46 protein-coding genes, 1 tRNA gene and 1 pseudogene (1 of these 48 running past the window's edge) are annotated in these 57,469 nt (G+C 51.2%); 22 read left to right on the forward strand and 26 right to left on the reverse strand.

All coding sequences use genetic code 11. The features are described 5' to 3' along the window. On the forward strand, positions 1-1,478 hold the 3' portion of the coding sequence (locus Q1K76_RS07800) for a T9SS type A sorting domain-containing protein (protein ID WP_300132319.1). It extends 1,471 nt beyond the left edge of the window; 1,478 of the gene's 2,949 nt are visible here — the last part of the coding sequence; its start codon lies beyond the left edge, outside the window; the stop codon is at positions 1,476-1,478. 100 nt (positions 1,479-1,578) lie between these two features. Here the strand turns inward: Q1K76_RS07800 and Q1K76_RS07805 are convergent, their stop codons facing one another. Continuing rightward, positions 1,579-2,358, reverse strand: a complete 780-nt coding sequence (locus tag Q1K76_RS07805) for a radical SAM protein (RefSeq protein ID WP_298662014.1) — start codon at positions 2,356-2,358, stop codon at positions 1,579-1,581. A gap of 437 nt (positions 2,359-2,795) precedes the next feature. Here Q1K76_RS07805 and Q1K76_RS07810 point away from each other — a divergent pair, with 437 nt between their 5' ends. Continuing rightward, positions 2,796-3,398 carry a DUF4294 domain-containing protein gene (locus Q1K76_RS07810; protein WP_087407904.1) on the forward strand — a complete coding sequence of 201 codons (603 nt, stop codon included), beginning with the start codon at positions 2,796-2,798 and terminating at the stop codon, positions 3,396-3,398. Here the strand turns inward: Q1K76_RS07810 and Q1K76_RS07815 are convergent. After that, positions 3,393-3,923, reverse strand: a complete 531-nt coding sequence (locus Q1K76_RS07815) for an RNA methyltransferase (RefSeq protein ID WP_258326898.1) — start codon at positions 3,921-3,923, stop codon at positions 3,393-3,395. The genes Q1K76_RS07810 and Q1K76_RS07815 overlap by 6 nt on opposite strands. A 503-nt stretch (positions 3,924-4,426) precedes the next feature. Here Q1K76_RS07815 and nadA point away from each other — a divergent pair. From nadA to Q1K76_RS07845, 6 genes are all read left to right on the forward strand, one after another. Continuing rightward, complete coding sequence (gene nadA, locus Q1K76_RS07820) at positions 4,427-5,419, forward strand: quinolinate synthase NadA (protein WP_300132323.1); 993 nt, start codon at positions 4,427-4,429, stop codon at positions 5,417-5,419. Positions 5,420-5,464: 45 nt separating this feature from the next. Further along, complete coding sequence (gene leuS, locus Q1K76_RS07825; RefSeq protein ID WP_300132326.1) at positions 5,465-8,236, forward strand: leucine--tRNA ligase; 2,772 nt, start codon at positions 5,465-5,467, stop codon at positions 8,234-8,236. A 104-nt stretch (positions 8,237-8,340) separates the two neighbouring features. Beyond that, positions 8,341-9,210 (forward strand): YitT family protein, encoded by an 870-nt coding sequence (locus Q1K76_RS07830; protein WP_087407901.1) that lies wholly within the window; start codon positions 8,341-8,343, stop codon positions 9,208-9,210. A 174-nt stretch (positions 9,211-9,384) separates the two neighbouring features. Next, positions 9,385-9,960, forward strand: a complete 576-nt coding sequence (locus Q1K76_RS07835; RefSeq protein ID WP_087407900.1) for a non-canonical purine NTP diphosphatase — start codon at positions 9,385-9,387, stop codon at positions 9,958-9,960. Between the two features lie 9 nt (positions 9,961-9,969). Continuing rightward, positions 9,970-12,348, forward strand: a complete 2,379-nt coding sequence (locus tag Q1K76_RS07840) for a two-component regulator propeller domain-containing protein (protein WP_300132330.1) — start codon at positions 9,970-9,972, stop codon at positions 12,346-12,348. 11 nt (positions 12,349-12,359) lie between these two features. Next, positions 12,360-12,899, forward strand: a complete 540-nt coding sequence (locus Q1K76_RS07845) for an NUDIX domain-containing protein (RefSeq protein WP_300132333.1) — start codon at positions 12,360-12,362, stop codon at positions 12,897-12,899. Here Q1K76_RS07845 and Q1K76_RS07850 read toward each other — a convergent pair. From Q1K76_RS07850 to Q1K76_RS07890, 9 genes are all read right to left on the reverse strand, one after another. Then, positions 12,896-13,366, reverse strand: coding sequence for a VTT domain-containing protein (locus Q1K76_RS07850; RefSeq protein ID WP_087407897.1), 471 nt, complete (start codon positions 13,364-13,366; stop codon positions 12,896-12,898). The genes Q1K76_RS07845 and Q1K76_RS07850 overlap by 4 nt on opposite strands. Next, positions 13,345-14,319 (reverse strand): hypothetical protein, encoded by a 975-nt coding sequence (locus Q1K76_RS07855; protein ID WP_258326903.1) that lies wholly within the window; start codon positions 14,317-14,319, stop codon positions 13,345-13,347. Before Q1K76_RS07855 ends, Q1K76_RS07850 begins: the two co-directional genes overlap by 22 nt. A gap of 4 nt (positions 14,320-14,323) precedes the next feature. Then, the gene (purD, locus tag Q1K76_RS07860; protein ID WP_087407895.1) at positions 14,324-15,592 is read right to left on the reverse strand and encodes a phosphoribosylamine--glycine ligase; all 1,269 of its coding nucleotides are present in this window, start codon (positions 15,590-15,592) and stop codon (positions 14,324-14,326) included. Positions 15,593-15,611: 19 nt separating this feature from the next. Continuing rightward, on the reverse strand, positions 15,612-17,123 hold the full coding sequence (locus Q1K76_RS07865; RefSeq protein WP_300132337.1) for a THUMP domain-containing protein: 1,512 nt from the start codon (positions 17,121-17,123) through the stop codon (positions 15,612-15,614). 24 nt (positions 17,124-17,147) lie between these two features. Beyond that, complete coding sequence (gene epsC, locus Q1K76_RS07870; protein WP_087407893.1) at positions 17,148-18,050, reverse strand: serine O-acetyltransferase EpsC; 903 nt, start codon at positions 18,048-18,050, stop codon at positions 17,148-17,150. 149 nt (positions 18,051-18,199) lie between these two features. Continuing rightward, positions 18,200-18,826 carry a WbqC family protein gene (locus Q1K76_RS07875; protein WP_300132340.1) on the reverse strand — a complete coding sequence of 209 codons (627 nt, stop codon included), beginning with the start codon at positions 18,824-18,826 and terminating at the stop codon, positions 18,200-18,202. Then, complete coding sequence (lepB, locus tag Q1K76_RS07880; RefSeq protein WP_300132342.1) at positions 18,823-19,716, reverse strand: signal peptidase I; 894 nt, start codon at positions 19,714-19,716, stop codon at positions 18,823-18,825. The genes Q1K76_RS07875 and lepB (Q1K76_RS07880) overlap by 4 nt, the downstream gene beginning before the upstream one ends. 6 nt (positions 19,717-19,722) lie before the next feature. Beyond that, positions 19,723-21,129, reverse strand: coding sequence for a signal peptidase I (gene lepB / locus Q1K76_RS07885; RefSeq protein ID WP_300132395.1), 1,407 nt, complete (start codon positions 21,127-21,129; stop codon positions 19,723-19,725). A gap of 51 nt (positions 21,130-21,180) precedes the next feature. Next, entirely contained in the window at positions 21,181-21,900 is a 720-nt protein-coding gene (locus tag Q1K76_RS07890) for a dihydrodipicolinate reductase C-terminal domain-containing protein (RefSeq protein WP_087407890.1), read from the reverse strand. A gap of 222 nt (positions 21,901-22,122) precedes the next feature. Between Q1K76_RS07890 and Q1K76_RS07895 the strand changes: the two genes are divergently transcribed. Continuing rightward, the gene (locus Q1K76_RS07895; protein WP_300132345.1) at positions 22,123-23,406 is read left to right on the forward strand and encodes a DUF2851 family protein; all 1,284 of its coding nucleotides are present in this window, start codon (positions 22,123-22,125) and stop codon (positions 23,404-23,406) included. A gap of 110 nt (positions 23,407-23,516) precedes the next feature. On the opposite strand, the gene rbr is transcribed toward Q1K76_RS07895, so the two are convergent. The 3 genes from rbr to nadB form a co-directional block, all read right to left on the reverse strand. Next, positions 23,517-24,095 carry a rubrerythrin gene (gene rbr / locus Q1K76_RS07900; protein ID WP_087407888.1) on the reverse strand — a complete coding sequence of 193 codons (579 nt, stop codon included), beginning with the start codon at positions 24,093-24,095 and terminating at the stop codon, positions 23,517-23,519. A 160-nt stretch (positions 24,096-24,255) separates the two neighbouring features. Further along, a complete protein-coding gene (locus Q1K76_RS07905; RefSeq protein ID WP_300132348.1) occupies positions 24,256-26,394 on the reverse strand; it encodes a prolyl oligopeptidase family serine peptidase in 2,139 nt (712 codons plus the stop codon). A gap of 157 nt (positions 26,395-26,551) precedes the next feature. Beyond that, on the reverse strand, positions 26,552-28,135 hold the full coding sequence (gene nadB / locus Q1K76_RS07910) for an L-aspartate oxidase (protein WP_300132351.1): 1,584 nt from the start codon (positions 28,133-28,135) through the stop codon (positions 26,552-26,554). 321 nt (positions 28,136-28,456) lie between these two features. Between nadB and Q1K76_RS07915 the strand changes: the two genes are divergently transcribed. Next, entirely contained in the window at positions 28,457-29,665 is a 1,209-nt protein-coding gene (locus Q1K76_RS07915) for a glycosyltransferase family 1 protein (protein ID WP_300132353.1), read from the forward strand. Between the two features lie 27 nt (positions 29,666-29,692). Here the strand turns inward: Q1K76_RS07915 and Q1K76_RS07920 are convergent, their stop codons facing one another. Continuing rightward, positions 29,693-30,490: a DUF5672 family protein gene (locus tag Q1K76_RS07920; RefSeq protein WP_300132356.1), complete on the reverse strand. Its 798-nt coding sequence runs from the start codon at positions 30,488-30,490 to the stop codon at positions 29,693-29,695. Further along, a complete protein-coding gene (locus Q1K76_RS07925) occupies positions 30,487-31,623 on the reverse strand; it encodes a glycosyltransferase family 4 protein (protein WP_300132359.1) in 1,137 nt (378 codons plus the stop codon). The genes Q1K76_RS07920 and Q1K76_RS07925 overlap by 4 nt, the downstream gene beginning before the upstream one ends. Positions 31,624-31,956: 333 nt before the next feature. On the opposite strand from Q1K76_RS07925, the gene Q1K76_RS07930 reads away from it, so the two are divergent. Then, positions 31,957-32,841 (forward strand): glycosyltransferase, encoded by an 885-nt coding sequence (locus Q1K76_RS07930; RefSeq protein ID WP_300132362.1) that lies wholly within the window; start codon positions 31,957-31,959, stop codon positions 32,839-32,841. A 9-nt stretch (positions 32,842-32,850) separates the two neighbouring features. Here the strand turns inward: Q1K76_RS07930 and Q1K76_RS07935 are convergent, their stop codons facing one another. Continuing rightward, positions 32,851-33,552, reverse strand: a complete 702-nt coding sequence (locus Q1K76_RS07935; RefSeq protein WP_087407878.1) for a DNA alkylation repair protein — start codon at positions 33,550-33,552, stop codon at positions 32,851-32,853. Between the two features lie 537 nt (positions 33,553-34,089). Between Q1K76_RS07935 and Q1K76_RS07940 the strand changes: the two genes are divergently transcribed. The 8 genes from Q1K76_RS07940 (at position 34,090) to deoC (ending at position 42,210) form a co-directional block, all read left to right on the forward strand. Further along, a complete protein-coding gene (locus tag Q1K76_RS07940; RefSeq protein ID WP_300132365.1) occupies positions 34,090-35,322 on the forward strand; it encodes a nucleoside recognition domain-containing protein in 1,233 nt (410 codons plus the stop codon). A 200-nt stretch (positions 35,323-35,522) separates the two neighbouring features. Then, the gene (gene ybeY, locus Q1K76_RS07945; protein ID WP_087407875.1) at positions 35,523-35,936 is read left to right on the forward strand and encodes an rRNA maturation RNase YbeY; all 414 of its coding nucleotides are present in this window, start codon (positions 35,523-35,525) and stop codon (positions 35,934-35,936) included. 77 nt (positions 35,937-36,013) lie between these two features. After that, entirely contained in the window at positions 36,014-37,888 is a 1,875-nt protein-coding gene (gene mnmG, locus Q1K76_RS07950) for a tRNA uridine-5-carboxymethylaminomethyl(34) synthesis enzyme MnmG (RefSeq protein ID WP_087407874.1), read from the forward strand. A gap of 74 nt (positions 37,889-37,962) precedes the next feature. Beyond that, a complete protein-coding gene (locus tag Q1K76_RS07955; protein ID WP_087407873.1) occupies positions 37,963-38,487 on the forward strand; it encodes an adenine phosphoribosyltransferase in 525 nt (174 codons plus the stop codon). Between the two features lie 6 nt (positions 38,488-38,493). Next, positions 38,494-40,290 (forward strand): excinuclease ABC subunit UvrC, encoded by a 1,797-nt coding sequence (uvrC, locus tag Q1K76_RS07960; RefSeq protein ID WP_300132368.1) that lies wholly within the window; start codon positions 38,494-38,496, stop codon positions 40,288-40,290. Between the two features lie 236 nt (positions 40,291-40,526). Continuing rightward, complete coding sequence (gene dtd / locus Q1K76_RS07965; RefSeq protein WP_087407871.1) at positions 40,527-40,979, forward strand: D-aminoacyl-tRNA deacylase; 453 nt, start codon at positions 40,527-40,529, stop codon at positions 40,977-40,979. A gap of 6 nt (positions 40,980-40,985) precedes the next feature. Next, positions 40,986-41,327, forward strand: coding sequence for a nucleotide pyrophosphohydrolase (locus Q1K76_RS07970; protein WP_087407870.1), 342 nt, complete (start codon positions 40,986-40,988; stop codon positions 41,325-41,327). After that, the gene (deoC, locus tag Q1K76_RS07975) at positions 41,317-42,210 is read left to right on the forward strand and encodes a deoxyribose-phosphate aldolase (protein WP_258326917.1); all 894 of its coding nucleotides are present in this window, start codon (positions 41,317-41,319) and stop codon (positions 42,208-42,210) included. The genes Q1K76_RS07970 and deoC overlap by 11 nt, the downstream gene beginning before the upstream one ends. An 89-nt stretch (positions 42,211-42,299) precedes the next feature. Here the strand turns inward: deoC and Q1K76_RS07980 are convergent, their stop codons facing one another. Beyond that, positions 42,300-43,376 (reverse strand): mannose-1-phosphate guanylyltransferase, encoded by a 1,077-nt coding sequence (locus tag Q1K76_RS07980; RefSeq protein ID WP_300132371.1) that lies wholly within the window; start codon positions 43,374-43,376, stop codon positions 42,300-42,302. Between the two features lie 143 nt (positions 43,377-43,519). Between Q1K76_RS07980 and Q1K76_RS07985 the strand changes: the two genes are divergently transcribed. Further along, positions 43,520-43,603: transfer RNA gene (locus Q1K76_RS07985), tRNA-Leu, on the forward strand. A gap of 112 nt (positions 43,604-43,715) precedes the next feature. On the opposite strand, the gene Q1K76_RS07990 is transcribed toward Q1K76_RS07985, so the two are convergent. After that, the gene (locus tag Q1K76_RS07990) at positions 43,716-44,378 is read right to left on the reverse strand and encodes an Abi family protein (protein WP_117682179.1); all 663 of its coding nucleotides are present in this window, start codon (positions 44,376-44,378) and stop codon (positions 43,716-43,718) included. Between the two features lie 372 nt (positions 44,379-44,750). Continuing rightward, positions 44,751-45,596: a hypothetical protein gene (locus Q1K76_RS07995; RefSeq protein ID WP_300132376.1), complete on the reverse strand. Its 846-nt coding sequence runs from the start codon at positions 45,594-45,596 to the stop codon at positions 44,751-44,753. A 454-nt stretch (positions 45,597-46,050) separates the two neighbouring features. On the opposite strand from Q1K76_RS07995, the gene Q1K76_RS08000 reads away from it, so the two are divergent. Next, complete coding sequence (locus Q1K76_RS08000) at positions 46,051-48,099, forward strand: KUP/HAK/KT family potassium transporter (RefSeq protein WP_300132379.1); 2,049 nt, start codon at positions 46,051-46,053, stop codon at positions 48,097-48,099. A 414-nt stretch (positions 48,100-48,513) separates the two neighbouring features. On the opposite strand, the gene Q1K76_RS08005 is transcribed toward Q1K76_RS08000, so the two are convergent. From Q1K76_RS08005 to Q1K76_RS11890, 4 genes and pseudogenes are all read right to left on the reverse strand, one after another. Further along, a complete protein-coding gene (locus Q1K76_RS08005) occupies positions 48,514-49,392 on the reverse strand; it encodes a fimbrillin family protein (protein ID WP_298662419.1) in 879 nt (292 codons plus the stop codon). Between the two features lie 17 nt (positions 49,393-49,409). Beyond that, positions 49,410-52,820, reverse strand: coding sequence for a leucine-rich repeat protein (locus Q1K76_RS08010; RefSeq protein WP_300132384.1), 3,411 nt, complete (start codon positions 52,818-52,820; stop codon positions 49,410-49,412). Between the two features lie 55 nt (positions 52,821-52,875). Further along, positions 52,876-53,649: a fimbrillin family protein gene (locus Q1K76_RS08015; protein ID WP_300132387.1), complete on the reverse strand. Its 774-nt coding sequence runs from the start codon at positions 53,647-53,649 to the stop codon at positions 52,876-52,878. Positions 53,650-54,027: 378 nt separating this feature from the next. Beyond that, a pseudogene (locus Q1K76_RS11890) lies at positions 54,028-54,126 on the reverse strand (alpha/beta hydrolase); the annotation flags it as partial. Positions 54,127-54,295: 169 nt separating this feature from the next. Between Q1K76_RS11890 and Q1K76_RS08020 the strand changes: the two are divergent. Next, positions 54,296-55,279, forward strand: a complete 984-nt coding sequence (locus Q1K76_RS08020) for a DMT family transporter (protein WP_298662413.1) — start codon at positions 54,296-54,298, stop codon at positions 55,277-55,279. A gap of 101 nt (positions 55,280-55,380) precedes the next feature. On the opposite strand, the gene Q1K76_RS08025 is transcribed toward Q1K76_RS08020, so the two are convergent. Then, a complete protein-coding gene (locus tag Q1K76_RS08025; protein ID WP_300132391.1) occupies positions 55,381-56,214 on the reverse strand; it encodes an HAD family hydrolase in 834 nt (277 codons plus the stop codon). Positions 56,215-56,309: 95 nt separating this feature from the next. Further along, positions 56,310-57,236 (reverse strand): magnesium transporter CorA family protein, encoded by a 927-nt coding sequence (locus Q1K76_RS08030; RefSeq protein ID WP_298662411.1) that lies wholly within the window; start codon positions 57,234-57,236, stop codon positions 56,310-56,312. Positions 57,237-57,469 lie beyond the last annotated feature (233 nt).

Here is a 57,469-nt window from a genome sequence, read left to right on the forward strand (position 1 = left end):
CGGAGAATGTAACCGTATCGGCCGTATTCATCCCCATCGCTGCCAACAACTACATTGCCATGGAGGTAGAGAACAACGTGCCTTTCTCGTTCGGAATAAGCGGAATTGACCCTGAAACCGAAGTTGAAATCGACTGGGGCAACGGCGAAATCGAGACCATGACCATCGACAACGAATCGATTGTGAGACTCGACGGCAACTCCAAGGGTACGACTATCCGTATCAGCGGCTTGATCGACTATTTCGATTGCTCCGAAAACCACCTGATTTCGCTCGACGTAACCCACAACGCTACGCTGGCTACCCTCGACTGCTATTGGACGGGTATTACCTCGCTCGACCTGTCGAAGAACCCCGAATTGGGCAAACTCGACTGCTCTTACAACGAAATAGGTACCCTCAACCTGTCGAAGAATACGAAACTCTTCTCGCTTACCTGCTACGACTGCGAATTGACATCCATCGACTTGTCGAACAATACCGAACTCGAAGAGGCTGTGATACGCAACAACTCGCTCTCGAGCGTGACTCTGGCCAACAACACCAAACTGATGTTGCTTGACGTACAGAACAACTCGCAACTGAGCTCTATCGACGTGAGCATGCTCTCCAACCTGCAGGAACTGCAATGCAGCAACATGGGCCTGACTTCGCTCGACGTAACCCACAACACGCAACTGGTGCGACTCACCTGCTCGAACAACCAGCTTACGACCCTCGACTTGTCGAAAAATACCGAGCTCGAACGCCTCTTCTGCGACGGCAACCAACTCGAACCCATCGACCTGTCGAACAACACGAAACTGAACTACATCGAGTGCTCGGGCAACGGTATGACGGCTTGCGAGCTCAACGACCTCTACTATCACCTGCCCGTCTGCGCTACCACGCCTACAACGGCCAACCTCTTCATTGCCGGTATCAGCAATGAAAACGAAGCCGAAACCAGCGAAACCTCCATCGCTACGAAGAAGGGTTGGAAAGTCTCTATCGATGGCGACGGCAGCGGCTGCAACGAGGCCTACATCACCATCGAACCCTCGGAGAACGGTTCACTGGAACTGCGCAACGAGAATAACGAGGTAGTAAACTCGGGCGACAAGGTGGCCAAGAACAGCACGGTTACCATCACGGCTCTCCCCGACGAAGGTTACTTGCTGAGAAACGTGAAGGTAAACGGCGTGAGCGTAAGCGGTTCGTCGTTTGTCGTGAAGATGGCTTCGGTAGTAACGGCCGAATTTGCCGACGAATCGGCTATCGACGAAACCGAGACTGCAGGGGTTAAAGTATGGAGCCTGCCCGGTATACTCCGAATCGTAGCCGACGATGCCGCCGTACAGGTATATACCACAAGCGGCAGCCTCGTATGGGAAGGCCGGGTAATCAACGAAAGAGACCTAAACCTTAACCAAGGTATCTACATAGTAAAAGTTCATAACACTCTTTCGACACAAAGTAAAAAGGTAATTGTGAAATAACACATCACCCTTTTACCTCACAAGAAAACCCGATGCAGTTTATCTGCATCGGGTTTTCTTGTATTATCGACAGCCTATGTTCATATCATGTGAACAGCCATCAGGCCGATACCGAAACCTCCAGCCCCAGCTCCCTCACCCGGGCGGCTATCTGCTCCAACTCCTCGCGAGAGACCTTTTCGAGCGATTCCTCAGGGGTTTTACGGTCGATGGTATAAATCATCACCGAACGGGGCGAAATGTACTGCAGCGCCTCCAACCACGGCGAGAGCTCCTCTTCTACGGTATTGTCGATGCGCTGTCCATTGTGCCAGCCGCGCAGGAACATGGTCTGCACAATCACATTGCCCGAGAAGCGCTTCAAGTCGCACACCACACGGTTCACATCGAAATGGGGGTCGTTGGGATTGTCGATCAAGGCCACCGTTTCGGGACGGAGCGAGTCGAGTTTGAGTATGTTGTTGTCGACCCGGTTCAGGGCTTTGAATACCGACTCGTCGTGAATGCGGGTCGCATTGGAGAGCACGCTTATCTTGGCTTCGGGGTAGTAGTGGTCGCGTAAATAGAGCGTAGTATCTATAATCTTTTCGAATTGCGGGTGCAACGTAGGCTCACCATTACCGGCAAAGGTAATGACATCGAGTTTTTCGCCCGCCTCGTGCATGGCCTGTAAACGGGTTTTCAACACCTCTTCTACCTGGTCGGCCGAGGGTAACCCGCTCTTGCCCACTCCCTGGGCATTGTAGCCGCACTCACAATAGACACAGTCGAACGAGCACAACTTGCCATCGGTCGGCAACAGATTCACACCCAGCGATATGCCCAGACGACGGCTGTGCACGGGTCCGTAAATGATTTCATGAAATAACACTGTCTGCATAGCAATACTCTTTTTACTTTACAAAGGTAGAATTTATCTACTATCCAACCATAGATTTTTGTAAAATCTATATACTCCTTTTCAAGTTATACACAAGTTGTGAATAAACTATATCTATTTATATGTCAATTATATATAAGAATAATAAACAAGGATGTCAACGATTTATCAACTTATGAAAAAACAATCGGGAGACAAAAGTCTGAAAACAGCCATACCAACAGCTTATCCACGGGTTTTCAACCACCGAAATACAAAAAATACTCACGTTATAAACAATTTGTAAAATTCTATTTATTAAACTATTAACCATAAATAAACAATCATATCCACAAGATATGGACAATCTGTACACATACACTATCAACACCGGTTAATATTATAATTATTGCAAAAAAATAGTCATCGAAAAATCGAAAGATTTACATTTGTACCCGATGAAAAGAGGATGGTCCATATTGTTTCTTTTTCTCTTTCTGATGGTTCCGAGCCTTCAGGCACAGATCTTTCAGGAGGAACATCCGGCTTATAAACATTTTTATCGGGTAGTTATCGACAACGATACGGTAGCGTTGATAGGACTACGCACCTTCTATGTATTTCCCCCCGAAAAATTCAAAAACAAAAAGGAGGAGAAATTTTACTGGAAAACCGTACGCGATGTGAAAAAGACCCTACCCTATGCCAAACTCATCTACAATATCTTCATAGAGACGTATGAATATATGGAGACTCTCCCCGACGACGAGGCTCGCGAGCAGCACATGAAACGTATGGAGAAAGAGGTTTTTCAACAATATAAACCGGTGTTGAAAAAGTTTACCTTGTCGCAAGGCAAGATGCTTATCAAGCTGATAAACAGAGAGTGTAACCAATCGTCCTACGAGTTGATAAAGGCTTTTCTGGGAAGCTTCAGGGCCAACTTCTGGCAATTCTTCGGCAAGATGTTCGGCGCCTCGCTCAAGACCGACTGGCAACCCGAAGGTAAAGACAAGACCATTGAGCGCATCTGCATTCTGGTAGAACAGGGTTCGCTATAACCCCAGTTGTTTGAAAAAATCCCAAATGACCAGACCGGCCGTAACCGAAACGTTCAACGAATGTTTGGTACCGAACTGGGGTATCTCGATGCTGCCCGTACACTTGTCGACAACCGACTGTTGTACCCCCTTTACCTCGTTGCCCAACACCACGGCATATCGCTTGTTCTTGTCCAACTCGATGTCGTTGAGACTGATACTCCCCTCCACCTGTTCGATGGCATAAACCTCGTAACCGGCCGCCAACAACTTATCAACAACCGTATAGGTATCTTGCTCATAAATCCAGTCGACACTATCCTCGGCCCCCAGTGCGGTCTTGTGTATATCGGTGTGCGGCGGTGTGGCGGTGATTCCGCAAAGGTAGATGCAGGCCACCTTGAAGGCATCGGCCGTACGGAATACCGACCCGATGTTGTTGAGGCTGCGCACGTTGTCCAGCACAACTACTAACGGTATCTTTTCGAGATGTTTAAACTCCTCTTGCGAAACCCGGTGCAGGTCGAAAATACTCTTTTTCTTCATAAACGACTCTCTTTACAAGCATCGACAAAGATAATACATACACCCGACAAAGCCAATTTCTTTTACCCGTCTCCTACCCTGTAAACAGCATCGTTAATAACCGTGTGTACAAGTGTGGATAAGCCGTTATAAAATGAGGGCTTAAAAAGCGGTACAAAATTTTGAAATCAGAAAATTACCTCTATACTACCCCTCTCCGTAAAAATGCAAATAATATATGCACCAGTTGTGAGTTGAAATATCCACCTCAAAATATCTATTTATCAATCATACAAATAGAATAAAGTTATTAACTTTGCAGTTTGTAAACAGGGAGTTGATAAGGAATTTAATAGGCTCATTATAACAAGATAATGACGTTGACAAGACGCGGATAACGTAACCCCCGAAGGTTGATAAGATAAAAAGCAACTATTTTAACAAGAAGTTATCCTTACTGTCAACAGCCTATTATCATCAACAATAAGAATTTTAAATTAAAAAATAAAAAAGGAATAATATATATGTTCGATGTAAATATCTCCAAAGGTTATGTGGATATGCCTGTTCCCGAAGGCGTGGATATGGTAGCCGAGATCGAGAAAATGAAGCGTGAGAAGAATGCCGTCGTGCTGGCTCACTACTACCAGTCGGGCGATATACAGGATATTGCCGACTATGTGGGCGACTCGCTGGCGCTGGCCCAATGGGCCGCCAAGACCGATGCGTCGATACTGGTGCTTTGCGGCGTGCACTTCATGGGCGAGACAGCCAAGATACTCTGCCCCGACAAAAAGGTGCTCATCCCCGACCTGAATGCCGGTTGTTCGCTGGCCGACAGTTGCCCGGCCGATGCCTTTGCCGAGTTTGTAAAACAACATCCCGGCTACAAGGTGATTTCGTATGTGAACACCTCGGCCGCCGTAAAGGCACACACCGACGTGGTGGTGACTTCGTCGAACGCCAAACAGATAGTAGAGAGCTTCCCGGCCGACGAGAAGATTATCTTCGGTCCCGACAAAAATCTGGGAAACTATATCAACAGCGTCACGGGTCGGAACATGTTGCTGTGGGACGGTGCCTGCCACGTGCACTCGCAATTCTCGCTCGAGAAAATCGTAGCGTTGAAAAAGGAGTATCCCGATGCCCTGCTGCTGGCCCACCCCGAATGCAAACGCGACATTCTGCTTGTGGCCGACAAGGTGGGTTCGACGGCCGCCTTGTTGCGCTTTGCTACCCAGTCGGACTGCAAACGCTTTATCGTAGCTACCGAGTCGGGTATCCTGCACGAGATGAAGAAGAGCAACCCCGGCAAGGAGTTCATTCCGGCCCCTCCCGACGATGCCAGTACCTGCGGCTGCAGCGAGTGCAACTTCATGCGGTTGAACACGATGAAGAAACTGTACAATACCCTCAAGTACGAGTTGCCCGAAATCACGATCGACGAAGCCATAGCCCGGGAGGCCATCAAACCCATACGCCGTATGCTCGACATATCGGCTTCACTGGGAATTTAAGAGAAGAGTAACTAAAAAAATATCACCTATCACATATTGTTCATCATGGAATACAATTTCAAAGAAATAGAGAAAAAGTGGCAGAAGTACTGGAAAGAGCATCACATCTACCAGGTTACCGAAAACAAGGAGAAACCCAAATACTACGTATTGGACATGTTCCCCTATCCTTCGGGTGCAGGTCTGCACGTAGGTCACCCGCTGGGATATATTGCTTCTGACATCTATTCCCGTTACAAACGGCTGAAAGGTTTCAACGTGCTCCACCCCATGGGTTACGATGCTTATGGACTTCCGGCCGAACAGTATGCGATACAGACCGGACAACATCCGGCCATTACGACCGAGAAGAATATAAATCGCTATCGTGAGCAGTTGGACAAGATTGGTTTCTGCTACGACTGGAGCCGCGAGATTCGCACCTGCGATCCCGAGTATTACAAGTGGACCCAGTGGGCCTTCATACAGATGTTCAACAGCTACTACGACAACGACAGGCAACAGGCCCGTTCGATTGAAGAGCTGGTAAAACATTTCGAGACGAAAGGTACCGAAGGGTTGAATGCGGCCTGCAGCGAAGAGCTTTCGTTCACGGCCGACGAGTGGAAAGCCAAGAGCGAGAAGGAGCAGCAGGAGACGCTGATGAACTACCGCATTGCTTACCTGGGCGACACGATGGTAAACTGGTGTCCGAAACTGGGTACGGTGCTGGCCAACGACGAGGTGAGCGAAGGAGTATCGATACGGGGTGGCTATCCCGTAGAGCAGAAGGTGATGCGCCAATGGTGCCTCCGGGTATCGGCTTATGCCCAACGTCTGCTCGACGGACTCGACAAACTCGACTGGACCGACTCGCTGAAAGAGACGCAGAAGAACTGGATAGGCCGTTCGGAGGGTGCCGAGATGCAGTTCAAGGTAGTAGACTCGGACGTAGAGTTTACCATCTTCACGACGCGTGCCGATACGGTATTCGGGGTTACCTTCATGGTACTGGCTCCCGAAAGCGAGTATGTGCAACAGGTGGTAACTCCCGAGCAGAAAGAGGCTGTCGACAAATACCTCGAGAGCATCAAACACCGCACCGAACGCGAGCGCCTGATGGACCGCAGCGTGACGGGTGTGTTTACGGGTGCCTATGCCATCAACCCGTTGAACAACAAACATATTCCTATCTACGTGAGCGACTATGTATTGGCCGGTTACGGTACGGGTGCCATCATGGCGGTACCGGCTCACGATAGCCGCGACTACGCCTTTGCCAAGCATTTTGACCTGCCTATCATTCCCTTGATCGAGGGGTGCGACGTGTCGGAAGAGAGTTTCGATGCCAAGGAGGGCAAGATGATAAACTCGTGTGGCAACGGTCTCGACCTGAACGGCATGGAGGTAAAGGATGCCATTGCCGCTACCAAGAAATTCATTAAAGAGAAAGGCATAGGCCGTGTAAAGGTGAACTACCGTTTGCGCGATGCCATCTTCAGCCGCCAGCGTTACTGGGGTGAACCCTTCCCGGTATATTACAAGGAGGGCATGCCCTATATGCTCGACGAGAGCAAGCTGCCGTTGAAACTCCCCGAGGTGGATAAGTTCCTGCCTACCGAGACGGGTGAACCCCCGCTGGGTCGAGCCAAGAACTGGGAGACCGAAGACCACTATCCGCTGGAGTTGTGCACGATGCCCGGTTTTGCCGGCTCGTCGGCCTACTATCTGCGCTATATGGACCCCCACAACGACAGGGCGCTGGTATCGAAAGATAATAACGAGTATTGGCGCAATGTCGACCTCTACATAGGTGGTACCGAGCACGCTACGGGTCACCTTATTTACAGCCGTTTCTGGAACAAGTTCCTGTTCGACAAAGGGGTGATTTGCGAGGATGAGCCTTTCAAGAAACTTATCAACCAGGGTATGATACAGGGGCGTTCCAACTTTGTATACCGTATAAAGGACACCAATACGTTCGTTACGCTCAACAAACGCAAGGAGTACGACACGACGCCCATTCACGTCGATGTAAACATCGTGAGCAACGATGTACTCGACATAGAGGCATTCAAGAAATGGCGTCCCGAGTTTGCTACGGCCGAGTTTATCTTGGAAGACGACGGCCGCTACATCTGCGGTTGGGCCGTAGAGAAGATGTCTAAGTCGATGTTCAACGTCGTCAATCCCGACGATATTGTCGAGAAATATGGAGCCGATACGTTGCGTCTGTACGAAATGTTCCTGGGCCCCATCGAGCAGAGCAAGCCGTGGGATACCAACGGCATAGACGGTGTACACCGCTTCTTGAAAAAACTGTGGAACCTTTTCTATCAGGGCGACAAGCTGGCCGTGCAGGATGCCGAGCCTACGAAAGAGGAGTTGAAATCGGTACACAAGCTCATCAAGAAGATTTCGTGGGATGTGGAGAACTTCTCGTACAACACCTCGATCAGTGCCTTTATGATTTGTGTAAACGAACTGACGGCGCTGAAATCGCGCAATAAGCAGATGCTCGAAAAGGTGATTATTCTGTTGGCACCTTTTGCCCCGCACATTAGCGAAGAGTTGTGGCACGAGTTGGGTCACGACCAGACGGTATGCGATGCCGAGTGGCCCGTGTGGAACGAAGAGTATCTGAAGGAAGATGTGGTGACGTATGCCGTCTCGTTCAACGGCAAGGCCCGTTTCAGCCTCGAGATAAAGGCCGGTACACCGCGCGAAGAGATAGAGCAGATTGTTCTCAACCACGAATCGTCGGCCCGATGGCTCGAGGGTAAGACCCCCAAGAAGATTATCGTGGTGCCCAACAAGATTGTCAATATTGTGATATAATGAAATACCTGATCCATGCTTGCCATGAGTGGTGGGCATGGATATTTTTTTGATATACAAGAATATAATAAGAAGGAGTAAACAGTTTAGAAACAAAGAGTAATATGCGATTGCCTTTTAACAGTGTATTGTATGCCGTAAAAGACTATATGGTCATCATATTCGGCTTGTTGCTGTATGCGCTGGGTTGGGTTGGATTTTTGCTGCCCAACGAAATTACTACCGGCGGTGTGACCGGTATTGCAGCCTTAATCTATTATGGAACGAAGATACCGGTATCGGTGTCGTATTTTACCATCAACGTGGTTCTGTTGTTGGCAGCTATCAAGGTATTGGGACTTAAGTTTTTTGTACGCACGATTTTCAGTGTGTTCATGTGTTCGTTCTTTCTGGGAATACTGCCCGAGTTCATACCTCACTCTCTGGTCGAGGAGCAGCCCTTCATGTCGGCCATCATCGGTGGTATTTTGTGCGGTTTGGGAGTAGGTCTGGTATTTGTATCGAACGGCAGTACGGGCGGAACCGATATTATCGCCGCCATCGTCAACAAGTACAAAAACATCTCGTTTGCCAAGATGATGATGTATATCGACTTCCTGATCATTGCCAGCTCGTACGTGCTGTTCCACAGCATAGAGAAGATGATTTTCGGTTATGTGGTGATGGGTGTGATGAGCTACACGATGGATATGGTTATCAACGGCAAGCGCCAGTCGGTACAGATACTGATTTTGTCGGACAAGTACGAAGAGATAGCTACGCATGTCAACCAGGATATACATCGGGGTGTAACCGTGCTTGATGGCATGGGATGGTACTCCAAACAGCCCAAGAAGGTGCTGATGATTCTGGCCAAACGTAACGAGTCGGTGAAGATATTCCGGTTGATCAAGTCGATAGACCCCAAGGCCTTCATCTCGCAATCGAATGTCGTTGGTGTTTACGGCGAGGGATTCGACAAGATAAAGACTTGATTCAGGAAATATACAACATATCGGGAAAACAGGGAGAGACAGATATTCTCCCAACAGATAGGTATCTAAAATAAAAAGAGATATTTATCGTTATACATAAACAGGGGAGGGCAGTTGAATTTTTAGAAACGGAAATTTGACTGCATTCTTATTTTTACAAAAAAGGTTTTGATTATGAAACTGGTTTTTGCCACGAATAATAAACACAAGTTGGAAGAAATCTCGGCTATTGTCGGTGATAAGATAGAGATTCTCAGCTTGAACGACATAGGCTGTCACGACGACATACCCGAAACAGCCGATACGTTTGAAGGAAACGCCTTGCAAAAGGCCCGTTATGTGAAGGAGAAATATGGTTACGACTGCTTTGCCGACGATACCGGTTTGCAGGTGGTAGCACTCAACGGCGAGCCCGGTGTATACTCGGCCCGGTATGCCGGCGAGCCTGCCGACTCGGAGAAAAATATAGACAAACTGCTGGCCAATCTGGAAAACCGGATGGATAGAAGAGCCAGTTTCATTACCTGCATAGCCTTGATTCTGGGGGGTGAGGAACATCTGTTCTATGGCGAGATAGATGGAAGTATCATCGACGAACGCAGGGGTTCGTCGGGGTTTGGATACGATTCGGTATTTGTACCCGAAGGACACGATGAGACTTTTGCCCAGATGGGTGAGGAGCAGAAAAACAAGATCAGCCATCGGGCTCGGGCCGTGAAGAGGTTGTCGGAATTTTTGAATACATTATAATCGTTTGATATGTCAAGGAGAATATCGGCTTTAATAGGTTTCATCGTATTGTCGTTTGCGTTTTTGACGCGGGCGCAGTTGGCTGTGGGTAGCTGGCAGATCTACTCGTCGATGGGCGATCCCGTGAAGGTGATAGATACCGGCGACCGGGTCTATTACGTGTCGGGCATTTCGCTTTTCTGCTTCGACAAGGAGACCGAGGAGATAGAGTCCTACAACAAGAACAACCTGTTGAACGATATAGATGTGGCAAATATCTATTACAACTACGATAAGAACTATCTGGTGGTGGTATATGCCAACTCGAATATCGATATTCTCTACGACAACGGCAAGGTGTACAATATCCCCGATATAAAGAATGCCATTATGACCTCGTCGAAGAGTGTCAACGACGTGAAATTTTACGGCAACCGCATCTACTTGGCTACCGACTTCGGTATTGTTGTACTCAACGACGAGAAGTATGAGGTGAGCGAGTCGTACAACTACGGGGAGAAGATAAATCTGATAGAAGTATGTGACAAATACTGGTTTATCGCTTATGACGCCGGCATCTTTTACCTGAATAAGGATAGTGTGCTTAAGTACAATTTGACTCAATGGAACACTCTTTATGCGTCAACAGTAGAGACATCGGCCATGATGCAGATGAATGATGAGTATTTGCTTTTCATTCAAAATGGAACAATTTATACCTACAAAATATCAGATTTGACGACTCTCTTACATACATTGTCGATAGGTGCTAAATATTTACAAAAATATTATGAGACCTGTATGGTATCCAATGATAGCTATGTATTTTTTGTAAGTACGAGCAATTTGGATAACGGCATTCAATATGATCAATCCTATATTTTTTATGATAAGTCAAAGTATCTGACAGATGTAGTGACCTCGTCGTATGAAAAGGATCAGTCTATATGGGCTTTGGGTGAATATGGCTTGTGCCATTTCAAGATGGAAAATGACCAGGTGACCATGTTGAAAGAGCCTTTTATGCCCAATGTGTCGAATGTAGCCGATCCCTGGAACCTGGTTATAAACGACAACAAGTTGTATGTGAGCAACTCGGGGCCTCGTCGGGGAACCGAAGACCAGTATGCGAAGACTCGCATGAGCGTGTTGGATCAAAACAATTGGACCGCCATCGATTTTGGTGAATTACCACTGGTCAATGACAAGCATGCCGCTACGTTATACTCGAGCTACAACATGGCATTCGATCCCGATGATCCCAATACTTTCTACATAGGTACCTGGTTCGAGGGCATATACAAGTTTACGAACTTCGAGTGTGTAGGCCATTATACGACCGAAAACTCTCCGTTTACGAAGTATATGGATTGGGCATTGAGTGTGCCTGTGGTGACCTTTGACCAGGAGGGTAACTTGTGGGTGGCTCATACCGGCGATGTGGGTGTGTGCATGCTGCCCAAGTCGAAACTGTCGCTCAGTACCGACCAACTCAAGGTGAGTGATTGGTATCAGTTCAAGTATTCCGATATTGTGAATAACAAATATGCCAAGTTGCTTATACCCAAGCGTTCTACCCCCAAGTGGGTCATCTATGGCGATTGGCCGGGTTGGGTTTTTGCTTTCGACGATAAGGGTACCTACAATACAACAGCCGATGACCGGACTCGAAAGTTGGTTTCGTTTATCGACCAGGACAACAAGACCTTTACCCCCAACTACTACAATTGCATTGCCGAGGATCATAACGGCCAGATTTGGATAGGAACCTCGTCGGGACCTATCGTCATTACGAATCCCGACAATGTCTTTAGTGACAATTTCCGCTGTACCCGCATCAAGATAGCCCGTAACGACGGTACCGACAATGCCGACTATCTGTTGCAGAATATCAACATTACCGACATTTTTATCGACGGTGCCAACCGCAAGTGGATAGGTACCCGCGAGTCGGGGCTCTATGTGGTGAGTGCCGATGGGTCGGAGGTGCTCGAGCACTTTACAACCGAGAACAGCAAGCTGCCGTCGGACTTTGTGACCGAGGTAGTGGTCGACCCGGTGACCGGTATCGCCTATGTGGGGACGACCAGCGGTCTGGCCGCCTATCGTTCCGATGCCGTACAGGGCAACGAAGATTACAGCAGTGTCTATGCTTTTCCCAACCCGGTACGGCCCGATTACGAGGGGTGGATTTCGGTAACGGGATTGATGGACAACAGTCTGGTGAAGATAACCGACACGGCCGGAAACCTCTTTTTCCAAGGGTATTCCAACGGTGGACAAATTTCGTGGGACGGTCGCGACCGCAACGGCAAGCGGGTGAAAACCGGTGTCTATCTGGTCTTTGCCTCGTCGAGTGCAAGCGGCAGTCAATCGGGAGTGGTTACCAAAATACTGGTTGTCAACTAAACAGGGAGATTATGCACCCGCTTCATCTGTTTCAATATTGTCCCCGGTGCGGTTCGCACCGGTTTGTAGAGAACAACGCTTCGTCGAAGCGTTGCGAAGATTGCGGCTTTGTCTACTACATCAATCCCAAAGCGGCAGTTGCAGCCTTTGTGATGGACAATCGGTCGCGGCTGTTGGTTTGCCGTCGGGCCTTTGAGCCGTCGAAGGGGATGCTTGATTTGCCGGGTGGATTTACCGAGTGCGGCGAGACGGTCGAGGAGGCTGTGGCCCGGGAGCTTTCGGAGGAGATAGGGTGGTACCCCGACCAGATGCGTTACATGTACTCTTTTCCCAACATTTACCGTTATTCGGGTTTCGACGTGCATACGATGGATCTCTTCTTTCTGTGCAAATACAAGGGCGATTCGGGGGCTCTGGCCGCACACGACGATGTGGAGTCGTGTTTCTGGCTTTCGCGCGACGAGATTCACCCCGACCGATTTGCCTTCCAGTCGGTACGCCGGGCCATCACGCTCTTATTGAACGACGACGCCTGTTGGCAAGTCGATTAAAACAGATTGGGAAACCACTCTTTCAAGTAGTTTACCCCGATAATCACGAGGTAGTAACGCGAAAATTTGCCGGCCATCATCGAGAGCAGGGTGCCTATGGGGTTGGCCCGCATCAGTCCGAGGGCCACAATCATGATGTCGCCTATGACCGGTATAAAGACAAAGAACCCGAATAGCGAACCTTTGCCCTGGAGGAAATGTTGCATCTTGGCCAGTTTCTCTTCAGGCATCTTCAGGTAGGTGTGTATCCACTCGGTTTTTCCCAGGTAGCCTATGTAGTAGCAAGTGACTCCGCCCAACCAATTGCCCAGCGTGGCCGAAATGACACATCCCCACGGGTCGTATCCGGCGACCAGCAGGACTCCCAGAACCACTTCGGAACTGAATGGTATGATGCTGCCGGCCAGGAAGGCGGCAATAAAGAGTCCTAAATATCCCCATTCGCTTAGGCTGGCAATAAATTCCATATAAACAGAGCTATGTAAAGGGTGAGTATAAGGTAAAACAGAATTACGCCCGGTTTGCGGTTGCCGTTGTTGGTAAAGAAGAAGGCCGCCTGCATGGAGACTGCCGCATTGAGCACGGGCAGATAATAGGCGTAATGCGTGTAATCGAGTATGAGCAGGAGTGCCGTATAAACCGAAAGCAGGTTTACAAAGCCATTATAGGCCCGTATTTGGCGTTTCTCGTTGAAAGAGGTATAGAGCATGGTCGTACCTGAGAAAAGTCCCAGAAGAGCCGTTAAAACAACAATCCAGAATTGTGGATGGTCATAAGGCAGACTCGCGGGCAGGGCGGGGGTGAAGTCGGGTAGCAGCAACGTCAGTTGCGAGAAGGGTATCAGGTCTATGCCCACAATAAACCAGAAGGGGGTGATGAACCCGATGAGGGCTCCCGACAGCGACTTTACCGACAGGTATCTGATTTGCGAAAAACCTATGAGAAAGAGTGGTACAAAGTAGGCGAACCGGGTACAGAAGAGGGTACCCAATGCCAGGGCTCCGAAGATGAGAAAAGCGGGTTGTGCTCTGTCGGATTGGTAGGATTGGAAAAAGAGAACGAGCAGCAAGAGCAATATCACGGTCGTGACCGTTCCGTCGCCCAACAGGGAGAGGGCGGGGGAGGCGAGCTCGAGCAACAGGAAGAAGAGAAAGGGCAGCAGGGTATGCTTCTGAATAAGGGAGAAGCGGTTGTTGATACGCAGCAGCAAGACTCCGCACAACAGGACGAGCAGGCAGTTTACGACCCGGTTGAGCAGCGCAGGGGCAAGCCATTGTCCGGCTCCGGGCCAGAGCAATCCGCCGTGCGATTCGACCATCGGTAGTGTAGTCAACCGCCCGGTAAGATAAACACCGGTCAGATAGAGGATAATCCACCAGACCGATGTGTATTTACCGCTTATGAATAGCTTCAGATTCATGATTTCAGAGGTCGGCTCCTATGTCGGAACGGAAATATTTCCCTTCGAAGGAGACCGCTTGGGCACTCTTGAACGAGTTGGCGAGAGCCTCCTCCTTGGTAGCCCCGTAGGAGCTGAGGGCGATGACACGTCCGCCGTTGGTTACAATCTTGCCCTCTTTGAAGGCTGTACCGGCATGGAAGGGGATACTGTCGGTCACCCGGTCGAGACCCGTAATCTCCTTGCCTTTCTCGTAGTGTCCGGGATAGCCGCCCGATACCAGCATGACGGTAACGGCACAGCGAGGATCCTCGACGAGCTCCCGGTCGCACAGATTGCCCTGAGCCACCCCTTCGAGCAGGTCTACCAGGTCGGACTGGATGCGCAGCATCACCACTTCGGTTTCGGGGTCGCCCATACGCACGTTGTACTCGATGACCATGGGTTCGCCGCCTACGTTGATGAGGCCCAGGAAGATGAAACCCTTGTAGGTGATTTTCTCCTCTTTCAGCCCCTCGATGGTGGGTTTCACGATGCGCTCTTCGACCTTTTTCATAAAGTCGGCATTGGCAAAAGGTACGGGCGAAACGGCACCCATACCGCCGGTGTTGAGGCCGGTATCGCCTTCGCCTATGCGTTTGTAGTCTTTGGCTACGGGCAGTATGCGGTAGTCGTTGCCGTCGGTGAGTACGAATACCGAGCACTCGATACCCGAGAGAAACTCTTCGATAACCACGGTTTTGCTGGCACTGCCAAACATCCCGTCGAGCATCTGTTTCAGCTCCTCCTTGGCCTCTTGCAGGTTGTCGATGATGAGCACGCCCTTACCGGCTGCCAGACCGTCGGCCTTGAGTACGTAGGGGGCCTTGAGCGTCTCGAGGAAAGCGTATGCGGCTTCGATGTTTTCGCTCGTGAAGCTCTGATAGCGGGCGGTAGGGATGTGGTGGCGCATCATGAAGCCCTTGGCAAACTCCTTGCTGCCCTCGAGGCGGGCACCCTCTTTCGACGGGCCGATGACGGGGATATGTTTCAGTTCGTCGTGTGCGACGAAATAGTCGTATATACCTTTTACCAACGGGTCTTCGGGGCCTACCACCACCATGTCGATGTGGTTTTCCACGGCAAAGCGGCCGAGGGCGTCGAAGTCGGTGGCCGATATTTCTACGTTGGTGCCGATAGCGGCGGTCCCGGCATTACCGGGAGCGATGAAGAGGCGGTCGGTTTTGGGACTCTGTTTCAGTTTCCAGGCCAAGGCGCATTCGCGGCCGCCCGAACCTAAGAGCAATATGTTCATGATAGTCGTTATTTAGGGTTTATTTTGAGGTGTCGGTTTCGTCGGTGCGAGGTTTCGTATCCTCGTCGTTGGGTTTGATCGAGGGGCGCTTGAAGGTGACGAACTTCTGGAAAGCCTCGTCGCCGTGCAGCCGCTTGGGTCGTTCGCCTTCGGGTTTGAACCGGTCGCGGTCGCGATGCTCGAAAGGTTTCCCTTGGGGGCGTGCCGGGCGGAAGGGACGTTCCGGACGTTCGCCTCGCTCACCGCGTTCAAATCGTTCGCTTCGTTCGGGGCGTTCGTCGCGGTGGCCGTAGCTCTTTCGCCGGCCGAAGGTCGACTGGTCGCGCGGCCCCGAGCGGCGGGGCGAGTCGTGGCGCTTGTCGAGGTTGTGACCTTCGCCTTTGAACTCCTTGTAGCGGCCGTCGAAAATCTCGTATTTGCGGTATTCGCATTCGAGGGCCCCGTTCATCAGCTCTATCTTCACCGAAGGTTTCAGACCGATGCGGTCGAAACACTCTTTGTGGTAGCTGATAATCCAGGCATCGTACCCCTTGAATACATGTTTCAGCCGGTTGCCTATCGACTCGTAGAGACCCAGCAGGTCGCTCGACGAGATGCGCTCGCCGTAGGGCGGGTTGGTGATGAGGATTCCCTCGGGCGACGGAGCTGTTTCGTACCGTTGTATAGACATGATTTTGAGGTCGATGTATTTGGCTACGCCGGCACTTTTTATGTTTTGGGTAGCGATGTCGATGGCTCGCGGCGAGATGTCGCTGCCGTATATGCGGTGGGTAAATTCGCGTTCGTGGCTGTCGTCGTTGTAGAGCGATTCGAAGAGTTCTTCGTCGAAATCTTTCCACCGCTCAAAGGCGAAGTTCTTGCGGAAGATGCCGGGATAGGTGTTGGTGGCGATGAGGGCGGCTTCGATGAGGATGGTACCCGAGCCGCACATGGGGTCGATGAGGTCTTTCTCGCCGTGCCAACTGGTCTTGAGAATCATGCCGGCAGCCAGTACCTCGTTGATGGGAGCCTCGGTTTGTCCCACGCGGTAACCACGCTTGTGGAGCGATTCGCCCGAACTGTCGAGCGAGAGGGTGCAGCTCATGTGCGAGATGTGCAGGTTGAGCACCACCTCGGCCCCGTTGAGGCGTACCGATGGGCGTTTGCCGTTCTTCTCCATGAAGTAGTCGGCAATGGCATCTTTGGCGCGGTAGGTGACGAATTTGGAGTGTCTGAAACTGTCGGAGTTGGTGACGGAGTCGATCGAGAAGGTGGTCTCGGGCGAGAGCAGTGTCTCCCAGGGGAAAGCCTTCATCTTTTCGTAGACTTCGTCGGGGTCCGAGGCTTCGAACTTATAGATGGGTTTGAGTATTCTCAGAGCCGTTCGGCAGGCCAGATTGGCTTTGTAGAGCAGGGCTTTGTCTCCTGTGAAAGAGACCATTCTCCGGCCCGTTTCCACGTTTTCGCCGCCGAGCTGTCTGATCTCTTCGGCCAGGACATCTTCGAGCCCCTGGAAAGTTTTTGCTACGATTTCAAATTTTTCGGTATTCACGACGCGTGTATATTGTTTGGTTTTTTACTGTTTTGCTTTGGCCTGTACGAGGCGTTCGCCGGGGGCCACATTCTCGGTCACCCAGATGTTACCGCCTATGACAGCCCCCTTGCCGATGGTGATTCGGCCCAGAATGGTGGCGTTGGAGTAGATGATTACATCGTCTTCGATGATGGGGTGGCGGGCGATTCCCTTGATGGGATTGTTGTTCTCGTCGAGCGGGAAGCTGCGGGCCCCCAGCGTGACACCCTGGTAGAGTTTCACCCGGTTGCCGATAATCGAGGTGGCTCCGATGACGACACCCGTGCCGTGGTCGATGGCAAAGTATTCGCCTATGGTGGCGGCGGGGTGTATGTCGATACCCGTCTCGGAGTGAGCCATCTCGGTGATGATGCGGGGTATGAGGGGGACTCCCAGTTCGAGCAGTTTGTGGGCGATGCGATAGTTGGCGATGGCCCGTATGGCCGGGTAGCACAGGATGACCTCGGCCTTGCTCTGTGCGGCCGGGTCGCCGTTGTACATGGCGGTGACGTCGGTCGAGAGTATGCGCCGCATCTCGGGCAGATAGGATATGAAGTTGACCGCCTTCTGTTCGGCTACCCCTTCGAGTTGTTTCGGGTCGTAATGGATAAGGGGGTCGTCGGTCACAAACAGGAGTCCGGCCGAGATTTGACTCACCAGCAGGTCGAACAGTTTTTCGGTGTTGATTCCGGTGTGGTAGAGCAGGTTTTTGTCGCTCACATCGGGCGAACCGTAGAAACCGGGGAAGATGAGCGAGCGACAGAGCGCGATGATTTCTTGCAGTTGTTGTCCCGAGGGGAGCATCTCTCCCTTGCAACTCTGGTGGTGCAACTCTTCGAGCGAAAGGAAATCGGACAGTTTCTTGACCGTCTCTTTCAGATTTTCGGCATATTTATAGCTGCTCATGTGCAATGTTAACTATTTGATGGAGCCAAGATAGCGCTGTCGGCAGATTGAGGTTCGCACAAGAATATCGCACTGGAGAGCAGCCTATTTTGTATTTGGGAGCAAAGATAAGAAATATAGCCGATAAAGAACTCTTAAAGGGACAATTCTTATGATTCTTTGAGGATAAGAATCGACTCGGGTCCCATATTCATCAAGAGGTCGAGTATGCTCAGGTCGGGCAGGAAACCATATTTGGGGGCAAACACCTGGTAGTAGGGTTTGAGGTGCATCGAGGGGATAGTCTCGGCAATATTTCGTTTGGGGTGTATGGCTTCGCGCAGGTCTGCTTCGCCAGGGGCGGGTTGGGCATACTGGTCGGTGTATTCAACGTGCGGTTCCAAGCCGATGAGTTCGCAGAGGGTCTGTCGGATGGCTTCGTTGAAGTCGAGCAGAAAGGTGTATCGCTTCTCGAAGAAGGGGCGAATATCGTCCTGGTAATACTCGAAGAAGGGCGACGAGCCGTAGGCCGAGGCGATGGCGTTCCAGTGCAGGTGACGCCACTCCCCGTGGTCGGAGATGCGGATGTCGCGGGTGGGGCACTTGAGGGTATCGGGCTTGACTACCGGCACCGAGAGCGACAGCATACCGTTGGCACCGGCTATGTGGCATCGGTTGCGGTAGGTCTGCTTGGTGTAGTTGCACCACTGTTCAATCACGATGCGGTTGTAGGCAAGCAGGGCCATGTAGTACGACACCGGGGCAAAGTAGGCGGTAGAGAGGTAGGCGGTGGTCATAGCGGTCGGGTGAAGAAACGGTCGGTACGGAACGATTGCCAGAAGGGCTTTTCGGGGTCGCGCGAGTAGCCTATCCACAGCCCTTTGCCCATGAGCAGGGAGTGGGGCAGGGGGCCGAAGGTGCGCGAGTCGGCCATGCCGGCGCGGTTGTCGCCGATGACCCAATAGTAGTCTTGCGAGAGCCGGCACTGGGTGACAATCCGGTCGCCGTGGTAGATTTTGCCCTCTCGACAGGTCACGGGACAGTTTTCGTATTGGGTGAGGAGGTAGGCCAGCATCTCGGCATTCTGCGGGGTGACTCGTATGTTTTTCCCTTTTCGGGGGAGTGTGATTTCGTAGCTGTCGCGGTTGAGGAATACGGGATAGAGCAGCGAATCGGGCGCAAGCTGCTTGCGTACCTTGTCGTAGTCGTAGCGCGAGAGGAAGAGCAGCCGGTCACTGCCCACCTTTCCCTGCTCGACAAATTGCGCCTTGTTTTGGCGCAAGGTGCGGTTCACGTCGTTGCGCATCGAGTCGGGCGAGAGGTAAGCCTCGAGAATGAGCGGGGGTTGGGCTACCGCCTTACGGTTGATAAACAGGAGGTTGCCGGTGCTGCGAATGGTGTCGCCGGGCAGACCTATGCAGCGGGCCATGGCCACCTCGTCGCCGGCACTCTGCGGCTGGTGTAGCGAGGGCAGTGTGAAGACCAGCAGGTCGCGGCGCGCAGGGGTGCGATGGCCCCAGCGGAACGACCACTTGTCGACCCACAGGCGGTCACCCGGCAAGAGGCTGTTCTCCATCTGGCCGGGCGGTACGCGGTAGGGTTCGACCACGAAAAAGCGGACAGACCATACAATCGCGATAATGACAATTACCGTGACCAGAATCGTGCGTATAGTCTCTCGTTTCATCATCTGTTAGTTGACCAGGCTGTCGACCGACCGGAACATGCGGTTGAAGCGAATCTTACCGTCGAAGAGTCCTTTGTCCTTGTCGAGCGAGAGGAATACAAACATGGGTTTGCCCACGATGTGGTCTTCGGGTACGAAGCCCCAGTAGCGGCTGTCGGCCGACTTGTCGCGGTTGTCTCCCAGCATCATGTAGTAGTCCATCTTGAAGGTGTAGGAGTCGGTCTCCTGCCCGTTGATATAGATTTTGCCATCCTTCACTTGCAGGTCGTTGTGCTCGTAGGCGGTGATGGGTCGCTCGTAGATGGGCAGGTTTTCGAGGGTGAGCTTGAGGGTGGCTCCCTTCTTGGGAATCCACACGGGGCCGTAGTCCGAGCGGGTCCAGGTGTTCGAGGTCACCAGCGGGTAGGTCTGTCCGCCCAGGAATCCGGGTTCTTCGACTATCTGCTCGATGGACGGGTCCTTGCGCATCTGGGCAATCATGGCCTGCGTGAGGGGGAGTTCATAGACGGGGTTCATGCTGCCGTCGGGGTTGGGGGTGATGCCCCAACTGGCCAGGTTTTTGCGGGCGTTTTCACTCGAGATGTCGAGGGGGATGCGGTCGTCGACACTGATGCCCCACTTCTCGAAATCGCTGTTGGCCAGGTAGCGGCCGTTGGTTTTCACCAGGTAGTTGAGCTGCATGTGTTTGGGGCGCGGCTGCTTGACGCCGTCGATGTAGATGTCGTTCTTCACGATGCTGAAGGTATCGCCGGGCAATCCCACGCAGCGCTTCACATAGTTCTCGCGACGGTCTACGGGACGGTAGATGATGTCGCCATAGAGTGCCTTGTTGCGGTTCACCGCTTCGCGTCCGTCGTAGAAACAGAGGGTGTAGTAGTCGGAGTTGGGCTGTTTGGTAGCCACAGTATCGCCGGCCGGGAAGTTGAAGACCACGATGTCGTTGCGCTCCACCTTACCGAAGCCCTTGAGCCGGTGGTAGGGCCACTGGGGCCACTCGATATACGATTTCGTATTGAGTATGGGCAGGGTGTGCTGGGCCAAGGGGAAGTGCAGCGGGGTGTTGGGTACCCGCGGACCGTAGCTCATCTTGCTCACCAGCAGATAGTCGCCCACCAGCATCGACTTCTCGAGCGACGAGGAGGGTATCTGGTAGTTCTGGAAGATGAAGATGAAGATGAAGTAGACCAGCACCAGGGCGTAGACAATGGCATCGACCCACTCCATGACGGTGCGCACGGCGCGGTTTTTGCTCGTCTTCCACCAGCCCCAGGGGATATACTGGGTGAGGTAGATGTCGATGAGGAGCAGGAGGCCGAACAGCACGTAGTAGTTGTTGAGCCAGATGGTCCAGGCGATGTAGATGAGGGCTACGATCGAGAATCGTATCCAGCGGGTCTTTTTGACCCGTTTCAGCCGTTCGGCGAGGCTGTATTTCGAAGCGGTGTTTTGATCCATGACAGGGGATTATTTGAGGAACGAGAAGAGGTCTTGCATGGTGAGGAAACCTTTCTTGCCCACCGTAAACTCGGCGGCAACGACGGCTCCTAGGGCAAATCCTTTGCGGCTCTTGGCCTCGTGAGAGATGCGGATGGTATCGACCTCGCTGTCGTAGGTGATGATATGGGTGCCGGGCACCTCGCCTTCGCGACGGGCTACGACGGGAATGGCGTCGGCCGGGGCAGGCTGGGCCTCGGTCCACGAATGCTTCGAGTCGAGTTGGCCGATAATATCTTCGGCCAGCGTGATGGCGGTGCCGCTGGGGTGGTCGAGCTTGTGCACGTGGTGAATCTCTTCGAGGCTCACTTCGTATTGCGGGAAGTGGTTCATGATGCCGGCCAGGTATTTGTTCACGGCAAAGAAGATGTTCACGCCCAGGCTGAAGTTGGAGGCGTAGAAAAAGGTCTGACCCTTCTCGCAGGCCTCTTTCACTTCGGGCAGATGCTCGAGCCAGCCCGTCGTACCCGATACCACGGGAACACCGGCGGCAAAGGCCCGGCGGTAGTTGCCCAGTGCCACGGTGGGAGCGGTGAACTCGATGGCCACGTCGGCACTCTTGAACTGGGGTGAATCAAAATCGTCCTGGTTGTCTTTATCGATGCGACACACAATTTCGTGTCCGCGAGACAGAGCTATCTCTTCGATGGCATGTCCCATTTTTCCGTATCCAATAAGCGCTATTTTCATATCGAACTTCTGTTACAAAACATCTCGGTTTATACCGGTTTATTCAATAAGGTTCATTTAATTTGCATATATGCAGAGACAAAGATAGTAAAAGATAGAGAATGGTGAGCGCCGAGGCGAATAAAAACACCGTTTTCGGGAGTTATCTCTGTCGTTTTCTCCCTTTTTCCCGGGTAGGGGAATGGACGGAAAAGATGAAAAACACGCAAACAGCTTGCTCGTATGGAAAAACTCATGCAATATGTGTGGCAGCACCGGCTCTTCGACCCGTCGCGACTGACGACGGTCGACGGCCGCAAGGTGCGGGTAATCGACGTGGGGCGGTTGAATACCGACTCGGGCCCCGATTTTTTCAATGCCAAAATTGGAATCGACGGTTACGTCTGGGCCGGTAACGTGGAAATTCACCGGCGGGCTTCGGACTGGCGGCGGCACAACCATCACCTCGACCCGGCCTACGACTCGGTGGTGCTGCATGTGGTCGAGGTGGCCGATACCCCGGTCTACCGCACCGACGGCGAGGAGATTCCCACGCTGGTGCTGTCGTGTTCGCCCACGTTCCGGGCCGATTACGAATCGCTGGTGGCCCATTCGCCCAGCCAGTCGTGTGCCCGGTACATCGGCGATTTCGATCCGGTGTTGCTGGCCGACTGGATTTCGTCGCTGGCCGTGGAGAGGTTGCAGGCCAAGGCGCAGCGTCTGCACGACTGGCTCGAGCTCTATCGGGGTAGTTGGGAAGAGGTGTGCTACGTGGCGGTATCGCGCAGCCTGGGGTTCGGCATCAACGGCGACGCCTTCGAGCGGTTGGCCCGCAGTCTGCCGCTGCGTTTCATGCAGAAGCATGCCGACTCGCTGGCGCAGGTCGAGGCTTTCCTCTTCGGGCAGGCGGGACTGTTGGTCGAGGGGGAGCATGCGGGCGACGACTACTATACGCGGTTGACGGGTGAGTATGCCTTCTTGCGAAACAAGTTCGGGCTCACGCCCATCAACCCCGACAGCTGGAAGTTCTTCAGGCTGCGGCCGGCCAACTTTCCCCACCGGCGCATTACCATGCTGGCCCAGTATATACACCGGGGATTCAACCTCTTTTCGCGCATCTGCGAGGCCGACAGCGACGAGGCGCTGCGGGCTATCTTCAAGGTCGAGCTGTCGGGTTATTGGACTACACACTACCTCTTCGGGCATGCCTCGCCCGAGTCGAGTGCGGTGCTGGGCGAGAGTGCGATCGACATCGTGCTCATCAACGCCGTGGCCCCGCTGCTCTATGCCTGTGGGGTATCGACCGGTAACGAGGCGATGACCGACCGGGCCCTGGCGTTGCTCGAGTCGTTGCGTCCCGAGAAGAACTCGATTGTGCGCCGTTTCGCCTCAATGGGGGTGGGGGTCAACAGTGCGCTCGAGAGCCAGGCCGTGATACAGCTGAACAACGAATATTGCCAGGCACACAAGTGTCTCTATTGCCGCATCGGGCACAAGTTGCTCGCCCGCTCGGCCATGAAGCCGTAGGCGAGGGGGACTCGGGTAACGGCTTGAGGGGCTACAAAAAAGAGACCCGTGGCGGCGACGGGGAGTCGCAAACCACGGGCTGGGTCGTATGAAAAGATAGATAGTTTTGTTCAATAGTTTTCGCGGGCGGGCTCGAAGAAGGCGCGCGGTTCGAGACAGGCCGGGCATCGGGCGGGGGCCACGGTACCTTCGTAGATGTAGCCGCAGTTGCGGCATTGCCAGCGAATAGGAGTCTCGCGTTTGAAGAGGGTGTCGTCGTGGAGCCGTTCGAGCAGTTTGCGGTAGCGCCACTCGTGGAAGTTCTCGACTTGGGCGACCATCTTGAAGGCCGTGGCCACATCTTTGAATCCTTCGTCGGCAGCCACCTGTCCGAAGTTGTTGTAGAGGTCGCTCCATTCGAGGCGCTCGCCCTCGGCGGCTTCGAGCAGATTTTCGGCCGTGGTGCCTACGCGTCCGGCCGGATACTCGGCGGTGATGGAGACCATGCCCCCTTGCAGGAAATTGAAGAAGCGGGTGGCGTGGGCCAGCTCCTGTTCGGCCGTTTCGGCAAAGACGGCTCTGATTTGTTCATATCCTTCCTCCTGCGCCTTCCGGGCAAAGAGGGTGTAGCGGTTACGGGCCTGCGACTCGCCGGCAAAGGCTTTGAGCAGGTTCTGTTCGGTCTGGGTTCCTTGAATCGATTTCATCATGGCAGATTGCTTTTTGTATGGTAAGAACAACCGGGGAGAGAAATGGTTCGGGAAAGTAGGGGTAGAGTTGGCTATAAATTTGTTTCGGGGGTGTGTGGAAACGCAAAAGAGTCCGCCCCCGGCTGGGGGACGAACTCTTTTCTCAGGAGGGGTATCCGCTCTATTTCTTCTGATTGACAGGAATATAGGGAGTATTTGTATTCTGGAACAGGAAGGCGTAGCAGTCGGTAGCCTCGTCGATACGTTTCGAGGTAGGCTTGCCGGCACCGTGCCCGGCGTTGGTTTCGATGCGTATGAGTATGGGGGCGTTGCCCGACTGGGCATATTGCATCTGAGCCGCAAACTTGAACGAGTGGGCCGGCACTACCCGGTCGTCGTGGTCGGCCGTGGTGATGAGGGTGGCGGGGTACTTCTCGCCCTTCTTGATGTTGTGCAGCGGCGAATATTTGTAGAGGTATTCAAACTGCTCCTGGTTGTCGCTCGAGCCATACTCGACTACCCAACCCCAACCGATGGTGAACTTGTGGTAGCGGAGCATGTCCATAACACCCACGCTGGGTAGACACACGGCAAAGAGGTCGGGCCGCTGAACCTCGCAGGCACCTACCAGCAGACCGCCGTTCGAGCCGCCGGCAATGGCCAGTTTTTTCGACGAGGTGTATCGGTTGTCTATCAGGTATTGGGCTGCCGAGATGAAGTCGTCGAATACGTTCTGCTTGTTCTCGAGCATGCCGGCCCGGTGCCATTTCTCGCCATATTCGAGTCCGCCGCGCAGCGTGACGAAGACATACACGCCGCCCTGCTCCATGAACATGATCGACGAAGGGCTGAAAGAGGGGGTGAGGTTAATCTGGAAACCGCCGTAACCGTAGAGGTAGCAGGGGTTGTTGCCGTTGAGCTTCATCCCTTTCTTGTGCGAGACAAACATGGGCACGCGTGTGCCGTCCTTGCTGGTGAAGAATATCTGTTCGGTGGTGAAGTCGTCGGAGTTGAAGGCCACTTCGGGACGGAAGTAGAGGGTAGACTTGCCGCTCTCGAGATTGAACGAGTAGATGGTGGCCGGGGCCGTGAAGGTGGTAATCGAGTAGTAGAGTTCGGTATCCTCCTTTTCGCCGTTGAAGCCTTCGACTGTGCCTATACCCGGCAGTTCTATTTCGCGGATGAGCTTGCCGTCCAGACCGTATTGATAGGCCTTGTTTTGCGCATCCTCGAGGTAGATGGCCATCAGGCAGCCACCGGCCGAGCTGACACTCTCGAGCAGATTCTCCTTTTCGGCGATGACTACCTGGCGTTTTGTGGGGTCGTTGAGGTCGATTTTGATGAGGTGGTAGTTCTCGGCCCCTTCGTTGCTCATGACGTAGAGCTGGTCGTCCTGGCACTCGACGGGGCTGTAATCGTAGTCGAAGCCCTTGAGCAGAACCTGGAAGGAGGAGTCGCCCTTGCGTTTGTAGAGAATCTCGCTACCCGATGTACCCTCGGACGAAAGGACGAATACCCAGCGGCTGTCGTCGCTCTCCCAGGCCGAGAAGTATCGCAGCGGATGCTGGGGGTCGGTATAGACGAGGCGGTCGGCGCTTTGGGGAGTGCCTACTTGGTGATAATAGACCTTTTGATATTCGTTCTTGGAGGTAAACACGCCCTCTTTGGGTTCGTCGTATCGGCTGTAATAGAAGCCTTTGCTGTCGGGGCTCCAGGTGGCTCCCGAGAATTTGGCCCACTCGATGCAGTCGTCGAGCAGACGTTTACCCTCGGTCTCCATGACGTGTATCTCGACCCAGTCCGAGCCCGATGCAGCCGTAGCGAAGGCAAAGTATTTGCCGTCTTTCGAGAACGAGGTGGAAGCCAGGGCTACCGTTCCGTCGTCGGAGAGTTGGTTGGGGTCGAGGAATACCTCGGCTTCGGCTTCGGGGTTGGCCTGCCGGTAGATGATGTCTTGATTTTGCAAACCGTCGTTGCGCGAGAAGTAAAGCCAGTCGCCCTTTTTCGTGGGGGCACTCTCTTTGGGGTAGTTCCACAGCTCGGTCAGTCGCTCTTTGATGGCCTGGCGGAAGGGAATCTTCGACAGGTAGTCGAAGGTCACTTCGTTTTCGGCTTTTACCCAGGCGGCCGTCGCTTCGGAGCGGTCGTCCTCGAGCCAGCGGTACGGGTCGGCCACCTCGGTGCCGAAGTAGTTGTCGGTCACGTTGCCGCGCTCGGTTTCGGGGTAGGGCAGATGTTCTATTTTCTTCACTTGATTACAATTTGAAAAGGTTGTCATCGCTATTGTCGCTATGGCAACGGGGATGATACGATTTTTCATAACAATATATTGGTTTTTTAGTTCTATTTTTCCCGGGCGGCATGGTGCATGCTATCGACAACAAGGGGCTGTGGGAAAAACGAATCATTTCTACACAGCCCCGTTGATATAAGCAATGCGGTACTACGCGTGGGTCGACAGTCGTGTTTTCGACCGGTTACTTGTGCGGTGTGGTGTCGGGGTGCGGGTAGTCGATGGTGTAGTGCAATCCTCGGCTCTCCTTGCGGTCCATGGCCTGACGCATCACCAGATAACCGGTGTTGATCATGTTGCGCAGCTCGCAAATCTCTTTCGAAGCCTTGCTGCGCTTGAAGAGGCTTTCGGTCTCTTCGTAGAGGATGTCGAGACGGTCCCAGGCCCGTTTGAGGCGCAGGTTGGAGCGGACGATACCTACATAGGTACTCATGATCTGGCCCACCTCCTTGACACTTTGGGTGATGAGCACCATCTCTTCGGGCTCTACGGTCCCCTCGTCGTTCCACTCGGGGATATTCTCTTGATAGGAGTAGTTGTCGATGACCTTGAGGCTGTGTTTGGCAGCCGCATCGGCATAGACTACGGCCTCGATGAGCGAGTTGGATGCCAGCCGGTTACCGCCGTGCAGACCGGTGCAGGAGCACTCGCCCACGGCATAGAGGCGGTTGATCGACGAGCGGGCGTCGAGGTCGACCTTGATACCGCCGCACAGGTAGTGGGCGGCCGGGGCTACGGGTATGTAGTCGCGGGTGATGTCGATGCCCAGGCTCTTGCACTTCTCGTAGATGTTGGGGAAGTGTTTCTTGGTCTCTTCGGGGTCTTTGTGAGTGACGTCGAGGTAGACGTGGTCGTCGCCCCGGTTTTTCATCTCGTTGTCGATGGCCCGGGCCACAATATCGCGGGGAGCCAGCGACAGGCGCGGGTCGTACTTCTGCATGAACTCCTTACCGTCGAGCGTACGCAACACGGCACCGTAGCCGCGCATGGCCTCGGTGATGAGGAACGAGGGGCGGTCGCCGGGATGGTAGAGAGCCGTGGGGTGGAACTGGATAAACTCCATGTCCTTGACGGTACCTTTGGCCCGGTATACCATGGCGATTCCGTCGCCGGTAGCCACGAGCGGGTTGGTGGTGGTTTGGTAGATGGCACCCACGCCGCCGGTGGCTATGAGGGTCACTTTGGAAAGGAAGGTCTCTACCTTGCCGGTATTGAGGTCGAGTACATAGGCACCGTAGCACTCGATGTCGGGCGTCTGTCGGGTGACGGTAACTCCCAGATGGTGCTGGGTGATGATTTCGATGGCGAAATGTTTCTCAAAGATGGTGATGTTGGGGTGTTGTCTGACGGCCTTGATGAGGCTGTCCTGGATTTCGGCACCGGTGTTGTCCTTGTGATGGAGGATGCGGAACTCGGAGTGACCGCCTTCGCGGTGCAGGTCGAATTCGCCTTTTTCGTTTTTATCGAAGTCTACACCCCATTTGATGAGCTCCTTGATTTGTGAGGGTGCCTCGCGCACGACCTTCTCGACAGCGGCGCGGTCGCTGAGCCAGTCGCCGGCTATCATGGTGTCTTCGATATGTTTTTCGAAGTTGTCGATCAATGTGTTTGTTACCGAAGCTACGCCTCCTTGAGCGAAATAGGTGTTGGCCTCTTCCAATTCGGTTTTGCAAATGAGGGCTACTTTTCCTTTGTGAGCCACTTTGAGGGCAAAACTCATTCCGGCAATACCGGAACCGATGACTAAAAAGTCGAATTTGTGTACCATCTCTCTTTCTTTTTGCGGGAAATACGGGGGATATACCGTATTTTTATTTGCACAAAGATAAAAATAATTGCAACAAAATGTACCTTTGTGCCCGGATTCTGTGTAGAATAGTTGTCGCCGGGCAAAGTCGCTTGTCGAGATAGATGAAAAAAACAGGAAATGGCAATAGGGGAAACGTATCTCTATAATGTTTTAAAAATGAGAAATTTATTTTGCCTGTTCGAGAAATGGAAGAAAAACCTAAAATTTTTTGAGAGGCATGCAGCAAAATAGGTGTAGAATACATCTATTCTTATGTAAACCGTAAATTGAGATTTAAGGATGATTATAGGATTCGATGCAAAAAGGGCTAACGCCAATTTTACCGGATTGGGCAATTACAGCCGATTCATGGTAGATACGATGGCTACGTACGGCAACGAGCACAAGTACCGTATGTATATACCCAAAAGATGCAAGAATGCCTCGTATGATTCCCTGTTGAAGCACAAGAATGTGGCTTCGATTTTGCCCCGCACTTTCTTGATGAAAAGTTGCAAGGCCTTGTGGCGTACCTTCTTTATCAAACGGGGGTTACTGCAAGACGGTGTACAGTTGTATCACGGGTTGAGCAACGAACTTCCCATCGGGCTCCATCGCACGGGTATTCGCAGTGTGGTGACCATTCACGATCTGATATTCCTGCGCTATCCCCAATATTATCACTGGTTGGATAGAAAAATCTATAACGACAAGTTCAGGTATGCGTGCCGCAAGGCCAACCGCATTGTGGCGGTGAGCGAGTGTACCAAGCGCGACATCGTGAAGTTTTACGGCATCTCGCCCGACAAGATCGATGTGGTTTATCAGGGTTGCGACCCTGTTTTTGCCAAGCCGGTAGCAGCCGGTGAGAAGGAGCGTGTGCGTCAGGCCTACGGGCTGCCCGACCACTTTATCTTGAGTGTGGGCACTATCGAGGAGCGTAAAAACCTGCTGCTGGCCGTGAAGGCTATCGAGCGGTTGGGCGATGTGCATCTGGTGGCCGTGGGCAAATGCACCCCTTACGCCGAGAAGGTGAAGGCCTATGTCGAGGCTCATAGGTTGAGCGACCGGGTACACATTATTCATAATCTGAAGTTCGGCGATCTGCCCGTACTGTATCATCTGGCTACGGCGTTTGTCTATCCGTCGCGGTTCGAAGGGTTCGGCATTCCCATTGTCGAGGCTCTCTCGGCCGGTGTGCCGGTAATAGCCGCCACGGGGTCGTGCCTCGAAGAGGCCGGCGGACCTCACTCGATTTATGTAGGTCCCGACGATGTGGCCGGTATGGCCGATGCCATGAAGCGGGTGATGAGCGACGAGAAACTGCGCCACGAGATGATCGAGCAGGGCAAGGCGTATGTCGTGCGGTTCGACCCGAAACGGTTGGCCGACGAGATGAATGTCGTGTATCTGAAATGTTTCGACGACAATGCTTCGGGCGAGGAACGTTTTGTGCAGACTTCGTCGAACATGCGGAAGAAAATATCGCGATATCTTCCTTTCCTGTAAGCGAGGGGAGGGTTAGAGACGGTGCGATTAGCCGTGTCTAAGTGTTTGGATATGTTGTTCCCAAAAGGGCAACATATTTTTTTTGCTCCAGCCGTGACACCCGAAGGGCAACCGGTGGCCGTTGAGTTCGTAGCAGACGGCCGGGTTCTTGTCGAACGAGAATTGGAGCGCCTCTTGCCAGTGGGGTATCTTCAGCCGCTCTTGGTCGCGGTTGGCTTCGAGACTCCAGAAAATATCTTCGTTGTAGAAATCGACCCCGGGATGGCTCAAATAACGGGCTACTTGCGGTTCCATGTCGCGAGCGGTGCGGGCAAAGAGGGCGATGCGCCGCAACGACAGCCCGCCGTTGCCTACCCGGTAGTAGAGCTGGCTGTAGTCCGAAGCCCCCGACACCCGGTTGAGAGCCCGTTTCAGGCGATTGAAGAGGCGATAGTAGAGTCGGCCGTATTTGGGTTTGGGTATCCAGGGAGCCCCTATATAGTCGTAGCCGCGGGCACACCAGTCGTCGAGGTTGTCGGCGAAGACCCAGGCATCGGGCTGATAGATGAGCATGTATTCCCACTGCTCGAAAGCCTCATAGAACTCGAGCGACATCATGAGTCGGTTGTAGGCGGCGATGCCCAGGAAACAGGTATCGGGGAAGTCGACGACGTAGTCGGTCCGATAGCGGTCGGCGAGGGGTGTCAAATCGAGCGACTGGGGTTTCACGAAACATATATCGTGTGTGGCGAGCACCCGGAAACACTGGTCTAAAGCCGCCAGTTCGAGGTCGGATAATCGTGTTGTGTAGATGGGAATGACGATGATGGCTCGCGATGCGCTCATGATTCAGTCGGGTTGATGGTTGAGATAAACTCCTCGGCGAATGCCTGTCCCGGGAATTGATCCTTGACCGATAGAAGTGCATTCTCCTTCATTTTGTCGAGGTCGGCCTGTTGCAGGTCTATGATTTTCCAGGCCAGTTCGGCCACATCGTCACGCGTGTAGAGATAACCGTTGTACCCCTCTTTGATAAACTCCTGGGCAAAGGGCTTGTTGGGGGCGATAACGGGAAGTCCGCACTTGAGGGCCTCGATGATGATGCGCCCGTAGCTCTCGAATCGCGAGCATACCAACACGGCATTGGCCTGGATGAGGTAGTCGTGAGGGTGGAGAATGGAGTATTCGACAATCGATATATTGCGATCCAGATCGTATTCCTTGATGCGCTCCTTGACCTCTTGGGCATAGTGGCTGTTGTTGTCGCCGATAAGCAGCAGATGGGTTTCGGGGTACTCCTTGATAACCTCGCGCAGCGCTTCAACTGCGATGTGCTGACCTTTGTTGGATTCGAAATTGCCCAGCATGCCCAGCGTAAAAGGTTGGTTGGCCTCGGGCTGTCGCATAGGCAAGACATTGAGGGGTTGGTAGACGACTGCAATCTTTTCGTCGGAGTGCAATCGTTTGGTATAGTATTCGCCCATGAAGTCGGACGCGACGATAATCTTTTGCGACAGCAAGTCGACAATTCGCATACTCCACTCTTTGTCGAACAGGTATACGAGGTTGCGGGCCAACTCGGGAACTTCGTGGATGAGCCAGTAGTGAGGCGTGTTTTCGGCCTGAGCCGCAAGGGCACCGATGGGTGTAGCCAAGGTGTTGGTGATGGCTATGTCGGGCTTGATTCGGCGAATGTATCGGCGAATCTTATAAACGGTAAATGGCTTTTCCAGGAGAAACAGTATCCGTTTTCGTAATCGATTCTTAGAGGGTCGTACGAGCCACCACGGCTGACGGATGAAGGAATACCCCGACAGGTATTGATGTACCTGCTCCCACAATTCGCCCCGACTCGGAAAGACGACATAAATCTCCCACGATTCGCCACGAGCCTGTTTGATACCCTTGATTAGATCCAGCAGGTATAGTTCGGCATCGCCGGTGGTCTGTTTCCCATGAGAAAAGAGGAGTATTTTCATCGAGGTGTTTTGGTTTGTCGGGTTTAGAATAAAAGTCGTTTCGGTTTGTATCGGATTCTCGAGAGCGAGCTTGGTTGTCAAAAGCTGCAACCGAGAGCGGTACAAGTGTTTGTATCGAGCTCTTTGGGTGTTTGTTTCTTGGTGACAAAGATAACGTAAATCTTTGAATTTCCTACATCTGGAGGCGACGAATATTGTATCGGGTGGAAATGTAGATGACGAAAAAAGGGGTGTTGAATCTAAATTTTCGCTCCTTTATTTATCGGTATCGGTTTATATATATTACCTTTGCCGGGAGTAAGCCAACGTATGCCTTAGTAAAAGAGTTTCCTTATGATTTCTATCATAGTTTGTTATATCAATCCCGCAAAGGTAGAGGCCTTTCGGGCCAATGTGCTCGAGACGATAGGTCTTCCCTGCGAGTTTATCTTTTATGATAATCGGGAGACGGGTTACAGCATTACCCATGTGTACAACCTTTGTGCCGAGAAGGCAAAAGGGGAGTATCTCTGTTTTGCACATGAGGATATTTTTTTCAGGACACCCAACTGGGGCGAACGCATCGTGTCGCTGCTGCAGAAACCGACAACGGGTGTCGTGGGGTTTGCCGGTTCGATGGCCAAATTGGCTACCTATTCGGGGTGGGGCTCGCTGAAGCAATACACGCGCTACAACTATATTCAGCACTTCAAGGATGGATCGATCAAGTATTTCATCACCAACCCCGACAAGGTGTCGGCTTCGCCGGTGATTGTGCTCGATGGCATGTGTCTGTTCATGCGTCGGAATGTGTGGGCCGAGTTTCGGTTCGACGAGGATACCTTCCGCGGATTCCATCTGTACGACCTGGATATTTCGATGGCCGTGGGTCAGAAGTATATCAACTATGTGACGAACGATATATTGCTGGAACACTTTTCGGAGGGCTCGTACAACCAGGCTTGGCTCGACGATACGGCCAAGTTTCACAAGAAATGGGCCGACCGTTTGCCCTTCTACCTCAAGAAACCCAACTCGCTGGTAGCCTATTTCAGAGAGATAAAGATGTCGTTTCGCTTTATCAGAATGTTGATGAAGAAACGGGTGGGGAGTTGGGATTTTATCGAGACTTGCTGTCACGAGCATTTCAAGCGCTACTACTGGCATATCAGTTCGCTCAAACTGCTGCAACGCCTTTACAAGTACAAACGTCAGTGGCGTCGCGAGGGCAGACTTTGAATCATATTTCTATTTTTGCATGTAATGTTTGCGTTCCTCGGGTGTGAATCGCTCGATGGCATAGCGTAGCATGGTGCGCGGCATCTGTCGGTAACGGGTGTCGAGGAATCGGCACAGGCGGGCTTTGTCTTTCTTGCCGACCTCGCGCAACATCCAACCCGTAGCTTTGCGTATGAGGTCGTGCTCGTGGTGGAGCAGCAGGTCGGCCAGAGCCAGGGTATCGTCGAGGTGACCGCGGCGAATCCATTGCCAGGTGGCGACGATGGCGATACGCTGTTCCCAAAGCTGTGGGCTTTGAGCCAGACGGTAGAGCGGGGCATGGTCGCGGTGTTCGAGATAGCCCCCTACGATTTGCGAGGCCGAGAGGTCTACCAGGTCCCAGTTGTTGATACAAGCGGTGTGGGCCAGATAGGTGTTGTACAGGGCCGTGCGTTGGGCTTTGTCGGCTTTCTTGAACTGCTCGACCATGCAGAGGAGAGCTGCCATGCGCAACTCGTGCACAGGACTATGCAGCAGAGTGGTGAGTTCGGCAAGTGGAGTGTCGAGGTATTGCTTGGCGATACTTCGTGTGACAGGAACGGGCACCCCGATGAAAATATCGTTTTCGCTATATTCTCCCTTTCCGGTTTTGAAGAATCCCGAGAGAACTTTTGCTTTTGCCGGATTGGCTGCTGCCCGGATGGCTTTCTCGATATCTTGAGCTGTGTGCATGGTGATGTGTCGTTTGGAACAAAGGTAGTGAATTTTTCGACTGGTCGATTGCTGAGGTTTGTTGCTTTTTAAAACAGTTGTTGAGAGCAATATTTTAAATTGTTAAAATAGAGGCTCCTGGCTGAAAAAATGACGCATAGGTAATCGAAAGAAAGAAAATATTCGATTCTCCAGAAGATAAAAATTAGATAATTGTTTGATTTGTAGTAATATATGTGCATTTTGGAACGTGCGGAAAAAAACGCGAAATAGAACGGTGTCGGCTGGCCTGTTGTTGCCCTCTCTCTTTTTAAGCCTCGAGCGAGTGTGCGACTCTCTAAAATGACTGTTTTCTCAGAAAACAGGATGCGGCTCGGTAAAGTCAAATATTGAAAACTTGGTTTTCCATTTGCCTCTGCTCTCACCTTTCACTATCTTTGAAGAAGATAGGATACGGTTCGGCATAAAAAATATCTGAAACAAGTTTCGATATTTCATTCTGCGCTCACCTTTCACTATCTTTGTCCCAAGAAACGAAAAACATTCAAAAACAGTCGTATGGTTCTTAATTACATCTGGATTGCATTTTTTGTCATTGCCTTTGTGGTGGCGGTGGTACAGACTGTAGTGTATGGCAATACGGCCATTTGGACCGACATAATGAATGCTTCGTTCTCTTCGGCCCGTACCGCCTTCGATATTTCGTTGGGGTTGACGGGTGTTCTCACCTTGTGGCTCGGTTTGATGAAAATCGGCGAACGGGGTGGTATGGTGGCCGTGCTGTCGCGCCTGATTAGTCCGCTCTTTACCCGACTGTTCCCGGGTGTACCCAAGGGGCATCCGGCTTTGGGTTCGATGTTTATGAATGTGTCGGCCAATATGCTGGGACTCGACAATGCCGCTACCCCGCTGGGGTTGAAGGCGATGAAGGAGTTGCAGGAACTGAATCCCAAGAAAGACACGGCCACCGATGCGATGCTGATGTTTCTGGTGCTGAATGCCTCGGGGCTTACCCTGATACCCATCGGGGTGATGACCTATCGGGCTCAGATGGGGGCGGCCAATCCGTCGGACGTTTTTCTGCCTATTCTCATCGCCACCTTTATGGCTACTTTTGTAGGGCTTCTGGCCTTGTGTATCAAGCAGCGTATCAATATCTTCGATCGGGTAATCGTGCTGTGGGGACTCGGGCTCACCGCTTTTGTGGGCGGGGTCTTCTACTACTTTTCGTCGTTGCCCGAAGACAAGATTTCTACCTACTCGGCTTTTGCCGCCAACAGCATCCTGTTTACCATTATCGTGGTCTTTATCGTCTCGGGTCTGGTGAAGCGTATCAACGTCTACGATGCCTTTATCGAAGGGGCCAAAGAGGGCTTTAAGACGGCGGTGATGATCATTCCCTACCTGGTGGCTATTCTGGTAGCCATCGGGATATTCCGGGCCTCGGGAGCCATGGATTATATTGTCGAGGGCTTTGCTTCCTTCTTCGGGTGGTTGGGTATCGATACCGAGTTTGTGGGCGCACTGCCTACGGCGCTGATGAAGTCGCTGAGCGGTAGCGGTTCGCGAGGGATGATGGTCGATGCCATGTCGACCTACGGAGTCGATTCGTTTGTAGGTCGGGTGGCCTGTACCGTGCAGGGTTCGACCGATACCACCTTCTACATATTGGCCGTTTACTTCGGTAGCGTAGGGGTGCGCAAGACCCGTTATGCCGTGGGGTATGCTCTGCTGGCCGATGTGATAGGGGCCATTTCGGCCATTACGGTCTCTTATTTCTTCTTCAAATAGAAAGGAACGGAATAAATGTGTATCTTTGACCGTATGCTGCGAAATGCGGCCTGTGTGGCGATGGAAACAATCTGGACAGGGTAGAACGGTCTGACCTTTTCAGGAGGTTGTGAATGCCTCTCCTGCACGAATATACTTGCTTCTCCCCCGGGTTTGCACTATCTTTGCAGTGACAATAAGAATATAAAAAAGTACGAGTTATGGCTGTGAGTTATTTTGCCGAAGATGTCAAGATGCCGGCGATAAAAAAGAGAGAAACGACCGATTGGATTCGTCGGGTCGCTTCGGGGTACGGGAAAAAATGCGGCGATATAGCCTATATTTTTTGCTCCGACGAGAAGATTCTCGAGGTGAACAAGGCCTATTTGCAGCATGACTATTATACCGATGTCATCACCTTCGACTATACCGAGGGCGATAAGATAAGCGGCGATATTTTCATCAGTGTGGATACGGTCCGTTCCAATGCCGAACAGTTTGGGACCGACTACGACGAGGAGCTCCATCGCATCATCATACACGGTATTCTGCACTTGTGCGGAATCAACGATAAAGGACCGGGTGAGCGCGAAGCGATGACCCGTTGTGAAGACGAGGCTCTGAAACTGAGATAATCGAGAAACAGATATGACCAGGGGGGTGGGGAAGCGTTCGCTTTTTCTCCCCATAGGTCATGGAGAAATACAATACAATGGATTTTAATTACGATGTAATCGTGGTGGGTGCCGGTCATGCCGGTTGCGAAGCGGCATGCGCTTCGGCCAATCTGGGTTCGAAGACCTTGCTTATCACAATGGATATGAACAAGATAGCTCAGATGAGCTGCAATCCGGCCGTGGGTGGAATTGCCAAGGGTCAGATTGTTCGCGAAATCGATGCTTTAGGTGGTTTCATGGGTATTGTGACCGACGAGACGGCCATCCAGTTCCGGATGTTGAACCGCTCGAAAGGGCCTGCCATGTGGAGCCCCCGTTCGCAGAGCGACCGCGCCAAGTTCATCACGACCTGGCGTTCGATTCTCGAGAATACAGACAACTTGTATATGTGGCAAGATTCTGTAAATCAGATTCTTGTAAAAGACGGAAGGGTAACGGGCGTAGTTACGGCCATGAATGTAACCTTTACCGCCAAATGCGTGGTGCTCACGACCGGTACCTTTATGAACGGTCTGATGCACATCGGCCGCACCAAGTTGCGTGGCGGTCGTATTTCGGAGCCGGCTTCGTACGGAATCACCGAGCAATTGGTCGAACTGGGCTTTACGGCCGGCCGTATGAAAACGGGTACTCCGGTGCGTATCGACGGCCGCAGCATCCACTTCGAAGAGGCGGCCGAGCAGCGGGGCGAGAACGATTTCCATAAATTCTCGTTCCTCGATTTTCAGCCCCGTCCGTTGAAACAGCGCAGTTGCTGGACCATCTATACCAACGAGCACGTGCACGATATTCTTCGTGCCGGGTTGCCCGATTCGCCCCTTTACAACGGGCAAATCCAGAGTATCGGGCCCCGTTATTGCCCCAGTATCGAGACCAAAATCGTGACTTTCCCCGATAAAACGGAGCACCAGCTCTTTCTCGAACCCGAGGGCGAGACGACGCAGGAGTATTACCTCAACGGCTTCTCTTCGTCGCTTCCGCTCGATGTGCAGGTGCGGGCTTTGCAGGCGATTCCGGCGTTGCGCGACGTGCGCATTTATCGACCGGGATATGCCATCGAATACGACTATTTCGACCCCACCCAGCTGAACCATAACCTCGAGACCAAGCAGATTGCCAACCTCTTTTTTGCCGGTCAGATAAACGGAACGACAGGTTACGAAGAGGCCGGAGGGCAGGGGCTTATTGCCGGTATAAACGCTCACATCAACTGTCACGGCGGTACACCTTTCACGCTGGGTCGCGACGAGGCTTATATCGGTGTGCTCATCGACGACCTGGTGACCAAGGGTGTCGACGAGCCCTATCGTATGTTTACGTCGCGGGCCGAATACCGTATCTTGCTGCGTCAGGACGATGCCGACATGCGGTTGACCGAGCGCTCTTATCGGTTGGGGTTGGCCAAGTCTGACCGCTACGATTTGTTGCGGGAGAAGCGGGATAGGATAGACCATTTAATCCATTTTGCCGAACATTATTCTATAAAACCGGCCTATATCAACGCCGGGCTGGAGGCTTTGGGTACTACGCCGCTGAAACAGGGAGTGCGGTTGATTGACTTGGTTTTACGTCCGCAGCTCGATTTGGCACAGCTCTCGCAACTGGTTCCGGCTTTGAAACGGGAGTTGGATTCAATCAAAAACCGACGCGACGAAATTGTAGAAGCTGCCGAGATAAAGATGAAGTATCAGGGCTATATCGATCGCGAAAAGATGATTGCCGAGAAGATAGCCCGACTTGAACATATTCGCATAAAAGGACGATTCAAGTATAGCGAGATACATGCGCTGTCGACCGAAGCCCGTCAGAAACTGGAACGAATCGACCCCGAAACCATCGCACAGGCTTCGCGTATACCAGGCATCTCGCCGAGCGATATAAACATCTTGTTGCTGCTGTGCGGACGTTGATGTTTCACGTGAAACAAAATCGGGCAAAGCCTTATTACAAAAGGGAAGGACAAACAAAATAACAAGAATAAAAAATGAGTTTAGAGATTATTAAAAGCAAGATTCGCGACGTGGTCGATTTCCCGCAAAAGGGAATTGTATTTAGAGATTTGACAACGGTATTCAAAGAGCCCGACTGCTTGAAAGAGTTGTCGGATATGCTCACCCGTATGTATGCCGAGAAGGGGATAACCAAAGTGGTGGGCATAGAGTCGCGTGGTTTTATCATGGGACCTATTGTGGCTACCCGCATCGGGGCCGGATTTGTGCCCATGCGTAAACCGGGCAAGCTGCCCGCCGAGACCTGGCAGGAGAGTTATACCAAGGAGTATGGGGTAGATGTAATCGAGATTCACAAGGATGCCCTTTGCGAAAACGACGTGGTCCTGTTGCACGACGATTTGCTGGCAACGGGTGGAACCATGCTGGCTGCCTATAAGCTGGTGAAACGGTTTAATCCGAAAAAAATCTATGTCAATTTCCTGGTCGAACTGGAGTTCTTGAAGGGCCGCGAGGCTTTCCCCGACGATGTCGAGGTAGAGGCTCTTATCAAATATTGATACGGATTGATCGAGAAAAACGAAAATATTAAGAACAAACTTGCCCTCTTGCCCGATACACCTGGCGTGTATCAGTATTTCGACAAGACGGGCAAGATTATCTATGTGGGGAAGGCGAAGAACCTGAAGCGTCGGGTCTCTTCGTACTTCAACAAGGTGCACGATTCGGCCAAGACGAATATGCTGGTGAAGAATATCTATGACTTGCAGTATATCGTCGTGAAGACCGAAGAGGATGCCCTGCATCTCGAAAACAGTCTGATCAAGGAGTACAAGCCGCGTTACAATGTCTTGCTCAAGGACGATAAAACTTACCCGTGGATTTGCTTGAGGAACGAGCATTTTCCACGGGTATTTCTTACCCGTAGGGTGAATAAGGATGGCTCGAAATATTATGGCCCGTATGCCAACGTGCATTTGGCCAAAACGGTGCTGGCGTTGATACGCGAGCTCTATCCGATACGCACCTGCAACTATGCGCTTACCCCCGAAAACATCGCAAAAAAACGGTTTCGGGTCTGTCTGCAATACCACATCAAAAACTGCAAAGGGTGTTGCGAGGGGAAGATTTCGGAACAGGAGTACGACGGTTATATCGAGCAGGTGCGCCAGATTCTCAACGGCGATATTCACCAGTTGAGTCGTCACCTGTTGGAGGAGATGCAGAGTCTGTCGGCCGAGCTTCGTTTCGAGGAGGCGCAGGCGATTAAGGAGAAGTACGATTTAATCGAGAAATATAAGGCCAAGTCGGTTATCGTAAATCCGTCGTTGCACGAGATCGATGTCTTTTCTTACGATGAAGACGAGGGGGTAGCTTTCGTCAACTATATGCACGTGCGGGGTGGGTCGATTGTACAAAGTATCACCATCGAGTATAAGAAAAAACTCGATGAATCGGCTCCCGAAATTCTGTCGCTGGGTATTGCCGAGCTGAGGTCGCGGTTTGGCAGTAAGGCCCGGGAGGCTCTGGTTCCCTTCCTGCCCGAGTCGAGTTTCGACGATGTGGAATTTGTGGTTCCGCAACGGGGTGATAAGAAGAAATTGCTGGCGGTCTCGGAGCAGAACGTGAAGCAGTACAAGATAGACCGGCTGAAGCAAAACGAAAAGCTGAATCCCGAGCAGCGGGTGATGCGGGTGCTCTCGCGCATACAGCAAGATTTTCGTTTGCCCGAAATGCCGTGGCATATGGAGTGTTTCGATAACTCCAATATCCAAGGCACCAATCCGGTGGCTTCGTGCGTGGTCTTCAAGAAGGGGAAACCCTCGAAAAAAGATTACCGACATTTCGATATTAAGACCGTGGTGGGTCCCGACGACTTTGCTTCGATGCGCGAAATTATCTATCGTCGTTATCGTCGGTTGCTCGACGAAGGGGAGGAGCTGCCCCAGTTGATCATAGTCGATGGCGGCAAGGGGCAGTTGAGTGCCGCACTGGAGTCGCTCGAGGCGTTGGGCCTGCGGGGCAAGGTGCCCATCGTGGGTATTGCCAAGCGGTTGGAAGAAATCTATTTTCCCGGCGATTCGCTGCCGCTCTATATCGACAAAAATTCGGAGTCGCTGCGGGTGATTCAGCACATGCGCGACGAGGCTCACCGGTTTGGTATAACCTTCCACCGCAACAAGCGGAGCAAGGGGCAGGTGAAGTCGGCTCTCGATTCCATTGCCGGAATAGGGCCTAAAACCCGCGATGCGCTGTTGACGCACTTCAAGAGTGTGAAGCGCATCAAAGAGGCGTCGGAGGCCGATTTGGCCTCGGTGGTGGGCGAGGCCAAGGCCCGCATCATCAAAGAGCATCTGGTTTGATTTTTATATAGTTGATTATCAGTATTATAAATATACCATACAAGGGCAATTCCGTTTAATTGGGAAGCGATAGCTTATCGCTGACCTGAGGGAGACGGATGAAATAAAATTTGTTTCTGTTGTCGTTTGTATTATCTTTGTGCTTTACGCAGAGGGGAGTATGAACTGCGCCGGTCGGTTAAGATCGGGTGGGGGATAGGCTCGACATCTGCACCGATAAAAATGGAGAGTTTCACATGAGAGTAGTTGTTCAACGGGTAAAGCGGGCTTCGGTAACGATAGGCGGTGAGTTGCACTCGTCAATCGGTCGGGGGCTCTTGATTTTGCTGGGTGTGGAAGAGAGCGACGAGCTTTCGGAGCTCGAATGGCTGGTCAAGAAGTGTGCCAACCTGCGCATTTTCGACGATGAAAACGGGGTGATGAACCGCTCGTTGCTCGATGTGGGCGGCGAGGCCATGGTGGTGAGCCAGTTTACGCTGCTGGCCTCGACCAAGAAGGGGAACCGCCCGTCGTACATACGCGCTGCGGGTCACGAGGTGGCTGTGCCTATGTACGAGGCCTTCTGCCGGCGTTTCTCCGAGGAGGTGGGCCGACAGGTCGCCACGGGTGTTTTCGGAGCTGACATGCAGGTAGAATTGATAAATGACGGCCCGGTGACCATTTGCATGGATACCAAAAACAAGGAGTAAGGAATTATGACAATCAAAGAGGCACAAGAACAGGTAGACGCCTGGATCAAGAGTGTGGGGGTGCGATACTTCAGCGAGCTGACCAATATGGCCATCCTGACCGAAGAGGTGGGCGAGGTGGCCCGTATCATTTCGCGCCGCTACGGCGACCAGTCGTTCAAGCCGGGCGAAGAGGCGCAGAGCGACCTGTCGGACGAGTTGTGCGACGTCTTCTGGGTGCTGCTTTGCCTGGCCAACCAGACGGGCGTGGACCTGACCGCTGCATTCGAAAAGAATATCGAGAAGAAAACCAATCGAGATAAAACAAGACATATCAATAATCCTAAACTGACCAAACATGGAGAATAAACTGGACAAATATGAAGAAATGTTGAGTCGGTACAACACCGATTTGGACGATGCCCAAGTAGCGGCTGCCGTAGAGAAAATCGTTCGCGACAATCTGGCCGCAAACAGTACACCCGATGTGTACAAGTTTTTGTTCCACTGCATCGACCTGACGTCGCTGCATACCGAGGATAACACCGAGTCGATTACGCGCATGACCAAGCGGGTGAACGATTTTGAAGAGGAGCATCCCGAGATGGACAACGTGGCTGCCATTTGTGTCTATCCCAACTTTGCCGGAACCGTTCGCGCCAACCTCGACGTGTCGGCCGTGAATATTGCTGCCGTATCGGGCGGTTTCCCCTCGTCGCAGACCTTTACCGAGGTGAAGGTAGCCGAGACGGCTCTGGCCGTTGCCGACGGGGCCGACGAGATTGATATTGTAATCAACGTAGGCAACTTCCTGGCCGGGAATTACGAAGAGATGTGCCAGGAGATCGAGGAGCTGAAACACGCCTGCAAGGAGTCGCATCTGAAGGTTATCCTCGAATCGGGTGCCTTGAAGACGGCTTCGAATATCAAGAAGGCTTCGCTGCTGTCCATCTATTCGGGTGCCGATTTCATCAAGACATCGACCGGTAAAACCGAGCCCGCCGCTACGCTCGAGGCTGCCTATGTGATGTGCCAGGCCATCAAGGAGTATTACGAGCAGACGGGAACCATGATTGGCTTCAAACCGGCCGGAGGCATCTCTACGACGGTCGACGCCGTGAAATATTATTGCGTGGTCAAAGAGGTGCTGGGCGAGCAATGGCTCAACAACGAGCACTTCAGAATCGGTGCCAGCCGGTTGGCCAACAACCTGCTCACCGACATTTGGGGCGTCCCCACCAAATTCTTTTAATCGAGACCGTTTGGTGTACGCTAAATAACAGGAAGAGCCGGAGGTTTTCCTCCGGCTCTTCCTGTATCGTGTCGACGCTGTACGACGGTTTAGATGTAGGTATCGTCGAAAGCCATCTTGGCGTCGGTTACAAACTGTTTAATTTTCTGCTCCTCGCTCTTGGGGCAAATGAGCAGCACGTTGTCGGCCTCGGCAATGATGTAGCCCTTCAGCCCCTCGACAACCACCAGTTTGTCGCCCTTCACGGCAATGACGTTGTTTGTGGTGTTGTAGAGCAGGGTCTTGCATCCCTGGGCCACGTTGCCGTCTTTGTTTTTGGGCGAGTGGTCATACAGGGCGCTCCACGAACCCAGGTCGCTCCAGCCGAAGTCGGCACAAAGAACGAATACGTTCGAGGCCTTCTCCATCACACCAAAGTCGATCGAAATGTTGGGACAAGCCGCAAAATTCTCGTCGATAAACTGTTTCTCGGCCGGCGTATTGAATACCTCGTTATGCTCTTCGAACCGGTTGGAAATATCGGGCAGGAATCTCTGGAAGGCGTTGATAATCGTCTGTACATTCCAGATAAATATACCCGAGTTCCAGAAGAATTCGCCGCTCTCGACAAACATCTTGGCAAACTCGAGGTTGGGTTTCTCGGTAAAGGTCTTTACCGTTTTGATGTCACCCTCGGCATCCTCGCCAATCTGTATGTAGCCATATCCCGTTTCGGGTCGGTTGGGCTTGATACCCAGTGTGAGCAGAGCCGGATATTTAGCTACGAATTCGAGACCCTGATTTACGCAGCGGGCAAACTCATCCTCCTTGAGAATGAGGTGATCGGAGGGAGCCACCACGATGTTGGCCTTGGGGTTGATTGCCCGGATATGATACGAGGCCCAGGCAATACAAGGAGCCGTGTTGCGGCGAGCCGGCTCCAAAAGAATATTCTCGGCCGGCAGGTCGGGGAGCTGTTCCTTGATCAGGTCGACATAGATTTCGTTGGTGACGATGAAGATGTGATCCTTGGGTATGATTTTGGCGAAACGGTCGAAACTCATTTGGAGCAACGAACGCCCAATTCCGAAGAAATCGAGAAATTGTTTCGGTCTGTTGTTTCGGCTGAACGGCCAAAAGCGGCTTCCCACGCCGCCTCCCATAATTACGCAATATCTATTTTCCATGGGCGAGCCATTTTTTTATGTTAATTATTCCGCTAATGTAATTATTTTTTATTAGAAAGATGTATCAATCAACTTTTTTTGAAAAAAAACACAGATTATTTGGCGCATTCAAAATCTATCCTTACCTTTGCCACGTCTTTTCTGCCCAGATGGCGGAATCGGTAGACGCGCTGGTCTCAAACACCAGTGGATTAACCTCCATGCCGGTTCGATCCCGGCTCTGGGTACAAGAAAAAGAGCTAAGCATTTGATAAATAAATACTTAGCTCTTTCTTTTTATCGGAGATGTTCCCAAATTGTTCCCAATCATCCTTATGTATTCCGCCAAAGATGGGGTATTTACTTCATGCCATCTATTACTTTTAGTATAGAATCGGGCTTTTCTACCATTCGCAATACAGAATCCGAATCAAATCCCATATATTCTATATAGGTTCGTATTAACTCATAATGCTCTTTGGCATATTTTGTATCTATCGCACGTGTAGCGTTGAAGCAGATAGGTTCATGATGTGCTATTCGGTTACGAAATTCACGGATGGCAGTCAATTGTTTGTAGATGTCTGTTTGTTTTAAGCCATGCGCTTTGTTGGGGAATATTTGAAGAAGTGTTTTTCCTCCTATGCGATAATTGCGTCTTGTAAACAGATAAGTCCAGAAACCAAATGTAAAGGAAGCTACCATCTTATCGTTGTTGTACACTCCCATATTGGTATAAGTACGCTGTATGCGTACTATTTCGGAAGCTTCCTGTTCAAGCAATCCATTGGGTCTTGCTTGGTTGATTATCCAATTATCATCATTGAAATATTGTTTGTAGTGAGCGTTTATGGCATTGCGTAGCATTATCTCAAACATACCGATAACTCCATAAAAACGTTGGCTCAACTTGATGTTGTATTGGTATAGACGCAAGGTCTTGGCTTTTTCATTGCCACTTGCTTGTGCGTATTTATTTAATCTTGCCGGGGATAGCACCTGCAAACATTCGTCATATTTCATTTGGTATAAATTTAAAAACAAGACTTTTCTTGCAAATATAGAAATTGATGACTATATTTGCAAGCGTAAGACCCTGTTGTCCCTGCTGAACAAGCAAACTTCAGGGTTATTGTTTTTTATGTACCTATGATAATGGCAGAATTTTGTTAGAGCCTGTCTCTCTGCAATAAACTCTGAAAATCAGTGAATTGCAAAATAAACACCCAATTTTACACTCCAAGAATGTAAAATTGGGTGTTTTTGTATTTTTTAAGATGGAACGCATCTTTGCTCAGAAAAAAGTGTCTGAATAAAACAAAGCCAACGAAAAGAGCATAACTTGATTGTTCTTTTCGTTGGCTTTGTAAGATATGTTGGTTCAACCACTTACTTTTACTCTAATATGTGTTCCGGAATGGATACAGTGCTTAAAATTCCTCTAATTCGATAGTCTGTATCGGGTACAGTCATTATCATTGTCATATCTATGGGAGCAGGTGATTTGGTCAGAGCATTGCTTATAAGTTCCTCCCAATCCACATCTAAATAGGCTTGGATGATTTTTAACACGGATGAAGAACTGGCATCTTCGCCATACATTTCTATCTGGAAATCATAGAACTCCGATGTAGTAGTTGCGGCATCGGCGGGATTGTGCTTGTATAAGCGTAAGTTTGGAATAGCGTAGTTGGTGGGTGCCGTCCCTGTGCCAGCATCCAGCTTGATGAAAAACTCGTAACCGTTGTCTTTTAGTATAGGCTTGTTATATGTGTTGTCTTGGTCGAACAGATAGTAGTCCTGCGCTTGATTGTTCACTAAAAAGAGTGTGGTGCCTGCCGGTAATACCGGATGGTTGCTGTCATTGATCACGTATGCAAGATAACAATCTGTCACTTTCACTTCAACAGTTTCCACATCCTTTGTAATATTATCTGTAATGGTCAGCATTGTCGCCCCCTTTTGCAAACCATACAAATTGATGTGTCCTTTTCTGTTATCCTCCTTATCGTTGTATTTTGAATAAATAGCTTTCAGTATATCTTCATCTTCTATTGCCAAACTAATATCACCACTACCGTTTGTGATTGAAATGGACGTAGCACCACGTTCTAATCGTGTTTCATAATAGTTTTTTTCAAGACTGAACGGAATAATTGGCTCACTTTTGTAGTCGTCATCATTGCAGGCTACAACAAATAGAGATATAATTGACAGAAACGGAATTATAAGTTTATTCATATTGGTATACTTTCCCATTGACTCTGTTGGGTGTTAAATTTGTAATGAAAAAACGTGAGCCAACTATGCCACGTCTAAGTGAAGGTCGTAGGAAACCTTTGATGCAGATGTAACAATAGCAGCCCACGCTATATGCGTGAGAACCACTATGCTATCTCTTGCATCAGTCTGAAAATTTCCTACGTTTTCACCTACAAGATAAACATAACGTTTCTTCTTAATTCTAATATGCTTTGGAAAGAGTAGCCTCAATCCGTTTACAAAGATATTTAATTTGTAATAGTTATACGTAATTCAAACAGACTATTTTTTTAGACAAGCCTTGACCATCGTCAAGGTTTATATGATATTTTTCACGAAAAAAGAAAAGTGAAATCTTATTGTTAAGATTTTATTTTATATTTGCGCCGCTTGAAAGGAAAACAAATATATGTAGAACAAAAAACTACTTTTTATGGCAAACCTATCAAAAGAAGGCAATATTCAACATAAACTTGGATTTGCCGGGTTACTCATCACATTGGGTATTGTTTTTGGTGACATTGGAACATCGCCACTCTATGTTATGAAAGCCATCATTCATACTGGAGAAGCTCTTGATGAAAATTATGTTTTAGGCGCATTGTCTTGTATCATATGGACGCTTACTCTTCAGACTACGGTGAAATATGTGCTGGTGGCTCTCCGTGCCGACAATAACGGGGAGGGTGGCATACTTGCGCTTTATGCCCTTTTACGCCGCCACAGAAGAAGGTGGATTTACATCATTGCCATTATCGGTGCGAGCACTTTGCTTGCTGATGGTATTATCACTCCAGCCATTACGGTCACAACTGCCATAGAAGGACTTGAAAGTATCAGTCCGCATCTGCCTGTGATTCCTATTACACTGACCATTATTACCATTATATTTTTCATTCAGCGTTTTGGTACAGAAAATATAGGACGGTCATTTGGCATATTTATGCTACTTTGGTTCCTGCTTCTTGGAATCGCCGGAGCTATCAGTCTGACTTCCTATCCTCAAGTATTCAAGGCATTCAATCCTTACTATGCCATACGGTTATTAGTGGAATCCCCCCACTGGTTTCTGATATTGGGTGCCGTTTTCTTGTGTACCACTGGTGCAGAAGCCTTATACTCTGATTTAGGGCACTGTGGCAGACGAAATATTACGGTCAGTTGGATATTTGTAAAGGTGATGCTTATTCTAAATTATTTGGGGCAAGGAGCGTGGGTATTGCATCATCCGGAAAGTGCAGAAGGTACAGTGAACCCATTTTATTCAATCATGCCACAAGAAATACTGTTGTTTTCCATAGCAATGGCTACCGGGGCAGCTATTGTTGCGAGCCAAGCTCTAATAAGCGGTTCATTTTCCATATTGAGTGAAGCTATGAACTTGAATTTCTGGCCTCGTATGCGTATTAAGCACCCTACCAACGTAAAAGGTCAGTTATTTATTCCAATGGTAAACCTTGTAATGTATATTGGAGTAATATTTACTATATTGTTGTTTCGAGATTCCACCCACATGGAAGCCGCTTATGGACTTGCCATAACTATTACAATGTTGATGACAACATTGTTGTTGGGATTCTATTTGCATATGCATAACATTCCACGCATTCTATCAATACTGTTTGTCGGCGGATATTGTGTTATTGAAGGTATTTTCCTTGCTGCAAACCTGTCCAAATTTATGGTCGGAGGTTGGTTTACGCTGTTAATAGGTGGATTATTATGTTTTATCATGTTTGTATGGGTAAGTGCCAACAAAATTCGTCGAAAACATATGTCTTCCAAACGGTTAAGTGAATACTACAACATTATTTCTGATATTAAGGCGGACGAAAGCATATCCAAATATGCTTCTAATCTTGTCTATGTGAATCATGCAGACAAAGAAGGTTGTGTGGACGATAAATTGTTGTATTCCATAATTAATAAGCAGCCTAAACGGGCAGATCATTATTGGCTTATTAACCTTGAATTTGTGGATACACCAGACACACTTGAATATAATTGTTCCACATTAATAAAAGGGACATTGTTTAGTATAACCATGCGTATAGGTTTTCGTATAGAACCGCGCGTGAGCCTTTATTTACGACAAGTAGTTGATGACCTTGTTGCGGATGGTGAAGTAGAACTAACAAGCTCTTATCCTTCATTGCATAAGAATGGCATACCGGGTGATTTTCGCTTTATTATTATCCACCGGATATATTATCCTGAAGATTCCCGTAACCGCCGACAAAATTTGCTGATGAGCCTTTATGCCTTAATTAGAAAGATAGGCATTGGAGAACCGAGTGCGTTGGGGCTTGACACATCGGTTGTTGTTGTCGAGCGTGTACCGTTAATTATAGCTAATAGGGCAAAACATATTCGTCGTATAGAGCGGATTAAGCCTGAAAAATGCGATAATGATGCTAATATAGGGACAGTCTGCCGATTGACTCATAATGACGGAATTAAACGACTGTCCCTAAATAATTGATTTTCTTTTGTTTTCCGATATTGCAAAGGTACAAAAGAAAATGGAATTTCAAAGTGTACTAAAAGTGTACTTAATGACGAAAAATGGGCAAAATATGGCAAAAATAGAGAAAATAAGAAAGATACAAATAATTGATAATAAGGAAGATAAATTCTTTTATTTTTCCTATAATTTCTATGCCTTGTACCGGCTCTGGGTACAAGATCGAAGAGGCTGTAGCCGCAGGGTTGCAGCCTCTTTTCTTTTCAAATTTTCATCCTGAATTTTGTCGACCAGGCCCCATTGTCCCGGCGACACGTATTGCATTGACCCGTACCGGGCCATTTACCGAATATCCCTTGTCAGATACAAAAAATCGAATTCCCAGGACCGTGTTTCCTGGGAATTCGATTCACTGTTTTTATATCCCGGTTGTCAATTCCAGCCACCCACAATCTCGCCTCCGATATCGACCGATACCTGATCCGGATTGGAGTTGATTACCAGCGACAACGTATGTTGCATGCCGGCCTTGAACTGGAATGTATCTTCCAGCAGGTAGGATATGTTGTTCACGACTATCTCGATAAACGGGCGGCGTGATTCAATACGCTGCGGAATCATGATAGCCTCATAGGTCGCATTGTTCACCTTCCGGGCCTTGACGGTGGCCACTTCGCCAAAGATGTCCTTTGTGACGGCACCTGTCGCCAGATCGATGGTTGCCGTGGGCACGACGTTGTGGATGTAGACCGTCGCGCTGTCCGGCAGTTCGCCTTCATACGAAGGGCCCTTTACCAGTTGAATGACCAGTTTGCTGCACCGGTGCGAGAACTGCAGGGTTACGGTCTCTGTCGACTGGTCTACGCCTTCCGTTTTTGCCCACAGGAAGTCCGAAGCCTCATAGCCGCCCAACTGGTCGCCGGTCCGTTCTGTCGACTGATCCAGCGCAATGGAGAAAGGCTGTTCGTCGACAGAGGTCAACGACATGTAGGGATAGTAACCATAGGCATCCATGCGATTGTCGCTCCAGAAGATTTTCTTTGCCGTCACCCATTCCGTTCCCTCGAGGGTTGCGGCCACGTTGTTGGCCCAGTTGCCCGAGATCTGCAAGGGAGCCGGTGTCTCGCCGGTGTACTCCGTAAGGAACAGGCCTATTTTGTCTCCTTGCTCAAAGGAGGTCTCCGTAGCTCGAGTTGCTGAGGGGTACTGCATGACAAAGCGTATGCTTCCATCATCGACCGCAATCTCTTCTGCCTTGTCACAGGATGCGAGCAACAATGCCGCCATCCATATATAATTCCATTTTCTCATAATCGAATCTCTGTTTATTATTTGAACTCAGGTTTTTCTCCCATGTAAACCGGATGATGCTGCTTGTTCGATGCGGAGAACTTCATGGCCGAGGAGATCGAACGGGTCTCATCACCGGCCGTTGAGGCATCGAGTACGTCGAGCGCCTTGAACTCCTCGAACGAATAGCTTTCACCCGCATACTCCTTGATTCGCTTCACGATTGCCTCGCGCGAGATGGCCGAGAAGTAGGGGATGTTGTTGTTCATGCAGCTGTTCGGTTCGGAGCGGAATACACCGCGCATGTGCATGTAACCGCCTTCGTAGATGTCGACCAGATTCGAATACTGCGGATCGAAAATCAGGTGGCTCCAGGGAACGTCGTACATGTTTCCCGTCAGGGAGAGGTTCGCAAACCAGCCCCGCGACTTGTTGAGGTTGAACTCATCCACATGCGAGCAGCATGTACAAGTACAATTCTGAATGAAGGTATTGTGGTAGATGTACTCGTCGCCGAGCTTGCCGAACCCATGTCCGCCGGCCTCATGCTGTACCAGGCCGCGGAAGTCATACGGATAGACATCCTCGCTCACCGGGCAGCAGGCGATTGCCGAACCGTCGCCCCACATGTAGGTGATTCCGCCGTAATCGGCCGTATTTTCAATCAGCGTAATCAATGTTCTGCTGATTCGATCTTCGGTGACGGTTGGTGCCTTGCAGGCATATTCGAAGCAGAGCTGCTCATCGGGCGCAATTTTTCCGAGCGCATAGGCCGAACCGAATTTCGATTCCCGAATGGTGTTCACGTCTCCCACTCCGCTGTCGGGCGAGAGTCCGAAAACGGTGTAGACATTGAAGTAGTCGCGGTAGGTCTTGTAGGGCTCCACGGCAAAGAAGTAGCCGATAGCCTCGTTTATGTTGTCCAGATATTTGCCCTCGGCGATATCCTTGGCATCGAAGCAGTCGCCCATGAAAACCAGGTCGACACCGGCGCCCCGGGTTGCCGTCTGCACGGTCAGCACGTCGCCGTCGCCATATTGGTAGTCATATTGCTCTACCTTGGTCCGGGTCCGGTAGTCCTTCCCGTCGAGCAGGAATACCACCTCGCCTTCGCGGTATCCGGCCCCCTTGGGCTGGTCTGCCACCGTTACGGTAACCTCTACCTTGCCCGTTCCGCTCATCGGCTCAACCGTCACCCAGTCGGGTTTGGACTCCACACTCCAAGCCTCTCCGCTCGGAGCGCGCAGCACCAATGTTTTCGCCAACGAGGCGTTCAGCGTTCGGAACAGGTTGCGGGAAATCGAGAAGTCGTGATGGGCCGCAAAGCGCTTGAACTCCCTCCAGACGGGCGCCGTACTGTAGCTGCTGACCGACGCTTCGGGTACCTCGACCGTAAAGTTGTCCTTCGCAACCCCATTGAAAGCCGTTGCATCCACCTGCGGAGGATTCTGCGCTTCGCAAACAATCGAATTGAGCTGGAAACAATTGCTAAAAGCACGAGTTCGAATATTCTCTACGTTTTTAGGGATGATTACCCCCTCCAGCTGGGAACAAGCGTAGAATAGCTCCGCACTGACCGAAATAAGCTCCTCGGGCAACTCCACCACCCCGGTTAAACGAGTATTATAGCTAAAAGCACTATTACCGAGTACCGTTAATGCTTGAGGTAGTTTCAACTCTCCGGAAAATAAGTTTCCCGAAAAAGCCCACCCACCTATGATTGTTACATTTTCGGGTAACTGCAAGGAGCCTCGAAATTGGCAACTGTAAAAAGCATAATTACCCACTTCCGTCAGATCTTTCGGCAAATAGAGTTGTCCATTTAGACCTTTACAGTTCAAAAAAACTCTATCCTCTATTTTTGTAATACCCGGAGGAATCGTCAGTGAACCAGTAAATCCGGAGCAATCTGAAAAAGCGAAGGACCCCAATGTTTTCAACCCTTCAGGGAGATACAGATTTCCTGTAAATCCGGAGCAATCTGAAAAAGCAGTCGACTCGATAGTCTCTACAGATGCTGGAATATTCAGATTACCAGACAAACTACAGCCATAAAATGCAGAACTACCAATTGTTGTCAAAGAGCCGGGCAATGTCAACGTACCCGGTAAGGGGCAGCCTTTGAATGCATAGCTTCCAATTTCAGTAACTCCATTCGGGATAATCAGCGAGCCCGACAAGTTGGTACCCTCAAATGCATTATTTCCAATTTTCGTAATATTCTCGGGAAAGACAAACCGGATAAGGGTGGATTTCCCCTGGAATGCATGAGTCGGAATCTCATGGGCGGGATAGCTGTTATATTTGGCAATCTCGACCTCTTGCAGATTGAGCGACTGCAAGGCCGCCATCTCATCACGCATCATCTTGAAATCCCGCTGGTCGATGGTACCGGTCACCTTGAGATTCTTGACCTTCGCATGGTCCTTCCCGGCAGCCGTGATGCAGGCTTTCAACGTCCCGGGCTCCGGGCAGTCGACGATAATGTACTCGCGCGCCGTTGCGTCGTGCGAGATGTTATCCGTCTCCCACGCCGTGATGCTCTCGCCCAGCAGTTTGAACTCCAGGCCGCTGGCGCTCTTCTTGGACACCTCGATGGTGAACTTGTGCAGCTTGCCGCTCACGTAGCTGAACGGCTCGTTCTTGCGGAAGACATAGGGCACGCCGTCGACCGTGATGCTGAATAGCGGTGTCGAGGCCTCTACGGTCTGCGGAACAACCACCGCTCTGAAATCGCCGTCACGATGGTAGGGAATGGTACCCGTGGTGGGCACGTCGCCGGTGGGGGTTACCTCACCGGTTGCAAGATCGATCAGCGCCTTGCGTATCGTGTTGGTCACCAGGACGCTCTTCTCCAGCCGGGCAAATTCGCCGGTGTCAAAACCTGTGCCCTCCGTCAGCGTCACCAGCACACCGGCCATCCGGTGCTGGAACTTGACGGCAATACGCTGCGAAGTGGGGGCAATATCGGTAGCCTTGCCCCACAGAAAATCGCTGGCCTCGTATCCACCCAGAAGGCCGTTTTCGGCCTCGGTCGACTGGTCTTTGGACAGCTCGAAAGCATAGGCATCCACCGACGACGGCGAGCCATACGGGTAATAGCCGATGATGTCGACGTGCGTATTCTTATCCTTAAAGTAGACCGACTCTTCCGGAGTCCATTGGTTGTTGCCCTCGTCGTAGGTATAACGGACGTTATCGGCCTGGTTGCCCTCAACGGCCAACCGGCCTGGATTCGAGCCGTTATAGTTGACTACATAGATGCCCACTTCATCGCCATTACAGAAACCTTCGTCGTTGACGCGCGTGGTAGCAATCTGTTCAATCTCGTTGAATAGCCGTATGGGATAGGACTGGTCGACCGTGACGGGCATTTCGTCGGGTTCATACGAGCAGGCCCCCAACACGACTGAGAAGAGACTGCATATCAATAAATTCCTTATTTTCATATTGCTATTGTTTTTTCAAGGTGAATAAACAAGTCTGTTTTCAACCGGATGTCCTCTATTCGGCCGCGCCGCCGTTGTCCGTATCGTCGACTTCCCAGTTGCCGACACCAATATCGACACCGCTGCTGGCCTTGTTGACGGTAACCGTAAACTTATGCTGCGTGTTCGCCTTGAAGGTGAAACCCTTGGCCAGCGTATAGTCCACGCCGTCGACGGTGATTGTAATCAGATTCGAACCATCGGCCACGGTTTGAGGAACAAGCAGAGCCCGGTAATAGGTACCTTCGTTGTAGGGAATAATCTCCGTCGCAGATCCGGTAGCCGTAGCCACACCCGTACGGAGGTCGACCGTTGCCGAAGACTTTACATTGCAGATGCGGACAGACTTGGTGGCAGCCGCCAGCGTCTCCTCGGTGAACCCCTTGCCTGGAGCCACATAGATGAGCATGTTGCTCATCGAGCGGTTGGTGATGATGGGCACGGCATTGGCCGTGGGGCTGACGCCCGATGCTTTTCCCCACAGGAACTCGGAAGCCTTGTAATCGGCCTGTTGAGACTGGTCGGTCTTGACCGAGAAGGGATGGGCGGTGATGTCGGAGGGAGTACCGTACGGATAGTAGCAGTAGAAGTCGGCTTTCGTCGTCTCGTCCTTCCAGTAGATATCCGATTCGGGCGTCCAATTGTCCGTGTAGGTGAAGCACATGTTATCCACATGATTGCCCGAAGACTGAAGGGTTCCGGCTGAAGAGCCCTGATAGTTGACCACATAGATACCCACCTTGTCTCCGGATTCGTAGTCTGTATCCGTGACACGAGTCCATACATTCATGGAAATATTGATGGGAATTTTGACGGGATCGGGATCCGGTGTCGGAGAAGGAATAATTTCATCGTCACCCGAAGTACAGGAAACCAGGCACGACAATGCTGCCAGAGAAAGAAGAAAATGTTTCATAACGTGGTATTTAAAATTTGTTTCAAATAATGTCAAATATTCATGCGAAATATGGATTGTCGATGGATTTTCCCCTAAAATAATATGGTAAACTGCTTATTGCCAATCAAATAAAACTGTTTTGGCCGTGATTAGTCCCCATTTAAAAACGGTGCAAGATATAAAAAAAAGATAAAAATGCAAGAGAAATGATGTAATTATTTGTTCGTAATGGACTATGCGATTTCCATCTCGAACTTTACTCCCTCCTTAGAACGACCGCAGCCAGTCGGCCAGGGCGTTGTGCACCTCATGCTTGAATCGGAACGTCTCCTGGTAGCCCCAGCCGTGGTCGCCGGTGGGATAGATGTGCTGCCACAAGTGTGTGGCGCTTATGCAGATGCTGCACGGGATAACGGCTGCAAAGATAATCGGATAGGCCGGATGGTGGAGTGGCTCGAGAAAAAATATGTGTCGTGTGGAGAATTTCGTGACGAAACAATTTGTACTTTTTGTACTTTTGCGCCCAAAATAGTGGGAAATGAAAGATAAATTGAAGGGCCATTCGGCCATGTTTACGGCGAACTTCCTGTGGGGAATCATGTCGCCTATTTCCAAATCGATTTTTTTAACGGGTGTCATATCGGCTTTTTCGTTGACCAACATGCGTATGGTGGGGGCGGCTGCCTTCTTCTGGATAGCCTCCCTGTTCATGCCTCGCGAGTCGGTGACCAAGCGCGATTTACTGTTACTGTTTGCGGCCTCCCTGTTTGGAATTACTCTGAATCAGGGATTTTTTGTGGTGGGACTCTCCTATACGACGCCTATCGATGCGTCGGTGGTGGCCTCGCTGACGCCTATCATTACGATGATTCTGGCTGCTTTCATTCAGAAGGAGCCGATGACGGGCAAGAAGGTAATCGGTGTATTCATGGGTCTCACGGGGGCTTTGATTCTGATTCTGGATGGCGCCGGCAGCACGTCGGGCGGCAGTTTGTCGGGCGGCCGGGTGATGGGCGACCTCTTCTGCCTCATTGCCGAGGTGAGCTTCGCCATTTACTACGTGGCATTCAAGGGGCTTATCAGCCGCTACACGCCTGTGACCTTGATGAAGTGGATGTTTCTGTTTGCGACCATCTGCTGTCTGCCTATCGGCGGGTCGGAGGTGATGCGCATTCCCTTTGCCCAGCTCGACAGCACCATTTACCTCGACTTGTTCTTTGTCATATTCGGGGCCACCTTCCTGTCGTACATGCTGGTTTCGGTGGGGCAGAAGCGGTTGCGCCCGACGATTGTGAGCATGTACAACTACACGCAGCCTATCGTGGCCTCGTTGCTGGCCATCTGGTGGGGCATGGACAGCTTCGACGTGATGAAGGGCTTTGCCATTCTGCTGGTATTCCTGGGCGTATATGTGGTAACGACCAGTAAGTCGAAGGCTCAACTCGATGCCGAGCTGGCTGAGAAAGCGGTTCGTGAAGAGGCGGCTGCCAGCGGTGGAGATGCTGTGGATAAGCAAAAGTAGGACTTTAGAAAGAGTATATACATATAAGCCGTGAGAATGAGTTTCTTACGGCTTATGTTTTATCTGTAAACTATCTGTATTTTATCTGTAACGGAGCGGGTTTAGAGGTAGTCGTCGTAGAGGAAACGGGCCACGCCGTCGTGGTTGTTGTCGGGGATGATGGCGGTGGCCTGCCGTTTCACCTCGTCCATGGCGTTCTCGGGAGCATATCGCCGGTCGGCCATGCGGAAGAGGGGCAGGTCGTTGAGGTTGTCGCCGAAGGCCACCACCTCCCAGGGGTTGAGGTGGTCGACAATCTGCTGGGCGGTCGATGCCTTGGAGACCCCCTGCGGGTAGATTTCGAGGTTGCCGTAGCTGGGGTCTACGATGTCGCGGTAGCAGAAGATGCTGCATTGTCCGGCCCGGCCTATCTCGGCGGCTGCGGTCTCGAGGCGGTCGAACCGGTCGATGACCAGGATGAAGAGCGGCGGCCGGTCGAGCAGCGGCTCGGCGTAGCGGTCGACGGGTACGAAATCCTTGTAGGGTGTATTCTCGCGCTGACGTTTGAACTTGCGCTGCATCTCGTTGGACAGCGGTTTGTGGAAGACGTGCAGCTTGTTGTTGTCGATACGATAGACAAAGGGCACCAGGTCGCGCTTCTCGAGCAGGTCGATGTAGTTGAGGGCCGAGTTGTCGGTGAATCCGTTGGCCCGGATATAGTGTTTGCGACGGATGTCGTAGAGCACGGCCCCGTTCATGAGCACGGCCGGAATATCGAGGTCGAGCTGTTGCAGCAACGGGACTACCGTAGCCGGCGTGCGGGCCGTAGCCACGGTGAATCGCATGCCCTTGTGCAGCAGGTCGTTGATAATCTGGGTAGAGCGGGGCGAAACCACGGAGTTGCCGTTGAGCAGAGTCCCGTCCAGGTCGGTGATGTAGAGCGTTTGGGTTTTCATCGTCGTGCAGGTATATCGGTCACAGCGGGGTGACGGTTGTTGAACAGGGGGTGACGGGGGAGGGGATTACACCGTCCACCCGTCGGGAATACCGGTCAGAACCACTTGATTTTCCGGAAGATAATGAATGCCAGGGCCGACAACAGTATCGAGAAGAAGACGATCAGCGAGAAGGCGTGCGGTATCTGCTCGATGTGAATGTCGACGTTCATGCCGTAGAAGCTGGCGATGAGCGTGGGCACCATGAGCACAATCGAGAGGCTGGTCATGCGTTTCATGATGGTGTTCACGTTGTTCGAGATGATGGAGGCAAAGGCATCCATCGTGCCGGTGAGGATGTCGCTGTAAATATTCACCATGTTGTGGGCCTGCCGCAGTTCGATCATCACGTCGTCGAGCAGTTCGGGGTTCTGGTAGTCCTTTTCGTGGAAAATCTTGGGCAGTTTGCTGATCATCATTTCGTTGCCTCGAATCGAGGTGTTGAAGTAGACGAGGCACTTCTGCAGGTTCATCAGTCGCAGCAGGTCTTCGTTGCGGATGCTCCGTTGCAGCTCCTTTTCGGCCGAGCTCACCTCGTTGTAAATCTGTTTCAGGTACTTGAGGTACCACACGGCCGACGAGTAGATGAGCCGCAGAATGAACTCGTATTTGTTGGGCACCGCAATCTCCTTGCGGCGGGTATGCTCGATGAAATCGGGAATCATGTCGGTCGAGCGGTAGCAGACCGAAACGAGAATCTCGTTGTTGGTGATGATGCCGATGGGCACGGTGGTGTAGGAGATGGTGCTGTTGCGTTCGACAATAGGTATACGCAGGATGGTCAACAGCCAGTTGCCTTCGTTGTCGATACGCGGCCGTTCGTCGGTATCGGCGATGTCGTGTAAAAACGAAGCGGGTACCTTCAAATCGTTTTCCAGGAAATCGAAATCGTCTTGCGTGGGGCGCTCTACGTTTACCCAGCAGTTGGGCAGCCAATTGGGTTTCTCTACGAAACCGGCTTCACAAAAGAGATATTTTCTCATCGCGTTGCTCCTTTCTTGTTTTGTATCCCAAGAGGAGCCCGCAAAATTTGACCTTCAAACCTTACTTGCTCTCCAGGGAGAGGTGAATACTATTGTTCGCTCGCGGGTTTGAATCGTCCATAATTCATTGTTTTTGGGGTGAAAAAAAGAGTTCGTCTTGTGAACGAACTCTCCGGAAGCTCTTCAGGTTGGACTTGAACCAACGACCCTCTGATTAACAGTCAGATGCTCTA

Origin of the sequence: uncultured Barnesiella sp., from assembly GCF_946496565.1 — a bacterium.
In the GTDB taxonomy this organism is placed as follows: Bacteria; Bacteroidota; Bacteroidia; order Bacteroidales; family Barnesiellaceae; genus Barnesiella; species Barnesiella merdigallinarum.

Coding starts and splice junctions, on each gene's coding strand:
- Q1K76_RS07805 (WP_298662014.1), bottom strand. CDS start 2,358: ATGCAGACAGTGTTATTTCATGAAATCATTTACGGACCCGTGCACAGC.
- Q1K76_RS07810 (WP_087407904.1), top strand. CDS start 2,796: ATGAAAAGAGGATGGTCCATATTGTTTCTTTTTCTCTTTCTGATGGTT.
- Q1K76_RS07815 (WP_258326898.1), bottom strand. CDS start 3,923: ATGAAGAAAAAGAGTATTTTCGACCTGCACCGGGTTTCGCAAGAGGAG.
- nadA (WP_300132323.1), top strand. CDS start 4,427: ATGTTCGATGTAAATATCTCCAAAGGTTATGTGGATATGCCTGTTCCC.
- leuS (WP_300132326.1), top strand. CDS start 5,465: ATGGAATACAATTTCAAAGAAATAGAGAAAAAGTGGCAGAAGTACTGG.
- Q1K76_RS07830 (WP_087407901.1), top strand. CDS start 8,341: ATGCGATTGCCTTTTAACAGTGTATTGTATGCCGTAAAAGACTATATG.
- Q1K76_RS07835 (WP_087407900.1), top strand. CDS start 9,385: ATGAAACTGGTTTTTGCCACGAATAATAAACACAAGTTGGAAGAAATC.
- Q1K76_RS07840 (WP_300132330.1), top strand. CDS start 9,970: ATGTCAAGGAGAATATCGGCTTTAATAGGTTTCATCGTATTGTCGTTT.
- Q1K76_RS07845 (WP_300132333.1), top strand. CDS start 12,360: ATGCACCCGCTTCATCTGTTTCAATATTGTCCCCGGTGCGGTTCGCAC.
- Q1K76_RS07850 (WP_087407897.1), bottom strand. CDS start 13,366: ATGGAATTTATTGCCAGCCTAAGCGAATGGGGATATTTAGGACTCTTT.
- Q1K76_RS07855 (WP_258326903.1), bottom strand. CDS start 14,319: ATGAATCTGAAGCTATTCATAAGCGGTAAATACACATCGGTCTGGTGG.
- purD (WP_087407895.1), bottom strand. CDS start 15,592: ATGAACATATTGCTCTTAGGTTCGGGCGGCCGCGAATGCGCCTTGGCC.
- epsC (WP_087407893.1), bottom strand. CDS start 18,050: ATGAGCAGCTATAAATATGCCGAAAATCTGAAAGAGACGGTCAAGAAA.
- Q1K76_RS07875 (WP_300132340.1), bottom strand. CDS start 18,826: ATGACCACCGCCTACCTCTCTACCGCCTACTTTGCCCCGGTGTCGTAC.
- lepB (WP_300132342.1), bottom strand. CDS start 19,716: ATGAAACGAGAGACTATACGCACGATTCTGGTCACGGTAATTGTCATT.
- Q1K76_RS07890 (WP_087407890.1), bottom strand. CDS start 21,900: ATGAAAATAGCGCTTATTGGATACGGAAAAATGGGACATGCCATCGAA.
- Q1K76_RS07895 (WP_300132345.1), top strand. CDS start 22,123: ATGGAAAAACTCATGCAATATGTGTGGCAGCACCGGCTCTTCGACCCG.
- rbr (WP_087407888.1), bottom strand. CDS start 24,095: ATGATGAAATCGATTCAAGGAACCCAGACCGAACAGAACCTGCTCAAA.
- Q1K76_RS07905 (WP_300132348.1), bottom strand. CDS start 26,394: ATGAAAAATCGTATCATCCCCGTTGCCATAGCGACAATAGCGATGACA.
- nadB (WP_300132351.1), bottom strand. CDS start 28,135: ATGGTACACAAATTCGACTTTTTAGTCATCGGTTCCGGTATTGCCGGA.
- Q1K76_RS07915 (WP_300132353.1), top strand. CDS start 28,457: ATGATTATAGGATTCGATGCAAAAAGGGCTAACGCCAATTTTACCGGA.
- Q1K76_RS07920 (WP_300132356.1), bottom strand. CDS start 30,490: ATGAGCGCATCGCGAGCCATCATCGTCATTCCCATCTACACAACACGA.
- Q1K76_RS07925 (WP_300132359.1), bottom strand. CDS start 31,623: ATGAAAATACTCCTCTTTTCTCATGGGAAACAGACCACCGGCGATGCC.
- Q1K76_RS07930 (WP_300132362.1), top strand. CDS start 31,957: ATGATTTCTATCATAGTTTGTTATATCAATCCCGCAAAGGTAGAGGCC.
- Q1K76_RS07935 (WP_087407878.1), bottom strand. CDS start 33,552: ATGCACACAGCTCAAGATATCGAGAAAGCCATCCGGGCAGCAGCCAAT.
- Q1K76_RS07940 (WP_300132365.1), top strand. CDS start 34,090: ATGGTTCTTAATTACATCTGGATTGCATTTTTTGTCATTGCCTTTGTG.
- ybeY (WP_087407875.1), top strand. CDS start 35,523: ATGGCTGTGAGTTATTTTGCCGAAGATGTCAAGATGCCGGCGATAAAA.
- mnmG (WP_087407874.1), top strand. CDS start 36,014: ATGGATTTTAATTACGATGTAATCGTGGTGGGTGCCGGTCATGCCGGT.
- Q1K76_RS07955 (WP_087407873.1), top strand. CDS start 37,963: ATGAGTTTAGAGATTATTAAAAGCAAGATTCGCGACGTGGTCGATTTC.
- dtd (WP_087407871.1), top strand. CDS start 40,527: ATGAGAGTAGTTGTTCAACGGGTAAAGCGGGCTTCGGTAACGATAGGC.
- Q1K76_RS07970 (WP_087407870.1), top strand. CDS start 40,986: ATGACAATCAAAGAGGCACAAGAACAGGTAGACGCCTGGATCAAGAGT.
- deoC (WP_258326917.1), top strand. CDS start 41,317: ATGGAGAATAAACTGGACAAATATGAAGAAATGTTGAGTCGGTACAAC.
- Q1K76_RS07980 (WP_300132371.1), bottom strand. CDS start 43,376: ATGGAAAATAGATATTGCGTAATTATGGGAGGCGGCGTGGGAAGCCGC.
- Q1K76_RS07990 (WP_117682179.1), bottom strand. CDS start 44,378: ATGAAATATGACGAATGTTTGCAGGTGCTATCCCCGGCAAGATTAAAT.
- Q1K76_RS07995 (WP_300132376.1), bottom strand. CDS start 45,596: ATGAATAAACTTATAATTCCGTTTCTGTCAATTATATCTCTATTTGTT.
- Q1K76_RS08000 (WP_300132379.1), top strand. CDS start 46,051: ATGGCAAACCTATCAAAAGAAGGCAATATTCAACATAAACTTGGATTT.
- Q1K76_RS08005 (WP_298662419.1), bottom strand. CDS start 49,392: ATGAGAAAATGGAATTATATATGGATGGCGGCATTGTTGCTCGCATCC.
- Q1K76_RS08010 (WP_300132384.1), bottom strand. CDS start 52,820: ATGAAAATAAGGAATTTATTGATATGCAGTCTCTTCTCAGTCGTGTTG.
- Q1K76_RS08015 (WP_300132387.1), bottom strand. CDS start 53,649: ATGAATGTATGGACTCGTGTCACGGATACAGACTACGAATCCGGAGAC.
- Q1K76_RS08020 (WP_298662413.1), top strand. CDS start 54,296: ATGAAAGATAAATTGAAGGGCCATTCGGCCATGTTTACGGCGAACTTC.
- Q1K76_RS08025 (WP_300132391.1), bottom strand. CDS start 56,214: ATGAAAACCCAAACGCTCTACATCACCGACCTGGACGGGACTCTGCTC.
- Q1K76_RS08030 (WP_298662411.1), bottom strand. CDS start 57,236: ATGAGAAAATATCTCTTTTGTGAAGCCGGTTTCGTAGAGAAACCCAAT.